The organism is Gordonia pseudamarae, assembly GCF_025273675.1.
GTDB lineage: Bacteria > Actinomycetota > Actinomycetes > Mycobacteriales > Mycobacteriaceae > Gordonia > Gordonia pseudamarae.
This window is the reverse complement of the sequence record NZ_CP045809.1, coordinates 1,901,179-1,958,849: the sequence shown is the minus strand read 5'-3', so window position 1 is coordinate 1,958,849 and position 57,671 is coordinate 1,901,179. Positions and strand designations below refer to the sequence as shown.

Annotated in this window: 48 protein-coding genes, 1 tRNA gene and 3 pseudogenes (1 of these 52 running past the window's edge); 31 read left to right on the top strand and 21 right to left on the bottom strand. The window is 66.1% G+C overall.

Features of this window, described 5'->3' with window-relative positions:
- Positions 1-24: 24 nt before the first annotated feature.
- From GII31_RS08630 to GII31_RS08620, 3 genes are read left to right on the top strand one after another with little or no spacing between them, the layout of a single operon-like run.
- The gene (locus GII31_RS08630; RefSeq protein WP_213248606.1) at positions 25-1,047 is read left to right on the top strand and encodes a zinc-binding dehydrogenase; all 1,023 of its coding nucleotides are present in this window, start codon (positions 25-27) and stop codon (positions 1,045-1,047) included.
- The gene (locus GII31_RS08625; protein ID WP_213248604.1) at positions 1,044-1,634 is read left to right on the top strand and encodes a sugar O-acetyltransferase; all 591 of its coding nucleotides are present in this window, start codon (positions 1,044-1,046) and stop codon (positions 1,632-1,634) included. Before GII31_RS08630 ends, GII31_RS08625 begins: the two co-directional genes overlap by 4 nt.
- Positions 1,631-1,768, top strand: coding sequence for a hypothetical protein (locus tag GII31_RS08620; RefSeq protein ID WP_213248602.1), 138 nt, complete (start codon positions 1,631-1,633; stop codon positions 1,766-1,768). Before GII31_RS08625 ends, GII31_RS08620 begins: the two co-directional genes overlap by 4 nt.
- Before the next feature lie 182 nt (positions 1,769-1,950).
- Here the strand turns inward: GII31_RS08620 and GII31_RS22590 are convergent.
- A pseudogene (locus GII31_RS22590) lies at positions 1,951-2,271 on the bottom strand (DUF4143 domain-containing protein); the annotation flags it as partial.
- Between the two features lie 401 nt (positions 2,272-2,672).
- On the opposite strand from GII31_RS22590, the gene GII31_RS08615 reads away from it, so the two are divergent.
- Positions 2,673-3,128 carry a TA system VapC family ribonuclease toxin gene (locus GII31_RS08615; RefSeq protein WP_246222175.1) on the top strand — a complete coding sequence of 152 codons (456 nt, stop codon included), beginning with the start codon at positions 2,673-2,675 and terminating at the stop codon, positions 3,126-3,128.
- Positions 3,129-3,141: 13 nt separating this feature from the next.
- Here the strand turns inward: GII31_RS08615 and GII31_RS08610 are convergent, their stop codons facing one another.
- Positions 3,142-4,215 (bottom strand): SGNH hydrolase domain-containing protein, encoded by a 1,074-nt coding sequence (locus tag GII31_RS08610; RefSeq protein ID WP_213248598.1) that lies wholly within the window; start codon positions 4,213-4,215, stop codon positions 3,142-3,144.
- An 88-nt stretch (positions 4,216-4,303) separates the two neighbouring features.
- Between GII31_RS08610 and GII31_RS08605 the strand changes: the two genes are divergently transcribed.
- Positions 4,304-4,636, top strand: a complete 333-nt coding sequence (locus tag GII31_RS08605; RefSeq protein ID WP_265737628.1) for a DUF6596 domain-containing protein — start codon at positions 4,304-4,306, stop codon at positions 4,634-4,636.
- On the opposite strand, the gene GII31_RS08600 is transcribed toward GII31_RS08605, so the two are convergent.
- The 5 genes from GII31_RS08600 to GII31_RS08580 all read right to left on the bottom strand — a co-directional run bounded on the left by GII31_RS08600 (position 4,629) and on the right by GII31_RS08580 (position 11,572).
- On the bottom strand, positions 4,629-6,083 hold the full coding sequence (locus GII31_RS08600) for a wax ester/triacylglycerol synthase domain-containing protein (protein ID WP_260840383.1): 1,455 nt from the start codon (positions 6,081-6,083) through the stop codon (positions 4,629-4,631). The two genes, GII31_RS08605 and GII31_RS08600, sit on opposite strands and share 8 nt — an antisense overlap.
- Positions 6,076-7,563 (bottom strand): HAD-IB family hydrolase, encoded by a 1,488-nt coding sequence (locus tag GII31_RS08595; protein ID WP_213248594.1) that lies wholly within the window; start codon positions 7,561-7,563, stop codon positions 6,076-6,078. Before GII31_RS08595 ends, GII31_RS08600 begins: the two co-directional genes overlap by 8 nt.
- Entirely contained in the window at positions 7,560-9,812 is a 2,253-nt protein-coding gene (locus tag GII31_RS08590; protein WP_213248592.1) for a glycerol-3-phosphate 1-O-acyltransferase, read from the bottom strand. Before GII31_RS08590 ends, GII31_RS08595 begins: the two co-directional genes overlap by 4 nt.
- A gap of 109 nt (positions 9,813-9,921) precedes the next feature.
- Positions 9,922-10,314, bottom strand: coding sequence for a YchJ family protein (locus GII31_RS08585; RefSeq protein ID WP_213248590.1), 393 nt, complete (start codon positions 10,312-10,314; stop codon positions 9,922-9,924).
- A 31-nt stretch (positions 10,315-10,345) separates the two neighbouring features.
- Entirely contained in the window at positions 10,346-11,572 is a 1,227-nt protein-coding gene (locus GII31_RS08580; protein WP_407649972.1) for a L,D-transpeptidase, read from the bottom strand.
- Positions 11,573-12,084: 512 nt separating this feature from the next.
- Here GII31_RS08580 and GII31_RS08575 point away from each other — a divergent pair.
- From GII31_RS08575 to GII31_RS08550, 6 genes are all read left to right on the top strand, one after another.
- Positions 12,085-13,272: an epoxide hydrolase family protein gene (locus GII31_RS08575; protein ID WP_213248589.1), complete on the top strand. Its 1,188-nt coding sequence runs from the start codon at positions 12,085-12,087 to the stop codon at positions 13,270-13,272.
- A gap of 188 nt (positions 13,273-13,460) precedes the next feature.
- Positions 13,461-14,600, top strand: a complete 1,140-nt coding sequence (locus tag GII31_RS08570; protein WP_213248587.1) for a helix-turn-helix transcriptional regulator — start codon at positions 13,461-13,463, stop codon at positions 14,598-14,600.
- Entirely contained in the window at positions 14,597-15,541 is a 945-nt protein-coding gene (locus GII31_RS08565) for a helix-turn-helix transcriptional regulator (RefSeq protein WP_213248585.1), read from the top strand. The genes GII31_RS08570 and GII31_RS08565 overlap by 4 nt, the downstream gene beginning before the upstream one ends.
- 91 nt (positions 15,542-15,632) lie before the next feature.
- Positions 15,633-16,853 (top strand): phosphotransferase family protein, encoded by a 1,221-nt coding sequence (locus GII31_RS08560; protein ID WP_213248583.1) that lies wholly within the window; start codon positions 15,633-15,635, stop codon positions 16,851-16,853.
- Positions 16,854-17,372, top strand: a complete 519-nt coding sequence (locus GII31_RS08555; protein ID WP_213248581.1) for a hypothetical protein — start codon at positions 16,854-16,856, stop codon at positions 17,370-17,372.
- 89 nt (positions 17,373-17,461) lie between these two features.
- Positions 17,462-18,403 carry a DUF7064 domain-containing protein gene (locus tag GII31_RS08550; RefSeq protein WP_213248579.1) on the top strand — a complete coding sequence of 314 codons (942 nt, stop codon included), beginning with the start codon at positions 17,462-17,464 and terminating at the stop codon, positions 18,401-18,403.
- Positions 18,404-18,508: 105 nt separating this feature from the next.
- Here GII31_RS08550 and GII31_RS08545 read toward each other — a convergent pair whose 3' ends face one another.
- The 4 genes from GII31_RS08545 to GII31_RS08530 are packed head-to-tail and all read right to left on the bottom strand — an operon-like array spanning position 18,509 to position 23,129.
- Positions 18,509-20,206: an AMP-binding protein gene (locus GII31_RS08545; RefSeq protein WP_407649928.1), complete on the bottom strand. Its 1,698-nt coding sequence runs from the start codon at positions 20,204-20,206 to the stop codon at positions 18,509-18,511.
- Between the two features lie 54 nt (positions 20,207-20,260).
- On the bottom strand, positions 20,261-21,295 hold the full coding sequence (gene dmpG, locus GII31_RS08540; protein ID WP_213248575.1) for a 4-hydroxy-2-oxovalerate aldolase: 1,035 nt from the start codon (positions 21,293-21,295) through the stop codon (positions 20,261-20,263).
- Between the two features lie 20 nt (positions 21,296-21,315).
- The gene (locus tag GII31_RS08535; protein WP_213248573.1) at positions 21,316-22,287 is read right to left on the bottom strand and encodes an acetaldehyde dehydrogenase (acetylating); all 972 of its coding nucleotides are present in this window, start codon (positions 22,285-22,287) and stop codon (positions 21,316-21,318) included.
- Complete coding sequence (locus GII31_RS08530; RefSeq protein WP_213248571.1) at positions 22,284-23,129, bottom strand: 2-keto-4-pentenoate hydratase; 846 nt, start codon at positions 23,127-23,129, stop codon at positions 22,284-22,286. The genes GII31_RS08535 and GII31_RS08530 overlap by 4 nt, the downstream gene beginning before the upstream one ends.
- Positions 23,130-23,352: 223 nt before the next feature.
- Here GII31_RS08530 and GII31_RS08525 point away from each other — a divergent pair, with 223 nt between their 5' ends.
- Genes GII31_RS08525 through GII31_RS08515 form a run of 3 tightly spaced genes read left to right on the top strand, consistent with a single transcriptional unit; the run spans position 23,353 to position 25,421 of the window.
- Positions 23,353-23,877, top strand: coding sequence for an aromatic-ring-hydroxylating dioxygenase subunit beta (locus tag GII31_RS08525; RefSeq protein ID WP_213248569.1), 525 nt, complete (start codon positions 23,353-23,355; stop codon positions 23,875-23,877).
- Positions 23,874-24,689, top strand: a complete 816-nt coding sequence (locus GII31_RS08520) for an SDR family NAD(P)-dependent oxidoreductase (protein WP_213248567.1) — start codon at positions 23,874-23,876, stop codon at positions 24,687-24,689. The genes GII31_RS08525 and GII31_RS08520 overlap by 4 nt, the downstream gene beginning before the upstream one ends.
- Before the next feature lie 36 nt (positions 24,690-24,725).
- A complete protein-coding gene (locus GII31_RS08515; protein WP_213248565.1) occupies positions 24,726-25,421 on the top strand; it encodes a dienelactone hydrolase family protein in 696 nt (231 codons plus the stop codon).
- Between the two features lie 59 nt (positions 25,422-25,480).
- Here the strand turns inward: GII31_RS08515 and GII31_RS08510 are convergent, their stop codons facing one another.
- On the bottom strand, positions 25,481-26,800 hold the full coding sequence (locus GII31_RS08510; protein WP_213248563.1) for an aromatic ring-hydroxylating oxygenase subunit alpha: 1,320 nt from the start codon (positions 26,798-26,800) through the stop codon (positions 25,481-25,483).
- 213 nt (positions 26,801-27,013) lie between these two features.
- Here GII31_RS08510 and GII31_RS08505 point away from each other — a divergent pair, with 213 nt between their 5' ends.
- The 3 genes from GII31_RS08505 to GII31_RS08495 are packed head-to-tail and all read left to right on the top strand — an operon-like array spanning position 27,014 to position 29,670.
- Positions 27,014-27,364, top strand: coding sequence for a non-heme iron oxygenase ferredoxin subunit (locus tag GII31_RS08505; protein ID WP_213248561.1), 351 nt, complete (start codon positions 27,014-27,016; stop codon positions 27,362-27,364).
- Positions 27,365-27,377: 13 nt separating this feature from the next.
- Positions 27,378-28,589, top strand: a complete 1,212-nt coding sequence (locus tag GII31_RS08500; protein WP_213248559.1) for an NAD(P)/FAD-dependent oxidoreductase — start codon at positions 27,378-27,380, stop codon at positions 28,587-28,589.
- 16 nt (positions 28,590-28,605) lie between these two features.
- Positions 28,606-29,670: a DODA-type extradiol aromatic ring-opening family dioxygenase gene (locus GII31_RS08495; protein ID WP_213248557.1), complete on the top strand. Its 1,065-nt coding sequence runs from the start codon at positions 28,606-28,608 to the stop codon at positions 29,668-29,670.
- A gap of 27 nt (positions 29,671-29,697) precedes the next feature.
- Here the strand turns inward: GII31_RS08495 and GII31_RS08490 are convergent, their stop codons facing one another.
- Complete coding sequence (locus tag GII31_RS08490; protein WP_246222174.1) at positions 29,698-30,450, bottom strand: IclR family transcriptional regulator; 753 nt, start codon at positions 30,448-30,450, stop codon at positions 29,698-29,700.
- A gap of 241 nt (positions 30,451-30,691) precedes the next feature.
- On the opposite strand from GII31_RS08490, the gene GII31_RS08485 reads away from it, so the two are divergent.
- The 3 genes from GII31_RS08485 (at position 30,692) to GII31_RS08475 (ending at position 33,934) form a co-directional block, all read left to right on the top strand.
- A complete protein-coding gene (locus GII31_RS08485; protein ID WP_213248553.1) occupies positions 30,692-31,786 on the top strand; it encodes an amidohydrolase family protein in 1,095 nt (364 codons plus the stop codon).
- Complete coding sequence (locus tag GII31_RS08480; protein WP_213248551.1) at positions 31,783-32,973, top strand: FAD-dependent oxidoreductase; 1,191 nt, start codon at positions 31,783-31,785, stop codon at positions 32,971-32,973. The genes GII31_RS08485 and GII31_RS08480 overlap by 4 nt, the downstream gene beginning before the upstream one ends.
- Positions 32,974-33,094: 121 nt before the next feature.
- Positions 33,095-33,934, top strand: coding sequence for an alpha/beta fold hydrolase (locus tag GII31_RS08475; RefSeq protein WP_213248549.1), 840 nt, complete (start codon positions 33,095-33,097; stop codon positions 33,932-33,934).
- A gap of 78 nt (positions 33,935-34,012) precedes the next feature.
- Here the strand turns inward: GII31_RS08475 and GII31_RS08470 are convergent.
- Positions 34,013-34,294, bottom strand: a pseudogene (locus tag GII31_RS08470) (IS1380 family transposase); the annotation flags it as partial.
- A gap of 167 nt (positions 34,295-34,461) precedes the next feature.
- Here GII31_RS08470 and GII31_RS08465 point away from each other — a divergent pair.
- Positions 34,462-34,767 (top strand): annotated as a pseudogene (locus tag GII31_RS08465) (IS110 family transposase); the annotation flags it as partial.
- Complete coding sequence (locus GII31_RS22500) at positions 34,766-35,392, top strand: transposase (protein WP_322973070.1); 627 nt, start codon at positions 34,766-34,768, stop codon at positions 35,390-35,392. The pseudogene GII31_RS08465 and the gene GII31_RS22500, both read left to right, overlap by 2 nt.
- On the opposite strand, the gene GII31_RS08455 is transcribed toward GII31_RS22500, so the two are convergent.
- On the bottom strand, positions 35,302-35,868 hold the full coding sequence (locus GII31_RS08455; protein WP_213248545.1) for a TetR/AcrR family transcriptional regulator: 567 nt from the start codon (positions 35,866-35,868) through the stop codon (positions 35,302-35,304). The two genes, GII31_RS22500 and GII31_RS08455, sit on opposite strands and share 91 nt — an antisense overlap.
- A 100-nt stretch (positions 35,869-35,968) precedes the next feature.
- Here GII31_RS08455 and GII31_RS08450 point away from each other — a divergent pair, with 100 nt between their 5' ends.
- The 3 genes from GII31_RS08450 (at position 35,969) to GII31_RS08440 (ending at position 37,817) form a co-directional block, all read left to right on the top strand.
- The gene (locus tag GII31_RS08450) at positions 35,969-36,526 is read left to right on the top strand and encodes an SDR family NAD(P)-dependent oxidoreductase (protein ID WP_213248543.1); all 558 of its coding nucleotides are present in this window, start codon (positions 35,969-35,971) and stop codon (positions 36,524-36,526) included.
- 54 nt (positions 36,527-36,580) lie between these two features.
- Positions 36,581-37,471: an IS982 family transposase gene (locus GII31_RS08445; RefSeq protein WP_213244400.1), complete on the top strand. Its 891-nt coding sequence runs from the start codon at positions 36,581-36,583 to the stop codon at positions 37,469-37,471.
- A 136-nt stretch (positions 37,472-37,607) separates the two neighbouring features.
- Positions 37,608-37,817, top strand: a complete 210-nt coding sequence (locus GII31_RS08440; protein ID WP_213248541.1) for a hypothetical protein — start codon at positions 37,608-37,610, stop codon at positions 37,815-37,817.
- 579 nt (positions 37,818-38,396) lie between these two features.
- Here the strand turns inward: GII31_RS08440 and GII31_RS08435 are convergent.
- Positions 38,397-38,469 (bottom strand) — tRNA-Lys (locus tag GII31_RS08435).
- 365 nt (positions 38,470-38,834) lie between these two features.
- On the opposite strand from GII31_RS08435, the gene GII31_RS08430 reads away from it, so the two are divergent.
- Positions 38,835-39,899, top strand: a complete 1,065-nt coding sequence (locus GII31_RS08430) for a phosphotransferase (protein ID WP_213248520.1) — start codon at positions 38,835-38,837, stop codon at positions 39,897-39,899.
- Between the two features lie 50 nt (positions 39,900-39,949).
- Here the strand turns inward: GII31_RS08430 and GII31_RS08425 are convergent, their stop codons facing one another.
- Complete coding sequence (locus GII31_RS08425) at positions 39,950-40,165, bottom strand: DUF3618 domain-containing protein (RefSeq protein ID WP_213248519.1); 216 nt, start codon at positions 40,163-40,165, stop codon at positions 39,950-39,952.
- Positions 40,166-40,301: 136 nt separating this feature from the next.
- On the opposite strand from GII31_RS08425, the gene bcp reads away from it, so the two are divergent.
- Positions 40,302-40,775 carry a thioredoxin-dependent thiol peroxidase gene (bcp, locus tag GII31_RS08420; RefSeq protein WP_213248517.1) on the top strand — a complete coding sequence of 158 codons (474 nt, stop codon included), beginning with the start codon at positions 40,302-40,304 and terminating at the stop codon, positions 40,773-40,775.
- 11 nt (positions 40,776-40,786) lie between these two features.
- Positions 40,787-41,419, top strand: a complete 633-nt coding sequence (locus tag GII31_RS08415; RefSeq protein WP_213248515.1) for a TetR/AcrR family transcriptional regulator — start codon at positions 40,787-40,789, stop codon at positions 41,417-41,419.
- A 250-nt stretch (positions 41,420-41,669) separates the two neighbouring features.
- Here GII31_RS08415 and acpS read toward each other — a convergent pair whose 3' ends face one another.
- Together acpS and GII31_RS08405 are read right to left on the bottom strand one after the other, a co-directional pair.
- Positions 41,670-42,074, bottom strand: a complete 405-nt coding sequence (acpS, locus tag GII31_RS08410) for a holo-ACP synthase AcpS (RefSeq protein ID WP_213248514.1) — start codon at positions 42,072-42,074, stop codon at positions 41,670-41,672.
- Positions 42,071-51,325, bottom strand: a complete 9,255-nt coding sequence (locus GII31_RS08405) for a type I polyketide synthase (RefSeq protein ID WP_213248512.1) — start codon at positions 51,323-51,325, stop codon at positions 42,071-42,073. The genes acpS and GII31_RS08405 overlap by 4 nt, the downstream gene beginning before the upstream one ends.
- Before the next feature lie 594 nt (positions 51,326-51,919).
- Between GII31_RS08405 and GII31_RS08400 the strand changes: the two genes are divergently transcribed.
- Positions 51,920-52,708, top strand: coding sequence for an SIR2 family NAD-dependent protein deacylase (locus tag GII31_RS08400; protein ID WP_213248510.1), 789 nt, complete (start codon positions 51,920-51,922; stop codon positions 52,706-52,708).
- A gap of 88 nt (positions 52,709-52,796) precedes the next feature.
- Here GII31_RS08400 and GII31_RS08395 read toward each other — a convergent pair whose 3' ends face one another.
- Positions 52,797-53,135 carry a rhodanese-like domain-containing protein gene (locus tag GII31_RS08395; protein WP_213248508.1) on the bottom strand — a complete coding sequence of 113 codons (339 nt, stop codon included), beginning with the start codon at positions 53,133-53,135 and terminating at the stop codon, positions 52,797-52,799.
- A gap of 191 nt (positions 53,136-53,326) precedes the next feature.
- Positions 53,327-55,153 carry a DEAD/DEAH box helicase gene (locus tag GII31_RS08390; protein WP_213248506.1) on the bottom strand — a complete coding sequence of 609 codons (1,827 nt, stop codon included), beginning with the start codon at positions 55,151-55,153 and terminating at the stop codon, positions 53,327-53,329.
- A 247-nt stretch (positions 55,154-55,400) separates the two neighbouring features.
- Between GII31_RS08390 and GII31_RS08385 the strand changes: the two genes are divergently transcribed.
- Together GII31_RS08385 and GII31_RS08380 are read left to right on the top strand one after the other, a co-directional pair.
- On the top strand, positions 55,401-57,185 hold the full coding sequence (locus tag GII31_RS08385) for an AMP-dependent synthetase/ligase (protein WP_213248504.1): 1,785 nt from the start codon (positions 55,401-55,403) through the stop codon (positions 57,183-57,185).
- A gap of 176 nt (positions 57,186-57,361) precedes the next feature.
- Positions 57,362-57,671, top strand: partial view of a trans-sulfuration enzyme family protein gene (locus GII31_RS08380; protein WP_246222173.1) — the 5' end (the start) only. Its footprint extends 911 nt past the window's final position; the window shows 310 of its 1,221 coding nt (coding positions 1-310); its start codon is at positions 57,362-57,364; its stop codon lies beyond the right edge, outside the window.

Below are 57,671 nucleotides of genomic sequence, written 5' to 3'. Positions count from 1 at the left end.
GCGAACACCAAGGAAAGGAACGTCATGCAAGGAGTCATGATGCGAGGCGCGGGAAACCCCGTCGTCGAAGAACGTCCGGAACCAACGATCGAGCGGCCGACGGACGCTGTGGTCAGGATCGTCGCCGCGTGCGTCTGCGGCTCGGACCTGTGGCCCTATCGCGGCCAAGAGGCTGCCGATGACCTACCGATGGGCCACGAGTACGTCGCCCAGATCATCGAGGTGGGCGCCGACGTGACCACGGTGGCGCCCGGAGACTACGTCGTCGGCTCCTTCGTGATCTCCTGCGGCACATGCGACATCTGCCGGGCCGGATACCAATCACGCTGCGTGCATGCGCAGTTCGTGCACGGCTCGATCGGTGTGCAGGCGCAGCGCGCCCGCATCCCGTACGCCGACGGCACGCTCGTCAAACTTCCCGGCAAGCCCGACGATGACCTGCTCCCGTCGCTGCTGGCCGCCTCCGACGTGCTGGGCACCGGATGGTTCGCCGCCGACGCCGCCGGTGCGGGCCCCGGCAAGACCATCGCCGTCGTGGGCGACGGTGCGGTGGGGCTGCTGGGCGTCCTCGCGGCCAAGCAACTCGGTTCGGAACGCATCATCATTTCCTCCCGGCACGCAGGCCGCCAGGCGATGGCCCGCACCTTCGGGGCCACCGACGTGATCGAGGAGCGCGGCGACGCCGCAGTCGCGAAAATCAAGGAGATGACCGGCGGACTCGGCGCCCACGGCGTCATCGAAGCCGTCGGCACGCAGCAGTCGATGATGCAGGCCATCGGGTCGGCTCGCCCGGGCGGATCCATCGGCTACGTCGGGGTGTCCCACGGCGTCAACCTGCCCGGCGATCAACTGTTCTTCTCCCTCGTCCACCTGCACGGCGGCCCCGCCCCCGTGCGCCGCTACCTGCCTGACCTCGTCGATCGCATCCTGCGCCGCGAGATCAACCCCGGGCTGGTCTTCGACCGGGATCTGCCGCTCTCCGAGGCCCCCGAGGCCTACCGACTGATGAGCGACCGCGAGGCGATCAAGGTGCTGCTCAGGCCATGACCACCGAAACACTGATGGACCTGCTGAATACAGGCCGGCTCCTGCACCCCGGCACCCCCGAGGGCGTACGGATGAACGAGATCTCCTCCCGGGCCCGGGAGATCTGCTCCCTCCTCAACCGGGAGTCCTCCGACGTCGCCCGGATCGGGGAACTGTTCTCAGAGTTGATCGGCGAGCCCGTCCCGGAAAGCTTCCGGCTCTTCCCGCCATTCACCTCCGACTTCGGTCGCAACATCCACCTCGGCGAGAACGTCTTCATCAACTCCGGGTGCCGCTTCCAGGATCAGGGCGGGATCTGGATCGGCAGCGGCTGCCTCATCGGACACAACGTCGTCATCGCGACCCTCAACCACGACCTCGATCCGGACACCCGCCAGGCGATGCACCCAAAGCCCGTCGTGCTCGGCGAGAACGTCTGGGTGGGCGCCGGAGCGATCATCGTCCCCGGCGTCACGGTTGGCGACGGCGCTGTCATCGGCGCAGGCTCCATCGTGACACGCGACGTCAAGGCCCGCACGATCGTCGCGGGAAACCCAGCCCGCCCGATCCGAAACCTGACAGAGACACCCCAGGAGGCGGCACGGTGAGCAGCGAGTCCTCGGCCGCGCGCTTCACGCGGGAGCAGATGGCAACGTTCGAGAGCGCCAACGACTTCCACATCGCCGTCGACCACGAGGGCGGCACTACCGGAACATCCATATGGCACTGGGGCGACAATTGACAGCCCGGCGCCTTCCGCGACCCAAAGCTGCTGGACATGTTCGGCCTTGCCGACACCCACCTGGAGCGCGATCTCGAAGCGGCCCTGCGCCTCAGTGCCGCTCAAAGGCCTACCCGCGGCCCGCCGGGGCGGTGATCGTCGTCGCGCGGAGCAAGTCACCCAACGGTACGGCGGCCACCCTGTCACTTAGGGGTAGCGTTTGGCTCCCGGGTAGATGATGTTGATCCGTTCGGGTCGAAGTTGGGGTCGTCGAGCGCCGCCCGTACCGACGGTGTGAGACATGGAGCATCGGTACGTTTGATCTCGAATCCGACGCGGCGGCCGGAAGGTTCCTCGACGACGACGTCCGGTTCGGCACCGTTGCTTATCCGCCAGAAGTAGTGCCGCGCGTCTGGCGACCTCCTGACGATCTCATCGATGACATAGGATTCCCACGACGCTCCGATCCCGAAGTGCTGCAAGAGCCCTTCACGGGTGGAGACAGCCCAGAGCGCGTGCAACGCGCCGGTGTCTCGCCGCGAGGCCTACCATGCAATTCCTTCTGAAGAAGCGGGAATTGCATGATATTGATCGGTTGCCCGGAGACCAAAGCCCGGCTCCCCGCCGAAGGCCGACGCCGAGAAGAACATGCCCGCCCATGGCGCGCCACTCAGGGGCAATCCAACATACTGATGCTATGATGCCGTGATGCGAACCACGCTCGACCTGGACCCCACAGCACTGAGCGCGGCCAGGGCCAAAGCGAAAGCCGAACACATCTCTCTAGGGAGGGCCGTTTCTGAGCTGGTTCTGGCCGCCCTAAAGTCCCCGCAGTCCCCCCACTCCACGACAGCTTCGGGTTTCCCGGTATTGGCGGGCGTTCCCGGACACGTGGTGACTGACGAACTCGTGACATCGCATCGTGATGACGAACCCGAACACGGCGAACCCGGGGACGGCGATGCTGCTTGATGTGAATGTGCTGCTCGCCCTCACCTGGGATCAGCACATCCATCATGTGATCGCGCATGAACGGTTCTCCGAACTCGACAACTGGTACACCTGCCCGGCCACCGAGGCAGGCCTTCTCCGGCTGCTGCTGACCGAGCGCGTGGTGGGCCGGAAGGTCAGCGGAGGCGAAGCGCTCGGACAACTCGATGCGATACGCAAGGTCCCGGGGTGGGGCTTTCTCGCCGACTCGGGGTCCTTGGCCGCACCCTCGATCGACACCCGCGTGCTGATGGGCCGTCGGCAGGTGACAGATCTTCAGCTCGTCAATCTGGCAGCATCGAACGATACGACGCTCGCGACATTCGATGCGGCGCTGCGCAGTTCACTCATGCCCGCAGACCAATCCCGGGTCACCGTCTGGCACCGATAGCGCCCCGAAGCCGCTACCACCAGCGCAAAGCCGGACCCATCCGTCGGCCGAGTTCGTCGGTGAGGCTGCGGATGTAGCTGGCACTGAGATGGTGCCAGTCCTTGTACACGATGATGTTGCCGACGATCGCCGGGCAGAACGTGGGCGTGCAGATGCCCCGGGTAAGGTCGATCTGGTGCAGGCGGGGCCGGGTCGCGGCCATCGGGGCCGCCGGGTCGGTGGGCGAGAGCACCCGCGCGCGGGGGGTGCCGCAGCTCTGTGCGTTCCCGCCGTTGCGGAGACAGACCGGCGTGTCCAAGGTGCGCCCGTCCGGGTATTTCGGCCACGGCGAGTCCCGAAGTCCCACGACCTGGATACCGGCGCGCAGGAACTTGTCGTACACGTTGATGTAGTCCGGTGGTGTCCAGTCGCCCGCACCGTTGTCGCGGGGCCGGGTCGTGGTGGTGACGACGACGTCGGGTTTGTCCCGGATGATCCGCGCCCACACCCGCTGATTCCAGTCGAAACACTGCGGGTAGGGCTTGCCCACCACCGTCGGGTTCGGGTCCGTCGACAGCGGGCAGCCCATTTTGAGATATGTGGTGACCTTGAAGCCGTGTCTTTTGCCGAGGATGTTGAGTGCGGTGATCCACATCTCGGCGTGCGATCCGCCCGCGAGGGCCACGGTCCGGCGGGCCCGCTGGTCACCGTATCGACCCACCCGGATCGTCGGGTCCTGGAAGTTGCTCATGAACCCGTCGGTGGATGTCTCGGGAAAATCGGTCACCACGGCCTGGGCGCTGGGCTGGGCGGGCCGTGGTGGCACGGGTGCGCCGTACAGAAGCGCACGGGCGCCCGGATAGTCGCGCGGGTTGAGCGCCGTCGGCGTGACATCGACCTCGTCCGAGCCCACGACCGCGGGCTGTTTCGACGATTCGACGCCGATCCACACGGCCGCCGTGGTGATCATCAGCACCGAGGTGAGCGCCGACAGAAGCCGCGCCCACAACCTGCGACGACCCTCTGGGGTCGCGCCGGGCGGCGAACCGTTCGATCGGGACCGGCCATGGCCGGGCCCGCTGATTGCCGCTTCGTTCCGTGCTGCCATCGGATCACCGACCTCGGGGTTGACTCCGGCAAAGACTGCAACGTGGCCCACATCATATCGAAAAGCCTTAATTCGGACAATGGCGCTGATGCTGCGGCTCGTCGCCGACCTGACCGTCACCGGACTGCTCGCACTCGTGCTGCTCACCGAGGCCCGGCGTCCTGCCCGGATCGACGGAACCGGCCGGCCTGTTCCACCGGCCGATCAGGACCGGACGCTGTGGGATGCGGAGCTGATCGTCGAGGGCAGCGCCCTGGCGGAGACTGCCGCCGGGTCATCGGAGGCACGCACGCGGCTACACGATCCAGGCCGCCATCGCAGCCGTTCACGCCGAGGCGCCGTCGTTCGACACCACCGGCACCGGAGTCTCCCGCTCGTCGGTACCGATACCCCGGAACCGACGGTGATGCCCGTCAGGTGAACCGGATCATGCGGCCGGATGGGTCGGCGAGCGCGAGGACCTCGTTGAATCCGTCGACGATCGACTCGGCGAACAGCTCCGGTTCGGTGACGGCGGCGGCGTCGTAGTTGATTCCGATGCACGAGGTGCCGTTGTAGGTGACCATCGTGGCCATCATCGCGCAGCCGGGCAACGGACCGAAGGCGAACATCCGCTCCACCCGTGCCCCGGCCACATACGATTCCCAGTCGATGCCGCCGACATTACTGGCCTGCAGGTCGTTCTGGGTGGTGGCGCCGCTGAACTGGCCGACGATCTGCCCGGGCAGCCACGCCAGCATCGGGCCGACGTCGTTGAACGCGTTGACCGCGGGCTCGTTGCGCGCGGCACGGATCTGCTCGCGCACCGTCAGTACCCGCTCGAACGGGTCGTCGATGCCGGTGGGGCCGGCCAGCCTGCCGATCGACATCCGTGTCTGGTACGGGCTCTCGGAGCTGCGCACCATGATCGGCACGGCGATGGGAATCGCCTCCACCGGCCGATCCAGTCGCCGGTGGTAGAGCCGCAGACCGCTGACCAGACCACCCAGATACACCTCGTCCACCGAGGCCCTGATCTCCGCGCCCGCCGCCTCGACCGCCTCGAACGGCACCTCGAACGCGGCGAACCGCCACGACAGGCTGCGCTCGGCCAGCAACGGCGATCCCGGCGGGCTGATCAGGCCCGCCACCCGCGGCACCGAGCGGCCGAACCGCAGCACCTGGCTCAGCGCCTTGCGCGGATCGGTCAGCGCCATCGCCCCTTTGATCGCGAGGTCGACGCGGTGCGGTGCCCGCCGTACCTCGTGGGACACCTGCCGCAGCAGGATGTCGAGGGCCCCGGTGTTGTCGGGGTCGGGCGCGGGCGGCTGGGGCTTGCCGAGCACCGGATCGCGCTGGCGCGAATGCAGTTGCGCGAGAATCCCGATCGAGGACATGCCACCGGTGAGCGCCTGATGCGCCTTCAAGAAGTAGGCACCCCGACCGTCGGGCAGACCCTCGATCAGGTACACCTCCCACGGCGGTCGTTCGGGATCGAGCGCGGTCATGGCCAATTGCTGGCAGGTGGTGAGCAGTTCACGGATCGACCCGTCCCCGGCCAGCCGCATCCGGCGCACGTGATAGTGCAGATCGAACTCCGGATCGACCACCCAACTCGGGATGCCCGCGCCCAGAGGCGAATCCACGACGCGCTGGCGCAAGCGTGGCAGCATCCGGCTGCCCCAGTCGTGTGCGGCCACCAACCTGTCCCAGTCGGGTACGCAGTCGTAGATCTCCAACATGCTGAGCGTGCCCCGATGGTGGCGGTCCGAATCGCCGCGCCACAGTACGGCATCCACCGGACTCATCTGGCCGTCGGCGCCGAAGTCCAGCGGCCGGTCATGGTCTGACAGTTTCGAATACGGTCCCGCAGATGTCTGCTCAGTCATCGAACACCCCCGAAGTTCTCGTCTGCCTGCCGTCGTCGAACGCTTCCACCGGCCAGTCGGCCAGTGCGTGCACGAACATCTGCCGAACCTCGTCGGCGTGCTCACCCATCGTCTCGGCGGTCCACGAGGAGGTGTCCACCGGCGGCAGCACCCGCACCTCGACCGTGCCCGGTTTGACGAGTTGGTCTCCGCGCCACATCAATTCACCGCAGTTGCGGAGCACGACGGGCACCACCGGAACCCCGGCCTGCGCCGCGATATGAAATGGACCCTTCTTGAAAGGCCCCAAACGCGGTGTGGCCGAACGGGTTCCCTCAGGAGATACGACGAGGCAGGCACCGTCCTCACGGAGCTTGCGCACCGCCGGCTCGAGTTGTTCGATGGCCTTGCCCGCATCGGCGCGGTCGATGAACACCAGGCCCGCCGCATCGAGGATCGGACCGAGCACCGGAAGCTGTTTGATCTCCTTCTTCGCCACCCCCGTGGCGTGGCTGCGGATCAGATTCACCAGCACCGGCAGATCCAGCTTGGACTGATGGTTGAAGACGAACACGCACGGCCGGGCCGAGGTCAGGTAGTCCTGCCCGTCGAGAACCTTGACGTCGACCCCGGCCAGCGCCATGCCCACGTCGTTGCCCGCCGACACCCCGGCCTGGATGGCGGCCTCGCGGTCACCGCGAACCAGACCTCCCACCACCCCGGCGGCCGCCCCGGCCAGGAACGAACCGTAGAACGCGCCGGTGCGTACCGCCATCTCCCATTTGTTGTGAGTGGGGTTGGTGATGTCGAGGATCGGCCAGCCGCGGTCGGTGGCCACAGCACGCAGCCCGCTCTGCGGTGAGATGGCGGCCGGGTGGCCGACCGACTCCAGGTACGGCACGTCCTCGTTACCGTCGCTGTAGGCGAACGACGACTTCAGATCGAGGTCGTACTCGTTGGCCAGCCTGCGGACCGCGGCGGCCTTCCCTGGACCCCACAGCGGACGGCCGAGGATCTCGCCGGTCACCACACCGTCGACGACCTCCACGTCGGTGGCGAGGGCGTGATCGGCGTCGATTTCGCGGGCGATCGGTTCGATCTGGAATCGCGTCGCCGAGGAGGCGATGACGATCCGGTGCCCCATCTCCCGGTGGACGCGCAACAACTGCCACATCTGCGGGCGCAGCTTGGCGGCTGTCTCCTCCCTGAACAGGGTGGCGCCGAAGTCGAGCAGTTCGGCGTACGTCTTACCGGCGAAGGTCGGCTTGGTGGCCCTGAGCACCTCGGCGTAGTCCTGCTCGGACTCCACGCCGCGCAGACCGATCATCAGAAAGTCCAGCGCCTCCCCGAGACCGAATTCGAGGCTGCGCACCCGCGCCCGGGCGAACGCGACGACGGAGAAACCTTCGATGAGGGTGCCGTCGTAGTCGAAGAACGCGCACACCTGCTTGCCGGTGGGAGCCGATCGGATCTCCCGGATCCGGTCCGCGACCGTGGTCATCGTTCCTCCGCCGGTGCCGCCGCACGGCGCGCCTGCGCGATCTCGATCTCCGCGATCCGGGCCAGCCGGCGCCGCATCTCCTCGACCTCGGACAACCACAACCGCCTTCGCTCGGCCACGTCCCCGTCTTCCGACGGACTGATCAGATTCCGGTTCTCGGCAAGCTGGTAGGCGGCGTCGTACAACTCCCGCGACACCGAATCCTTGCTCCTGACAACACCTTGCAACACCAGCTGACGACCGAGTCCCAGGGCCTCGATCAGGACGGTCTCCTTGTCGACCGACCGGTCACCGGCGGAGGCGAGCAACGTGGCCATCACGAGCTGGGCGTCGAAGAACGGCTGCAGGGTGCGCCGGGCGAAGAGCTGTCCCGCATGTCCGAGCAAGGTCTGGTGGATCCGCTCGGCGGACGGCGGTTCATGACGCCAGTCGGGCACGATGAGATCGAGTTCGGCGCCGAGCCGGTGCAGGAATTCGTCCTTGACCGGGAAGAAGAACTCAAACTTCAGCAGATCACGAATACGCAGGGACTCGGCCTGTCCCGCGGCCAAGACCTCGTCCTCACCCAGACTGAGCAGTCCGTCGTCGGCGGCGAGCAGTCCGAGCTCCACGATGGCGCGGTCGACGAAGTGGTGAATCGCGCCGTTGCGGTAGTAGGCGGCGATCGGATGGTTGTCGGGGGTGATCGACCACACCTGGTCGGTACCGCCGTCGTAGCGGGTGAGTACGCCCGCGTCGGTGAGTTCACCCAGGGTGCCCAGCAGTCCGAGTCCCCGGCAGCTGGACGGGTCGGGACCCGGCAGTCCGCGGCGGTCGATGTAGGACAGCAGCGGCGCGAGGATCTGCTCGATCTCGGCGGCCGTGTACGCCCTGTCCTCGGCACCCAGAATGGCGAAACCCGCCAGCGATGTGGCCGATATCGGTGTGGCCGAGTTGATTTCGTCCATCACCCGGAAGGCGACCTTCTCCAATTGTGCCTTGCCCTCGCCCGCCTCGGCGAGGGCCTGACGCAACGAGAACGGCTCGCCGAATCGAACCCTGGCGTTGCCCAGGTACTCCCGTTGCTGTTTGGCGTAGCGCAACAGCCAGCCCAGGTCCTCCGGCCGCTTCTTGGCGCCCGCCGCTTCGGCGGCCATCGCGCCGATCTCGTGCAACTGGTCGTAGACGATCGAGGTGGGCACCACCATCACGTCGGCATCCTCGAGATGCGCCACGGCGTCGGCGACATAGGCGAGCAGTCCGAGTTTGGGCGGACGGAGCTTACCGGTGCGACTGCGGCCGCCCTCGATATACCACACGAGGTTGAACCGCTTTTCGACGATGTACGACAGGTACGAGCGCATCGCGAACTTGTACACCGGGTCGGTGCCGAACTTGCGGCGGATGAAGATGGTCCCGGCGCGACGGGCGATGGCCGAGAGCGGCCACAGTTGCAGATTGTCGCCGCCCAGGATCAGATTCGGTGGAAAGTCGTAGCGCCGCAATACTTCTGCGAGAACAAACGGATCGACGTAGGAGCGATGCGAGGGCAGGAACACCAGTCCGTGTGTCTTGTTGAGGGTGCGCAGCTTGCCCATGGTATCCAGGTCGGCCGACACCGTCCAGGTGCGTTCGTGCAACTGGCCCAGGATCGAGGACAGCACGTCGTCCATGAGCCTGCTCTGGGTGGCCACGAAGGTACCCATTTTGTCGGTGGCCTCGCGCACGACGGCAGCCGCCGGACGGCCGAGTTCGGCCGCCAGGGTGGCCGCGTTCGCCTGAAAACGCGCCGACGCACCGATCTGCTCGGCCACGAGGCGGGGCACCTTGTAACGGTCGCCCACCACCTGACGTTCGGCGCGTTCGGCCGCCAGCGCGGCCTGCACCCCGACGAACGCCTCGAACGATTCGCCCTCGGCGGTTTCCTGGCGGTACCGGGCACGCAGATCGGTAATGGTGGCCGCCGCACCCTGCACCACCCGCACCCGGTCGGGCGACTTCTTCTTGATCATCTCCTGCCGGAACGCGGGCGGCTTCCGCGGATTGGACAGGGCAAGCACATCGGCGACGGACACCCGCCGCTCGCCCCGGCGCACCGGAGGCAACCAGACCACGCGCGCCGGGATGAGTTCGGTGTCCTCGTCCGTGGTGGCGAAATCGATCTCGCCAAGGGTGAGTAGCTCGGCGTCGGGACGGTTCGCCGCCGCCCACTCGGCCACGACCTGTCGCTCGCACGCTGTGCGTACGTCCGCCAGCACAATTGATGCCAACGCCTGACCTCCCAAGGTTTGTGATGCACCGCACAGCATATCCCAGCGGATACGCCGTCCTGCACGATCTTCAACGGCATCCGTCCGTGTCGCCGTGCCCGTACGAGGATCAGCGCGCCCCGACGTATTTCCACTCACCGTCGACGCGCTCGAACCGGCTGTGCTCGCGCAGCGTCTCGCGCCTGCCGTCGGCACAGTAGTAGGCGGTGAACTCCACGTCACCGGTTTTCTCGAAGGGGGTTCCGCCGCCGGCCGAATGAATGTCGAGGCGGTACCAGTCCAGCGAATCGTCCAGGTCGAGAGTGCGCGGACGGGTGCCGGGATGCCAGCTGTGCAGCAGGTAGTCGGCGTCGCCGACGGCGAAGGCGGTGAACCGCGATCGCATCAGTGCCTGCGCGGTGCCGGCACGGCGGGTACCGGCCAGCAGCGGACCGCAGCAATCACCGAACACCACACCCGACGTACAGGGACAGCGGTCGACGTCCGACAGCGATCTGCTCATCGTCCGACCGATCGTCGACGCGGACCGCCGGTCAGGCGTTGCCCGCCGACCACGTACTCCATGCGATGTTCCAGTCGCCGAGTCCATCTGTCCCCGACAGCGTCTGGCCGCTGGTGTTCCGCACCTCCACGGGGTCGCCCCGGAACGTGTTGTCCATAACCCACTTGGCGTCTGCGGGGCTCAGGTTCAGGCAACCGTGGCTGGTGTTGGTGTTGCCCTGGGCCCACACCGACCAGGGGGCCGCGTGGAAGAAAATGCCGCTGTAAGACATGCGGGTGGCGTAGTCGACCGGGGTGCGGTAGCCGTCGGCCGAGTTGATCGGGACACCGTACGTCGACGAATCCATCACGATGTGCTCGTGCTTGTCGGCGACGATGTAGATGCCGTTGTCGGTCTCGGAACCGGGTTTGCCCATCGATGTCGGCATTTCCTTGATGACCTCGCCGTTCCTTCGGAACGTCACCATCTTGGTCTTGTCGTCGGCGGTGATCACCATCGAGCGGCCGATGGTGAAGTTGGTGCTCACGTTCTCCTGGCCGAACAGGCCGTCACCGAGGTTGACCCCGTAGGTGTTGACCTTCACCGAGACCTTGGTACCGGGCTTCCAGTAGTTCTCCGGGCGCCAGCGCACCTCGGAATCGGAGATCCAGTAGAACGCACCCTCGACGCGCGGGGTGGTCGTGATCCTGATGGCGTTCTGCGCCGCCTTCCTGTTCGGGATAGCCTCGTCGAACTTGACGGCGACGGGCTGGGCGATACCCACCTCCTCGCCGCGGCTGGGCGTCAGATACGCCTGGGTGAGCATGTTGGGTGCGCTGGTGGTGAAGGAAACGCTCTTGCTGCTGGTGCCGCCCACGCCCACCGCGGAGGCCTTGAGTGTGTAGGTCTTGCTGTAGCCGAGCGGCTCGTTGATCGTCCACACGCCGTCGACGAGCTTGCCCTTGACCGGGGAGCCGTCGGCCTTGTCGATGTTCACCCTGGTGACGGCACCTTCGGTAGCCTTCACACTGATGGGGGTTCCGGGCGAGATACCGATCGACTGATCGGCGAGCGTCTTGGGCTTGGACCCCTCGGTGATCTCGATGCCGGGTTTGAGCATGTCGTCGAAGAGACTCGAACTCGACACCGCCTCCGAATACTCGGGGTCCTCCGCGCAACCTGCCAGTGCCATCGCGGTCGCGGCCACAATCGTGACCAACGCCACAGCAGAACGTCGCCGTGCACCGGAAGTCTGCCTCCCCGAACGCCCGAAGCTCATCGTCAACTCAACCTTCTCACTCCGTGCCACGAGCACCACGAGAACCGCCCGCTCCCGTGACCAGTGGTTGTGCCGAAAAAATCATCGTCAGCGCCCCCGCTGCCGATGTCCGACCAATTGTACGAGACATCGGCGGTACGCATTCCACCGATGTCATTCGCAGGCCGGCCCAGCGCGTTACACGATCGCGGATCCGGGTGGCCGCCCGTTCACGTTCGGGGGCGAATACGCCTCCGCCATGCTCGGCCTCCCCGGTCGTCGGCCCCGCGGTCCCCGATGGCGACAGGTCTGCGGGCCGCGCACGCCGGGGTGATGCGGTCTATGCCCGGCGGGTGATGTTTCGGCCCATTGCGCCGTAACCCGTTGCGCGCACGGGTCACGCTCGGCACAGTCTCAACCGAACAGGCGCGGCCTCCGGCGGGCGGCGATCACCCGCAGGGCAGATCGCATCGTTCGGGTAATCCACACTTCGTGGCGGCCGTATGTCGTCACATCGGACAGAGGAGCCCACAGTGTCAGCAAGCGGCGGTCAGGCCACCGAACAGGTCATCACCGGATTCCGTGCCGAAGTCGATCCCGGAGAACTGAAAGACCTGCGCCGACGGCTCGCCGCCACGCGATGGCCCGGCGCGGAGGTGGGTTCGCCGTGGCAGCAGGGCCCACCGGTCGCCTACATGAAGGAACTGTGCGAGTACTGGGCGCACGGATACGACTGGCACCGCTGCGAGGCACGACTCAATTCCTTCGACCAGCACATCACACGTATCGACGGCCTCGACCTGCATTTCATCCACGCCCCCTCGTCGCACGGCGGGGCGACTCCGGTCGTGCTGGTGCACGGGTGGCCGGGATCGGTGATCGAGTACCTCGATGTCATCGAGCCGCTGCGCAGCCCTGAGGACTTCGGTGGCAGCGCCGCGGACGCCATGCACGTGGTGGTCCCCTCCCTGCCCGGATACGGGTTCTCCGGCAAACCCACCGAGAACGGCTGGGACATCGCACGAATCGCCCGGTCGATCTCCGAACTCATGCTCCGGCTCGGTTACCGCCGGTACATCGCCGTCGGCACCGACTGGGGAGCGGCCGTGGCCATGTCGCTGGGGCAGCACGAGGATTCCGGACGACTGTTGGGCGTCAGCCTCAACCTCGCATTCGCCGATCCCCGCAACTACGACTTCGAGCCAAATGACGAGGAGACGGCGTACCACGCCAGGCAGGGCGCATACCTGAACGGCGACAACGGATACGCCGTGATCCAGGCGACACGGCCACAGGCGATCGGCTATGCCCTGGACGACTCGCCGGCAGGATTGGCCTCCTGGATCGTCGACAAATTTCATTCATGGGTCGATTTCGATTCATCGATCGACGACGCGGTGGACCGCGACAAACTCCTCGACAATATCTCGCTGTACTGGTTCACCCGCTCGGCCACATCGTCCGCGGGGCTTTATTTCGAGGCTTTCAGTTCATTGTTCACCGACATCTCTCCTCTTGATTGTCCGGTCGCCTATACCCGCGCGAAGGATATCTTTCAGATCTCCGAACGGGAGGCACGTACCCGATTCAGCGACCTTCGGCGCTACGCGGGGGCCGCGCGCGGCGGCCACTTCCTGGCACTCGAGCAGCCGGCATTCTTCGTCGACGACCTGCGGCAGTCGGTGCGAGCCCTGATCGACCCACCCCCGAACGAGGGATAGCGCTACCGCTTTCGAGGGAAATCACCGGCGGACGGTCGGCGCGGGCGCACACACTCCCTATCATACAGCCAAGTGATGCACGTCATATGAGCTACCGGCGGCGGGGCGGTCGAGGCACCTGCCGCAACCCCCGCCGTCCTGCGGTTTCTTGTCGTGCAGTTGTTTTTTGTCACGAAACGGGAGAATCGATGATCACCATGACCGCACGAGGCCGGACAACCCCGACCCGGCCGTATGCGTCGATGCTCGCACAGGCCATCCGGCACGGTGACGACCGCGCATTCGCCGACCTGGAAACCGTCTCCCGAGAGGATGGCGCGACACTCGAGAGTGTCCGGCAGTTGTTGCTCGAGCTGCTGCTGGCGCGCACCCTGACCGGACATCAGGTGCGCCGGGCCGCCGAATTGCTCACCACTCTCGAGGACATCCGCCGACGCGGGATCCACAGCCGTATCACCGGTTATCGCAACAGGTTCGAAGGCCTTCGGCGCATGTACGCGACGCTGCCCACCACCGCACCGGCAGAACTGCCGATGGCGGTGACCAGCCGGGTATGCCATGAGCTGGGTTTCGCCAAATCCATGTATTCGGCTGTCCGCGGCAGCATCTGGGCACCGCAGACGATCGCGATCCATCGTGATCTCGGCGGGTTCTCCGATCTGCGCCGGGCGGTGAACGGGCACGTGGTACCGAAAGGCGCCGCACCACGCGAAGAAGGCATCATGAACCGGCCGCGCGGGATGATGGTGGAGTACGCCGACACCCTCCACGACACATACAAGCCCTTGATCGACCTGTCCAAACCACAAGGCTATGTCGTCGTCCCAGTCATCGTCGCGGGCAATGTCAGAGCCATCATCCATGCCGACCGCAATCATGTGGCGATCGATTCCCCCGACCTTGAGATGCTTCACGCCGTCGGCGGGGCGTGTGCGCTCGCGGCGGAGACGGCCTTGGTCCGGTCACGCATAGCGCGGCACAACCGCGCCATGCGTGACCAGCTCAAGGCGTTCGAGAGCGCACTGTCGGATCTGGAAGAATCACAGCTCAGCTACGTCGAGGCCGCAACCGGCAGCAGGCCCGGCGAGGTCACGGTGACTGTCGACCCACGCAATCTGCTCACCGCACGCGAACTGCAGGTTTTCGAACTGGCGGCGTGTGGCGAAACCAACGCAGCAATCGCCGAACACCTCGACATTTTACCCGGCACGGTCAAAACGCATCTGCACCAGTCCTACCGCAAACTCGGGGTCGCCAACAGAGCCGAGGCCGCGGCCACATTCCACTCGTGGGGTCCGCGCGGTGCCCCCGGGAATCTGATCGGATGAGCGGCCGGCCGCGCCACCGGTCGGCGGTGGACCTGCTCTCGAACCAGATCGAGGAGTCGATCGCCGGTCTCACGCAGGACTCCCACGTCGATCCGGTCGAGGCGGGTGTCCTGCTCGCCGAACTCGTCGGCCGCAGAGCGGCTCTGGAGGAGGCGGAATTGTCCCGGGCGCGATCGGTGTCGACGGAGCTGCGCCGGGCACAGCGTACGCTGTCCGGTGCCTCCGGATTCGACGAGCTCGTAGCCACTGTATGTCCGGCGGTGGCCGCGATCGCCGGTGCGGACTTCGTGATGTTATCCCGGCTCGACAAACTGCTGATCCGGCCGCTCGACGCGCTGACCACTGACGCCACCGAGTTTCCCCACACCGCACCCCCACTGCCCCAACCGTTTCCACTTCCCCCCGATATCCTCGAGTCCGGCACCGTGCCGGAGACATTCATCGCCGATGGCAGTACCGTGTTCCGGCTCGACGTGGGCGGTGATCCCGCCTGCCTTGTCCACGTCGCGGGTCCGTTGTCACGCACCGCCACCCGCGCGGTCGGCAGTTTTGTGGCAACGGTCGGTTCGGCGATCGAACTACTTGCGCTACGTCGGCGCAGCGCACGTCAGCACGACTATTCGCGCACTGTGCCGTGGACGCATTCTCAGTCGCCCGATCCCACCGACCGCCGTACCGAATCGGTATCACCGGACCCACCGAGTTCCCTCACCATCCGCGAACAGGAGGTCTTCAGGCTGCTGCTGAGCGGCACGTCAAATGCGACGATCGCCGGCCGCCTCGTCGTGTCGGTGGAGACCGTGCGGTCCCATGTGAAGAATGTGCTCCGCAAATGCGAGGCAGCCAACCGGACCGATCTCATCGCCCGCTATCACGGGCCCCGCAACGTCCCGACTGACCGAGTGAGCCGGAAGCGCCGCCCAGACTCCCCCCTCCGGTAGATATACAACTGTCCCCCGGGTGATGTGTGACGGATATCATCAATGTGATGCTCCTGCGCAGCAACGTTTTTGCCTAGCAGAGAAGGTTCACATGCCAGTATCTCAGACCCTCAGACCAGCACTCATCGACAAAGATCATCCCACTGCCGATCAAATCCGCGACCTGTCCGCATCCCTACCCACCGAGCCCGAGATCGATCGGATTCTCACCCGTAAACTCAAGAATAGGACCCGGGGCGGGTTCACCTGGCCGTCACTGGAGGAAATCAGCGGAGGCCTTCTTTCACTACTCACCACCGAACTCGGTGCACGATTCGGCGGCGTCACCGAACTACGTTGGCTTTCGGGGGGGGCGTCGAAGGTCCAGGTCTATTTCGAGCTCGACTGGACCGACGCCGACGGGGCGCCCAGCCACACCCCGATGGTGCTGAGGATGGATCCCGCCGAGTCCATCCAGGAGACCAGCCGCCGGCGTGAGTTCGAACTGCTCACCGCGTTCAGCGGTATCGTTCCGGCACCGGCCGCGTACTGGCTCGACGATACCGCCGAGCACCTGCCGTATCCGGCGATGGTCACCGGCTTCGTCACCGGAGTCACCAAACCCACAACCGGTGCGGCCGGCGTGTCGGGGCTGAAGGCAAGCCTGACACCGGAACTGCGAAACTCACTGGGGCAGCAGTTCGTCGAGATTCTGTCGACCATCCACAACCACGACGTCGATGACCCCCGCCTGCGAAGCTTCGAACGTGCCGGCGACGCTCACGACGTGATCGTCCACCACATCAACTCGTGGGACCGGATCTGGCAGGAGGATTCAGACGTCCCCTCTCCCCTGGTCCGTCTGGCCTTCGCCTGGCTCCGCGCGAACATCCCCACCCCGGACCGACTCAGCGTGGTCCACGGTGATTTCCGGACCGGGAACTACCTGTTCACCGAGGACGACGCGACCATCTCGGCGATCCTCGACTGGGAAGGCGGTCACATCGGGGACCGGCACGAGGACCTGGCCTACACACTCAACAGAATGTTCGGCAGCGAGGGCGACGACGGCGAGTTCCTGGTGAGTGGCCTGATGCCCGAGAGCGAGTTCCTGGACAGGTACACCCAGGTCTCCGGACTGTCCGTCGACCCGGAAACACTTCGGTTCTGGAAGATATTCAACTGCCTCAAGACGGTGATCATCGCCGTGGCCACCGCATATCGGATCACCACCAACAAGAAGACACACCAAGACGTTCTGGTCGCGTGGATCATCGGCACCGAGGGCGTCCTGCTCGACGAACTGCGCACACACCTCGAGGAGGTCAACTAAATGCAACTCCGCACATCACTGCGCCTGAACACCGCTGTCGAGGCAATGACACATGTCATCATCCCCGCACTCGATCCCGACAACGGACCGGCCCACGAGCAGGCGGCACTGGTCGTGGGGATGCTCACCAACGCGATCGATTGGCTCCCATACGAGCACGCCTTCGATCGGGCTGAACTGTCAAGTAACCGAGAGGCACTCGCCCAGACATCCGACGCCACCGAGCAGACCGCGGCGCTGATCGACCTTGCCGATGATGTGCTTTTGCGCTCGTCGGCCTCCCCCGGCGATGTCCTCGACTGCGTGCGTGCACTGCGGTACGCACTTGCGACCCAGGTGGACAGCACATTCGAGAACGGCACCCCGGCCGAACGCACGGCGGTCAGCCGAGCGGTACTGGACGCGGCCGCACGCGAGACCCCGCTGGTGCGTGCCGCGTACCTCGGCCACGGGTTCGAAGGCCCCACTACCGGCGTCGCCCCGCTCGCCGATCAACTGGTCCGGACCGGCGGCAAGTGAGGCCTGCCGCACTCGCGGCGATCGGCTCAATGGACACCGGCGACAACAGCCCGACAGCAACGCCCTGAAGACGAACAAGGAACCCTATTGTGAACGCACTGACCGAACAGGCCCGCGACTTCCCCCACGAACATGCATACCGGCACACCCTCGGTGACGACGGCCGCGAGTCACTGGCCCACATGCTGTTGATGCCCGAGCACGGCATCGCCGGGTTCGTCTACCCGACGATCCGCACCGAGGGTCCGGCCAAGGGCCGGGCCTACCTTTTCGGCCCGACGCTCAACGAACCCGTCACCGAGGAGGTCGAACAGGCTGTGCCCGAAGGGATGGACTTCGCCGACTGGCAGGTCGGACCCTTACAGATGGCGGTCCGGGAACCACACAAGACCGTCGATCTCAACTGGGCGGGTGACCGGATCACACTTCGCGGCAGATATGAGGCGCTACATCCGCCGTACGCGTTCAGTATGCACCCGGCGGGCAATCCACCGTACTACGGAGATGACCGGACCGAGCAGCACGGCACCTTTGCCGCCGACCTGACCGTCGACGGCAGAGAGTTCACGCACAACGGATTTCTGGTGCGCGATCACTCCTGGGGTCCGCGCGTCTGGGGAGTCAACCAGCACCACAAATGGATTCACGCCGTCACCCCGAACTGCTCGGTGCATCTGTTCCAGATGCAGTCCTTCGGCCAGGTCCATCAGCACGGATATGTGTACAAGGACGGCGAGATGGCTCACGTGTCGTCGGTCGAGTATTCGGTGAAATTCGATTCGTCCATGATGCACCAGGCGGTCGACGCCGAGGTCATCGACGAATCCGGTCGTCGCACCTCTCTCGAGTCGACCGCATTCGCCAACATTCAGCTCGGCGCATGGGACCCGATGGTGTACCTCAACGAGTCGGCGCTGCAAGTGTCCGTCAACGGCGACGAAGGGACCGGTTGGGCCGAGTTCTGCTGGAACAAGAACTACTTCGACTTCGCCCACCGTTACATCGTCAAATACGGGCCGGCTGGCGCATAGCCATCAGGAACCTGCTTGCCCAATCGGATGATTCCTTGTAGGCCACTGCGACTATCATTGTGGCCCACAAGGAATCACGCCGGAACGATTCCTGTCGCCGGCTTTCTACGCCGAAGTCGTGACGGCGTCCTCGTAGCGGAACTCCGAGTCCAACGCTTCACCCGACCGGTGTGCCGCCATCTCCCGCTGCTGGAGTTCGACACGCCTGATCTTTCCCGAGGTGGTCTTGGGGAGTTCGTAGAACTCGATCCGGCGAACCTTCAGATAGGCGGGAAGGTGTGCGGCCGCGTACTCGAAGATCTGTCTGGCGGTGTCCGCGGTCGGTTCCCAACCCGAAGCGAGGCTGACATATGCCTTCGGCAGCGCGAGTCGGGTCTCGTCGGGCTGCGGTACCACCGCGGCTTCCACCACCGCCGGGTGTTCGATGAGAACGCTTTCCAGTTCGAACGGCGACACCTTGTAGTCGGATGACTTGAAGACGTCGTCCGTCCGACCGATGTACGTGATGTATCCGTCGGAATCCTGTTGCGCCACATCACCAGTGTGGTAGTAGCCGTCGGCCATCACCTCCTCGTTGCGGCTCGGATCACCCACATAGCCGGTCATCAGATTCAGCGGGGATCGCGCCAGGTCCAGACAGATCTCGCCCTCGGTGGCCGGGCGGCCGGTGACGGGGTCGACGAGCACAACCGGAACCCCCGGCATCGGCTGTCCCATCGAACCCGCTTTGACCGGCCGGTGCGGTCGGTTCCCCACGAGCAGAGTCGTCTCGGTCTGCCCGAAACCGTCGCGGATCGTCAATCCCCACGCATCCTCGACCTTGCGGATCACGTCCGGGTTGAGTGGTTCGCCCGCACCGAGTAACTCCCGGAGCCCTTCGGGCCGGGCACCCAGATCCGCCTGGATCAGCATCCGCCACACCGTCGGCGGCGCGCAGAAGGTGTTGATCGCCTTGTCCCGGAGTTGCCTCAGCAATCCCGCGCCGTCGAAACGCCGGTAGTTGTAGACAAAGATCGTCGCCTCGGCGATCCAGGGCGCGAAGTAACAACTCCACGCATGTTTGGCCCAACCGGGGGCGCTGATGGCCAGATGCACATCACCAGGTCGCACACCTATCCATGCCATGGTGGTGAAATGACCTACCGCATAGCTGATCTGGGAGTGCTCCACGAGCTTCGGCCTGCTGGTGGTGCCCGAGGTGAAGTAGATCAGCATGGTGTCGTCGACCGTCGTCGGGGACTCGAACGGTCCGGCGACGGCGGCGGCGCTCGCCTGAGCGTAGGAGACCCAGCCGTCGCGATCACCACCGACCACGATCCGGCGGATGCGGGCGTCGATACGGTCGAACTTGTGCGTGTCGGACAGGTTGGCGATCACCACGTCGGCCCGCCCCCGGTCGATCCTGTCACGCAGATCGTCTTCGCCGAGCGCACCTGTCGTGGGCATGATGACGGCTCCGAGTTTGGCGATGCCGAGCATCGACTCCCACAGCTCCACCTGGTTGCCCAGCATCAGAATCACCCGGTGTCCTTTGGTCACACCGAGCGAGGACAGCCAGGTCGCGACCTGATCGGATCTCAACACCATCTCGCCGAAGGAGACCTTCTGTTCGGTGCCGTCTTCCTCCACGATCCACAGCGCGGTACCGTCGTTGCCTCGGGCAAACGTATCGAACCAGTCCGTCGCCCAATTGAAACTGCCCGTGAGTTCGGGCCAGCTGAAGCCGTCACCGGCGGCGTCGTCGGCGACATGCGCGATCATCCGGTCTCGTGCCTGCCGGTATCTGCTGATGTTGTCGGTCACTGTGTCTCCCGTGGTGGTGTGGTGATGGAATACGGCTCGGCGAGCCCGGTACATTCAGGTCGCGGCGATGAGGCGTGCATCGCGTGTGAGGTCGAGCGCGATGTCGACGATCATGTCCTCCTGCCCACCGACGAGTCCACGGCGCCCGGCCTCGACGAGAATTGTCCTGACGTCGAGACCGTGTTGAGCTGCGGCCGATTCGGCGTGCCGGAGGAAGCTTGAATAGACACCCGCGTATCCCAGCGTCAGCGTTTCCCGGTCAACACGCACCGGTCTGTCCTGCAAAGGGCGCACGATGTCATCGGCCGCGTCCTGCAACGCGAACAGGTCGCAGCCGTGCGGCCAGTCGTTGAGATCGGCCACCGCGATGAACGGTTCGATCGGGCAGTTGCCCGCACCCGCACCCTGACCCGCCAACGAGGCGTCAACCCGTGTGACGCCTTCTTCGACGGCAACAACCGAATTTGCCACGGCCAGTGACAGATTCTCATGGGCGTGAATGCCGATCCCGGTGTCGGGTTCGAGCACCGACCGATATGCCCGCACCCGCTCGCGTACACCGCCCATGGTCAGGCGTCCGCCCGAATCGGTCACGTAGACGCAATGCGCGCCATAGGATTCCATCTTCTTGGCCTCAGCGGCGAGTTCTGCGGCGGGAAGCATATGACTCATCATCAAGAAGCCGGATACGTCCATACCCAGTTCGCGCGCGGTTGCGATGTGCTGCGCCGAGACATCGGCTTCGCTGCAATGCGTGGCAATCCGCACCGATCGAACGCCGAGCCCGTATGCCCGCTTCAGATCCTCGATGGTGCCTATCCCGGGGAGCAACAGCGTGGTCAACACGGCGGTGTCGATGTTCGCCGCGGCCGTCTCGATCCATTCCCAGTCGGTGTGCGAGCCAGGACCGTAGGTGAGACTGCCGCCGGCCAGCCCATCACCGTGCGCCACTTCGATGGCGTCGACGCCGGCCCTGTCGAGAGCGGCCACGATCCGGCCGACATCGCGAGTACTCATCCGATGCCGCACAGCATGCATGCCGTCACGCAGAGTGACGTCCTGGATGTACAGGCGCTGCGGACTATTCATTTCGTTCACAACAGTTCCCGTCAGTTCGTGGCCGCCACGACCGGTGTCGTCGCGGGTGTCTGAATGCGTGCGGCGGCCGCCTCGGCCGTGCGCAGCGCGGCCGAGGTCATGATGTCGAGATTGCCGGCATAGGCGGGCAGATAGTGTGCGGCACCTTCGACCTCGAGAAAGACCGTGATCCTGGTGGTCACCGGCCCACTGCCGGCGCGGAGCAGAGTGTGCACCGGTTCGTCGGGATCGATGTCTGCGAACTGGACCTCTTGCTTGAGCCGGTAGCCCGGCACATACTCCGCCACCTGCGCGACCATCGATTCGATGGACCGGCGCACCGAGTCGCGGTCACAGTCCCCGGTCAGGCAGGCAACGGTGTCGCGCATCAGCGGTGGCGGGTCCGCGGGATTGAGGATGATGATCGCCTTGCCCCGGTCCGCACCTCCGACGGTCTCGATCGCCGCGGCCGTGGTCTCGGTGAACTCGTCGATATTGGCCCTGGTGCCCGGCCCTGCCGAGGCCGAGGCGATCGACGCCACGATCTCCGCGTACGGGACGGCGGTGACCCTTGACACCGCGTACACGATCGGGATGGTTGCCTGCCCACCACAGGTGACCATGTTCACATTGCGGGCCCCTCCGCCGAGTTGGGCGTCCAGATTGACCGGTGGAACGACGTAGGGACCGATCGCCGCCGGTGTCAGGTCGACAAGCACCTTCCCGAACGGTTCGAGAAGTTCGGCGTTGCGCACATGCGCTCCCGCGGAGGTGGCGTCGAATACGATTCCGATCTCACCGAAACCGTCCATCGCGATCAGGCCCTCCACACCGTCTGCGGTGGTCGGCACTCCCAGCCGTGTGGCCCGGGCCAGCCCGTCGGATCCGGGGTCGATCCCGACCATGGCGCCCATCTGAAGCCGGCTCGATTGCCTCAGCACCTTGATCATCAGATCGGTGCCGATATTGCCCGATCCGATGATCGCGACCTTGACCGTGCTCATCGCTCATCTCCTTCACCGAATCGAACCGTCACCCGTCCCAGACCCGACACCTCGGCGCACACCCGCCGGCCCGGCTCCGCGACCACCATCGGCCCCAGTGCACCGGAAAGGATGATCTGTCCGGACCGCAGCGGATCGCCGAACTCCTGCGCAGTCCTGGCGAGCCATTGCAAGGCGATCAACGGGTCCCCGAGGCACTCGGCGCCGGTCCCGGACGACACCTGTTCATCGTCGACGTACAGGGCCATCGTCGCGGCGACGGGATCGATATCATCCAGTGACACCTGCCGGTCACCCAGTACGAACAGCCCGCACGAGGCGTTGTCTGCCACCGTATCGGCGATCGTGATGTCCCAGTCCGCAATCCGAGAATCCACGATCTCGATGGCCGCGACCGCGTGGTGCACGGCGGCACGGATCGTACGCAGATCAGTCGCCCCGTCGAGGTCTGTGCCCAGGATGAAGGCAATCTCTGCCTCGACCTTGGGCTGCAGAAGCCGCCCGGCCGCCACCGTCGACCCTTCAGCGAGCCTCATATCGTCGAGAAGCACCCCGGAATCCGGTTGATCAACGCCCAACTGCCGCTGCACGACAGGTGCGGTCAGGCCGATCTTGCGGCCGACTATCCTGGCCCCGCCCGCCGTCCGCGCCTCGACCCGGCGTCGCTGCACGGCATACGCGGCGGCGACGTTGTCGGCGCCGAGCAGATCCCGCACGGGCGGGCACGGACGCCGTGTGCGGTATGCCCGTTCCAGCCGTTCGATCGCCGCACCTATGGCGGCCGCCGAATCACCGTCCCCTCGCGACACGATATCGGTGTGTGAATGTACTGAGGCCGTCATGTTTCCCCTTGTCGATGGTGGAGGCCGGGTCGATCGAAAAAGTCCGGGCTGAGGTGAGAATCCAAGGCTGGTCCGCGCCGCCGTGTTTCGTTGAGCCCCGGTTCCGCTCGCCGGAACGAATCAGAATGCCGGCCCCGGATACGTTCCGGGGTCCGGAACACCTCATGTCTTGCCTGACCCGGATCACCCAGTGTGATCTGGACTACCGACATAAGGAGAGATCATGGTTGATGTCGAACTGCAGCCTCGGCCCACCGCCGTAGAGTTGATGACCATGTCGTATGAGATCGAGCAATTCCTGTTCCGGGAAGCCGATCTGCTTGATTCCTGGCGTCTTCCCGAGTGGCTGGAATTGTTCGCACCGACCGGCGAATACCTGATCCCGGCAACCGACCGACCCGACGGCGACCCGGCGAACGACCTGTTTCTGGTGCAGGACGACCGGTTTCTGCTCGAACAACGGATCAATTCACTGATGCGGCGCTCGGCTCATGCCGAGTATCCACATTCGCGGACGCGCCGATTCGTGTCGAACGTCAAGGTGACGCCGATACTCGAAGGCCGGCTTCTCCTCCGGGCCAATTTCGCGGTCTTCCGCATGCGTGCCGGCAACGTCGACACCTACGTCGGACACTACGACCACGTCGTCGAACGCGACGACGACCACGGCTTCCGGTTTGTGGTCCGGCGTTCGACACTGGATCTCGATGCACTCCGACCGCACGGAAAAGTGAGCATCATCCTATGAGGCGACTCGAGGGCAAGGTGGCGATCGTCACCGGTACCAGCCCCAACATCGGCGGCACGCTGGCCATGGGGATGGCCGCCGAAGGCGCCCGCATCGTATGTACCGATCTGTCGGCCGAGGTATGCGGCGACTGCGCGGAGAAGATTGTCGCCGCCGGCAGTGACGCTGTCGCCGTGCCCGGCGATGTGACCGAATCCGGACACGCCGACGAGGCCGTCGAGAGCGCGCTTTCACGTTGGGGCAGGGTCGACGTCCTGGTGAATAACGCGGTCTTCTTCGATCAGCGCGGTATCGAATCGATGGACTACGACGCCTATCTGAGGCAGCTCCAGGTCATTCTGGGCGGCGCATTTCTGTTCACCCGTGCCGCCGCCCGGGCGATGGTGTCCTCCGGGCGCGGCGGCAGCATCGTCAACGTGCTGTCGACGGCGGCGTTTCAGGGGCAGCCCGGCAACATCGGCTACGCGACCGGAAAGTCCGGCTTGCTCAACTTCACTCGTTCGGCGGCGATGGAATACGCGGCACACGGCATTCGCGTCAACGGATTCACCCCGACCGCCACCGCCCCCACCGATCCGGCCGCGATCGCCCAGATGAACGACCTCATTGACCGCCCACAGGAATACCGGATGAACTTTGCCGCCCAATTGCCGATGTCGCGTCTGCCCTCGCCCGCCGACTATGTGGGTGCCGTCGTCTTTCTCGCCTCCGACGACGCGGCGATGATCACCGGAACGAACATCACCGTGGACGGCGGCGCGACCGCCAAGTATTGGCCGTGGCAGCCGCACGGGACCGCCGGTGATCTATGAGGCTTCGGAGCGCAAGACCTCAGGAGGAGATTTCGCATGGCTGATGTCCTGATCGACCCGATTCGCTCGACCGTCGGCATCGATTCGGTCGAGCGCACGACTCTGGAGGTTCCGCTCGGCGGCATTCCCGGCGGGACCGTTGTCGTCCTGTGCGAACCCGGCACACTTGAGTGTTACGGCCCCGAGGTGATGAACCGGCTGGCCGAACACGGCTTTGAGTCGTTGGCCGCCGAAACCACCCTCGCCGGCGGTCCGGCCGTGGTTTCGGCGTTGCTCAGGCGGGCCGCCGAACGCGGCTGGTCGCCCGAGCAGGTGGGGATGGTCGGTCTCGGCATCGGTGGCCGCGTGGTTCTCGATGCCGCCACCCAGATGGAATTCGGAGCCGCCGTGAGCATGTCGGCGACCGAACCCGGTACCGTCCCAGGGCCTCTGGCCACACCGTGGCTCGGACTCTTCGGCCGGGACGACCCCGGAGTCTGCCCCCGATCGCTCGCGGCGCTGAGTTCGGCACTGAACGACGATTCGAACACCTTCTCGCAGATCGTGTCCTATGCGGGCGCCGGCAGGCATTTCTATTCGCACGGTGACGACGACGGCCGCGGCTACGCCGCCTGGTACGACGGTTGGCAACGCACGACCGAATGGCTGGCGGCACGGGTCGCGCCACGACTGACCCCGCTCGCGCTGCAATGGCGGGCACGCAACCGTGCCGAAGAGCCCGGGATCCGCTGATCGGACCGAGACCGCGCCGTCCCCGCCCGCGGGGACGGCGCGGTCTCGTCATCCGGCGGCTATCGCGTGACCGCCGCGGCCGAGGCGTCGGCCGGGCGACGACCGGCGGTGAACATCTCGCCGAGTGCGGACTGCTCCTCCGGCGGAAGGACCTCACCGGTGATCAGTTCGTTCCACCTGCGCCACCACGTCCGCATCTGCAGTTCGTCCGAGGTCGACGCTGCCGTCTTGTTCATACCTCGCGAGATATCGGACCAGCCGAGTTCCTTGCGGCCGCCGTATCCCACCTGGCAACTCTCCAGCGCCTCCACATCATCGGGCGACGCGAGACCGCCCGGGCCCCAGAACGTCAGGAAGTTGTCCAGCCGCTGCCGGCGCAGTTCCTCGCCCTCCTCCGGCGGGGCGAGTTCCCAGGCCGTCACCTCCATGTAGTCGGGTGTCACCGGATCGATCTTGCGAATCACCACACCCATGACGAGGTCGATCACCACCAGGTTCGGGAAGATCACCAGATTGCGGTTTCCCTGCATCCTGTCGACCCACCCATCGCCGTATCTCGCCCGAAAGTCGCCGAATCGCCGATCACGTTCGGCGGCACCCGACTCGGACAGCGGACGGCCGAACAGGCCCTCGGTGGCCGGTGCACCCGCCACGACCGCGTGCCCGTTGCCCAGATCGACGGCCCGGGAGTCCGCAAGCGCGCTCGGATCCAGCGAGCCGCGGGCGGCGAGCACCATCTCGAAGTATCGCTGGTGCGTGGAGACGGCATGGTAGCCGTCGAAACTGTTCTCCACCAGCAGCTTCCAGTTCGCCTTGATCGAGTACTCGTGCGTCCCCTCCAGCACCTGCATCTGTGTCGCCGACTGGTCGCACACCAGATCGAGATACTCGGTGGCACCGGCCAGATACGTTTTCAGGTCGACGATTTCGGGGTCGAAGCTGACGAAGACGAATCCTCGGTAGGAATCGACCCGTGCCGGCGCGGCAAGATCGGGGCGGGCGAAGTCAGCACCGTACGAATCGTCACCGGGCATCGACACCATGTCCCCGGAGATACTGAAGCTCCATCCGTGATAGAAGCAGGTCATGAAGCGGGCATTGCCGTCGCGTTCACGGCAGAGCATCGCACCGCGATGGGGGCATGAGTTAATCCAGACCCGGATATCGTTCTTGGCGTCCCGCGCGAATATCAGCGGCCGGCCGGCAACAGTTCGGGTCTTGAAGTCGTTCTTCTTCAGTTCGGTCTCATGACCGATGTAGAGCCAACTGTGTTCGAAGATCGCGTCCCGCTCCTTGGCGAACACCTCCGGATCCACCATCACGTCACGATTGACCTGAAATCGCGGCATCACCCGATCATCGACGACATATTCAGACACCAGAGTCCTCCTCGGTAGGGCTGGGTAATTGGGCGTGTGTCGATCGTCACGGGTTCAGCCGCGAAATGTAGTGGCCCGTTCCAGCGTCCGGAACCGGGTATGTCCGGGGAAAGTCTGTGAAAACAATACTGACCGACATCGAATCGCCGTTCCTTCGGCACCACACGAATTCGGCGCGGATCCAGATCGCCCGACGCTACCTGAAAGGCGGCCATGGACAGCATCATCCAGACCACCGGACGACTTTTCGCCTGCACCGTGAACGATCTCGGCAACGGTGAGTCGATGACCGTTTCGGGCGACATGCCGATCGCCCTGTATCGCAATGAGGACGGCGAGTTCTTCGCGACCGCCGACACCTGCACCCATGAGGAATGGTCACTCGGTTCCGACAGCGACCTCGACGGCAACGAGGTGCTGTGCCCGCTGCATATGGCGCGCTTCGACATTCGTACCGGTAAGCCCCTGTGTTTTCCGGCCACCGTCGCCCTGAAGACGTTCGGTGTCGAGATCGAGGACGACAAGGTCTACATCCTCACGGCGCAGTCCGGTAAAGATGACTAGGCAGGAGACTGTAATGCACGTAGTGATCGTCGGGGCTTCAGTCGCCGGAATCCGGACCGCTCAAGCACTGCGGTCCCGTGAGTTCGGCGGTTCGATCACCATCGTCGGTGAGGAGCCGCACCAGCCCTACGACAAGCCACCCTTGTCCAAGGAGATGATCGATCCGCGGGGAGCCGGCGTGCCGGTCCCGCTGATCACAACCGGCGCGCTCGCGGAATTGCGCGTGGACCTGCGGCTGGGGACCCGCGCGACCGCACTGGACACAGCCGGAAAGGCCCTCGCCCTCGACGATCACACCGAGATCTCCTATGACAAACTGGTGATCGCGTGTGGCGCGCGGGCGCGCACGCTTCCCGGCACGGCGGGATTCGGCAACGTCCACACCATTCGCGACGCAGACGACGCCCATGCGATACGTCGGGCGCTGCGGACGACCGGGCAACGGGCCGTTGCGATCGGCGCCGGCTTCATCGGAGCCGAATTCGCCTCCACCGCAACCGCACATGGCACGCCGGTGACCATTGTCGAAGCCCAGGAAGCGCCTCTGGCCCAGCAACTCGGTGCCGATGTCGGGCGGCGTCTGGCCGAACTCCACACCGCCAACGGGGCCACGCTCGTGACCGGGCAACAGGTTTGCGGCCTCGACGGCCACGGCCGGGCAACCGGCGTTCGGCTGTCCGACGGCCGGATTCTGCCCGCCGATCTCGTCGTCGTGGGGATCGGTGCTACGCCCGCGGTGACCTGGCTGGAGTCCTCGTCCCTGACTCTGGAGAACGGGATCGTCTGTGATCAGACCATGCGGGCGATCGGCGCCGCCGATGTATACGCCGCCGGGGATGTCGCCCGCTGGCACAATCCCCTCTACGGCGAACTCACCCGTATAGAGCACTGGACCAACGCCAACGAACACGCCGATGCTATCGCCGCAGATATCGTGGGCGCACCGGCACCGCGTCCCGCATTGCCCTACGTGTGGTCGGACCAGTACGGCAAGCGCATTCAGATCATCGGGCGACCGGGGCTGGGTTCACCGGTGACCGTCACGGGCGAGGCCCGTACCGGCGATCTGGTGGCGGCCTACGCCGATGATTCCGGAGTATTGGTCGGCGCGCTCGTCATCGACAATCCGCGACTTCTGATGAAGTTCCGAAAGGCAATCGGCTCCGGTACCCGTCATCAGGATTTTTCCGCTCCGGTACCGGCCGGACGCGGGACCGGAAGATAGCGAACGAGGAGAGACCATGGCAGAAGTTCTCGGTGTGGGTTTGACCCACTATCCCCTGCTCGCCGGCAAGGACACCCATATGGCGAGCCTGCTCAAGAGCACCCTCAAAGATCCCGATATCCCCGCCGATCGCAAGGATCCTTCGGCGTGGCCACCGTTGGCGAAGACCGAATGGGGAGACGACGAAGGAGTTTCCGCGGCCACCGAGCACCGCGCGGTGCTGATGGACAATCTCCTTCGATGCCGAAAGGCCATCGACGAGTTCGCACCGGATGTTCTCATCGTGTGGGGCGACGACCAGTACGAGAACTTCCGTGAAGAGGTTATCCCGTCGTTCTGCGTTCTTGCCTACGAGGACACCGAGGTCGAGCCATTTGGCGTGCTGGACATGATCAAGGTGCCGAACTACTGGGATCTTCCCGGCGACACCTCGTTCACCATGCGCGGAGATCCCGATTACGCCAAGAAGGCGGCCGCAGAGGTCCTCGGCTCAGGTATCGACGTCGCCTACTCCTATCAGCAGCGCAAAGGGATTCACTTCCCACATGCGTTCGGCAACACCCAGCTGTTTCTGGACTTCGACAATGTCGGCGCGGAGTTCCCGTATCCGATTGTCCCCATGGCGGTGAACTGCTATGGCGAGCATGTGATCGCACGTAAGGGCGGGATCGCCCGCTTCGCCGACATCAACGCCGGCGAGGACCTCGATCCCCCGGGTCCGTCCCCGCGCCGCTGTTTCGAGTTCGGCAGGGCCGTAGGGCGGTTCGCCGCCCGCGGTGACAAGCGGGTCGCGCTGGTCGCGTCGTCGAGCTGGTCGCATGCCTTTCTTCACGACAAGGGGTGGCATCTGCGCCCGGACACCGAGGCCGACCAGACACTCTACGACGCCATGGTGGCCGGCGACTACGACCTCTGGAACGCACGCACGAGCCGTCAAGTGGTCGATTCCGGTCAGCACGAGATGCTCAACTGGTACTGCCTGCTGGGTGCGATGTCCGAACTCGACATGTCGCTGCGCTGGTCGGAGCTGGTGGTCACCGAGATCTTCAACTCCAACAAGGCGTTCGCGGTCTTCGGCTGAACATCGCGGCGCGGGTTCCCCCGTGGATCACATCTCCCGGGGGAACCAGTGTTCCCGGCCCGCCGCCAATCCGGTCTCCAGTTCCGCCACAATCTGACTTGCAGTCGCCCGTACCGCACCCGACACGTTCATCGCGGGTGGGCGGTCGGCGCTGAATCCCACCGACACCGCACCGACGGCGAACCCGTTCATCACGATCGGCGCCGCCACACAGGCGAGCCCCGGTTGTGCCTCCTCGCATTCGCGGGCCACACCCTCCGCCCTGACGCGGCGCAACTGTTCGACCAACTCGTCGACCGAGGAGATCGACCGGTGTGTCATCCTCGGCAGCGGCGACGGCAGAAACGCCGCCAGGTCGTCAAGATTCTCGAAGGCGAGCAGAGCTTTGCCGAGTGCTGTGCAATTGGCGGGCAGTCGAGAGCCGATCGTCACGATGGACGCCGGCGATTCCCGCTGCGCCAGCTTCTCCAGGTACACGACGTCGAACTCTCGCAGGGCACCCATGAGTACCGTCTCGCCGGTCCACTGGTGCAGCTTCGTCAGGTGGGGCATGGCGAGATCACGCATGTATCCCGCGGGGGTGGACGCCCCGAGTTCGAGCAGCGCCATTCCGATCTTGTAGCCCGACCGGTGGTGTTCGACCGCACCGAGGTCGATGAGCCGGGCGAGCAACCGGTGCACGGTCGATTTCGGCAGGCCCGACGCACGGGAAAGCTCACTCAGTGTCATCACCCGCTCCTGCGCGTTGAACGCGCGGAGCAGGTCGAACGCCTTCGTCAAGATCGACGGAGTATCTCCTGCGGCCTCACGGGGCTGGGGGCTGATGGCCAGCATTGTTCACCTCGACGCATAGTCGGTTGTCTGTATTGACTACCTCATATCGTGAGGCACGTCACCGTTTTGCCGCTTTTCGTTGTTCCGGCCGCCGGAACAGCGACTCAGATCGGATCGGGACAGATGCCTACGATGCGCTCATCGATACTGCGGGCCGACGGATATGGGACTGGTACATATGACCCTGATGGATACGAGGGTTTCCGGTGATCGGGCCGGTGCCGTCGACGTACACGCGCACTATTTCGGGATCGATCTCGGCAGTCGGCTCAACTCCCGGCCCGACGATCGATGGCCGATTCTCGTACCGGGGACCGACGGTGGCGGCGTTCTGATGCTCGGCGATCAACTCTTCCGCCGAGTACGGTCGGTCCTCTGGGACGTCGACGAGCGGGTGGCCGAACTCGACCGCGCGGGGGTGGCTGTGCAGGTGATCTCGCCGGTGCCGATCACCCTCGCCTATTGGGCCGACCGCCGGGCCGCCGTCGACTACGCCCGCGCGTCCAACGACTCGATCGCCGACGCGGTACGTCGCGGCGGCGGGCGCCTCGAAGGGCTCGGCACACTCCCCCTGCCCCATGTGGGGTCCGCCGTCGCCGAACTGCACCGGGCCGTGGCCGATCTGGGGCTTCGAGGAGTCGAGATCGGTTCACAGGTCGGGGAATTCGATCTCGATGCGCCTGAGCTGTGGCCGCTGTTCGAGGCCGCCCAGGAGCTCGGCGCGGCAATCCTGATCCACCCCACCGACGGTGGCGGCGGGGTACTTCGCCGGTCGGGGCAGCCCTACGATTTCGGTCTGGGAATGATCACCGACACCGCGATCGCCGCGACCGCGCTGGTCTTCGGCGGTGTTCTCGAACGGTATCCGCGGCTACGGATCGCCCTCGCGCACGGCTGCGGGACCTTCGCCTGGGCCTACCCTCGGCTGCGACTGGGCGCCTCGATCTTCGACGCGGTCGATCCCGCACACGCGGACCGCTTGGTGTCCTCGCTCTGGGTGGATTCACTGGTGTTCGATCACCGAAGTCTACGCGTGCTGGCCGACCGGTTCGGCGGCGACCATCTCCTTCTGGGAACCGACCACCCGTTCATTCCGGGACAGTTGGAGGGCGCCGCGGCATTCGTGGACGCCGCCGCATCCTCCGGCGCGCTCACCCGCGAACAGGCCCGTGGCCTGCACCGACACAACGGCCTCGCATTTCTCGGCATGGTGGCGGACGAGATCACCACACTCCGCCGACCGGCGTCATCGTGCCCTGCCGGGGCGGGCGGCCGTCCATGAGTGCCCATGTCGTCATCGTCGGCGCCCAGCCCGTGGGTCTGTGCACGGCGCTGGCCCTGGCGAAGGCGGGAATCGAAGTCACGGTCATCGACCCTGCCGACGACGACACGTCATCGTGCCAGTACGTCCACAGTTGGTGTGTGCTGCCCGAGCTGGCACGGCTCGGCGTCCTCGCCGACGCCCGTGCGGCCGGTGCGGCCGAAAGCCAGGTGCGGATACATCTCGCGGATACCGGGGAGAACATCGACTTCGACCTCGATGTGCTGCGCGACGACGTCGAGTTCCCGTTCAACCTGCATCTCGGCGAGGACGGACTGTCATCGGTTCTGATCAAACATCTTTCGGAGTACCGCCATACGCGTTTGGTGCGGGCCGAACGCATCGCCTCGATCACCCAGGACCAGCGGGGTGTGGTCGTCGACATCGATTCGCGGGTAGGACGACAGACGTTTCGTGGTGATTGGCTGGTGGGTGCCGACGGTACTCGCAGCGCCGTTCGCCGCCTCCTCGGCGTAGGCTTTCGCGGATTCACCTGGCGTGAACGTTCGGTCACCGCGCTGGTGCGGGGAGACCTCGGCGCCGCGGGCTGCCACGCCACCACGTTCTATCTCGGCAATCACCACGGCGACGACCGCACCAGCGCGTTGCTGCAACGGTCCGGACCCGGTGAGTGGGTGTGCGCGTATTCCGAACCGATTGTGCGGCCGGAGGAGTCGATAGGAACCAGGGTTGATAACACGATCCGGCGGGTGAGCGAAAACATACCGGTGACGACGCTGGGATGGCGGACCGCCCGCATGCACCGGCGGACCGCGGACACCTACCGGGTGGGGCGGGTCCTCTTGGCCGGTGCCGCGGCCCATGTGACCACCCGCATCACCGGTCACAGTTCGATCACCGGCTTCTTCGACGCGTTCCGACTGGCCGAGGCCCTGCAGGCGGTCATTCACGATGCGGCCGACACAACGGTTCTCGACAACTACGCGGAGAGCCGGCGACGGGTGTTCATCGATGACGCCGCACCGTTGAGCACCGGTCGTAAACTCCTGCTCAGCGATGATCCCCGCCACCTCGGCGACGAACTCGATCGCTATCGGTCGGCAAGCCTGTCCCGGTCGGAACAACGCGAACTGTTGCTGGCCGGCGGTGAGCCGGCGGGAATTCCGACGGTGTTCTCACGGCGCTGATTCCAGCCCCCGGAACCGCTTCTGGCAGTGCTTCAGAACTCCTCCATAGATTGGATCGGGTCAGCCGCAGGCACTTTCGCGGCTGCGCATGTTCTGCACAGCACAGCGAGGAGACCTCCATATGACCGCGACCATGAATCTGCGCGAAGGCCGGTACGTCGATGTGAACGGGGTGAACACCCACTATCACGACGTCGGCGAGGGCGCGCCCGTGGTGTTGTTGCATGGCTCCGGTCCCGGCGTGTCGGCCTGGGCGAATTGGCAACACGCGATCGAGCCCCTGGCTGCCGGCGCGCGAGTCCTCGCTCTCGACCTGGTCGGCTTCGGGGCGACCGAACGTCCCGCCGATGTCCGGTACTCGTTGCGCACCTGGACCGATCACGTCTGGGGCTTCCTCGACGCCCTGGGCATCGAAAAGGCATCCGTGATCGGCAACTCGCTCGGCGGCCGAATCGCCTGTCAGATGGCCGAAGACGATCGGTCCCGACTCGATCGCCTGGTGCTGATGGGTGCGCCGGGCGTGGGGATGGAGCTGACCGACGGACTCAAGGCGCTGCGCGCCTATACACCGTCCGCACCGGCTATGCGTGATCTGCTCGTGAACTATTTCGCGGTCGACACCTCGATCATCACCGACGAACTGGTGACAATCCGCTACGAGGCCAGCGCCGCTCCCGGCGCGCACGAGGCCTACCGCCTGATGTTCTTCCATCCCGACCATGCCGGCGGTCAGCTCGGCATCACCGAGGAGCAGGTTCGGGCGATCACGGTTCCCACGCTGCTGGTGCACGGCAGGGAGGACCGGGTGGTTCCGGTCGATGTGGCCTGGAACATGGTCCGCCTGCTGCCGGATGCCGATCTGCACGTCTTCGCCCGTTGTGGCCACTGGACCCAGATCGAACGCGCCGCCGAGTTCAACACGGTGGTCGGCGACTTCCTGCGGATCGCACCACGGCTATGACAGCACGGTCATGACGGCACGGTGATGGCAGCGGGTAGCCGGACACCGGATGCCGCTGCCGTTCCCGGCGAGCACACAGTCTTTCGCGGTGCGGATACGATCTTCACGGCGGGCACGCAGCCGGTGCCGCAACTCCAGTCTGGCGAGTTGACCCCGCACAGTATTGGTACAAACAGGTTCAGCGGTGACCCATCGCGGTCAGTGAACCGCAATTGGGCACCCGGACGCGGGCTCTCTTTCCGGACGATCACCCGCATCCCGTCGGGCCAGCCCGACATGTCGATCATCCCGGTCAACTCGGCCACCCACGGCCCCGTCGCGTTGCACGCCGTCGGCGTCGTAGGCCGGTGTCCACGCCTCGGGGCTGATCCGGTCGATCGCGGCCGCGGGTGCCCTCGCGTTGGCCTGTCGGGCCCGGGTAGTGGCGTTCACCCAGGCTGCTGGCCGGGTGGGCAGCGATCTGATAGGAGCCTGACTCAACCAGGGCCTCATCGCAGTCCTGTCCGCCAACTCCGGCCAGCGGAACCATGGCCCCCGAGTACGAGAGAGGAACCCATAGCCCAATCTCCAGCATGCAGCTTCGCCGTGACGATGTCATCGTCGGCGTCGACACCCACAAAGACAACCACGTCGCGGTCGCGATCGACGGCCTCGGTGGCCGGCTCGGCGATACCGCCGTACCTGCCACGACCGCCGGGTTCGAGGAACTTCTGGCCTTCTGCCTGACTTTCCTCGGGTCCGCCGGTCGCCTGATCGGATTCGGCATTGAGGGCACCGGCTCCTACAGCATCGGCCTGGCACGCTACCTACGCAACCAGGGCCACCAGGTCCATGAGATCGCCCGGCCAGCACGGGCCGCCGAACGTCGACTCGCAGGTAAGAACGACTGCGCGGCGCTGCAAGGTCCCGCTTCTTTGCCGCCCGTCCGTCGTGGTGCACCAGCGGTCGTTGTGCCGACCGACCCCGACGCGGCGATGCGACACGTGTTGTCCTCGATGGCGCAGCGCTGGCCGGCGCTGCATGACGAGGCCAAAAGCTCACGCCGCATCGTTGAAGGCGCCCACCGCGTCTGCTGCGCCTCGGCTCGTCGCGGCCGTGGGTGTCGGCTACGACACAGCGGCGCAGATGCTCATCACCGCCGGCGACAACACCAACCGCATCAAGTCCGAGGCAGCGTTCGCCAAGATGTGCGGCGCTTGTCCGATCCCGGCCGGATCAGGAAAGACCAACAATCGGCATCGCCTGTACCGCGGTGGGAACCGACCGGCCAACGCCGCGCTCTACCGAGTCAGCATCGTGCGTATGCGATGGCACCAGCCGACTATCGACAGCGTTCCCTGGGGAAATGACACGCTGAGCATCGGGCCTCAACGTCTGAGTAGACTCAGTAGGTCCCCGACGAGGTCGGCAGCATCAGCACGCCCCTTTCCATCGGCGGCGAGATGCCCAGCGCTCTGAAGCTCGGCAGCCCCGCGCACCATAGCGCGCAGCAGAGCGGAGACCCTCTCAGGCTCGCCGGGGGCGATGGCGCCGGTCGCCTGTGCGTCAGCGACCGTGCGAGCCATGAGGGCCGAAGATTCGAGTGCGACGCCATCGAGCACTTCGGTCGACTCCCAACGCCCATAGATCAGCCGATAGCGCTCCGGATACGCGACGGCGCGGGTGACCTGCTCAGCGATCGAGCGTTCCAGCGCGTCGACCGGCGGGACACCGCCGTCAAGGTCGCGTGCCAGCGCCTCGTGCAGGTGAGTGAGTTCGAGCGCTGCAAGTTCGGCTAGCAGGAGCTCCTTACTGTCGAAGTGCTTGTACGGGGCGTTGTGCGAGACGCCGCTGCGCCGGCCGACCTCGCGCAGCGTCACCGCTGCGGGCCCGCCCTCGTCGAGGAGCTCCTGTGCGGCATAAAGCAGTTTGCTGCGGGTATCAACGGGGCTCATGGGCTACTCCGCTCGCGTGGTTGACAAGGTCAAGTTGAATGTTACAGTTGCCAATAGGTTGACAACGTCAACCTATTCCGAACGAGCAAGGAGCTCCATCATGAAGGCACTCATCACCGGCGCCACCAGCGGTATCGGCGAGGCGCTCGCGCAGCGCTTCGCTAGCGACGGCCACGACGTCGTCCTGGTCGGACGCAGCGCAGATCGCCTCGCCGCGTCCGCCGCGAAGCTGCAGAGCATCGCCCCGACTGTGCAGATCACCACAGAGCAAGCTGACTTCGGCGACCTCGATCAGGTTCGTATGCTCGCCGACCGCCTCGTTGCCCAGGGAGCCCTCGACGTCGTCATCAGCAACGCCGCCCTCATCGCGCCCGTCGACCAGCGCGCCGCGGCTGGCGTGCCGCTGACCATCGCGGTGAACTACATCGCGCCATACCTGCTGCTGCGCCGCCTCGCCGAGGCCTTCCCGCAGCACGCCGCCCGGTACCTCATCCTCGGTGCCGAACCTGCAGGGTCTGCAAACCTCGTGGTCGACGTCGACGACCTCACCTACCAGAATGTTGACCTGCTGTTCCCGGATGATGACCTGCGCGCCTTCGCTCTCTACGGGCACAGTAAAAACATGGACGTCATGCTCGCAGCCGGCCTAGATGGTTGATTCCTTGAAGGTGCCGTCGGCAACGAGGTAGGCGGAGGGCTTCAAGATCAATGTGTGACGAAAGAACTCGAAACCCTCCTGACTGAACTCTATGTCCTCATCGACGACCACGTCGTCGAACCCCGCTCGGGACGCGGCCGGCGCCCGCTGCTCTCCGATGCCGAACTGCTCACGCTCGCGGTAGCGCAGGTGTTGCTCGGGTTCGACAGTGAACGGCGTTGGATCCGGCACGTCCACGGCAACGAGCAACTGCGCGCACTGTTCCCGTATCTGCCGGGCCAGTCCGACTACAACAAGCGTGTCAGGGCGGCACGAGGGTTGCTGTGCAAGACAATTCAGGCGGTGGCACGGCTCTCACCGTCGTGGTTCGACGACCTGTGGATCACCGACGCCACCCCGGTTCCGTGTGGCATGTCAAGGGAAACGGTCAAGCGGTCCGGCCTGGCCGGGCACGCCGGATACGGCTACTGCGCGTCACACTCGCGTTTCTACTGGGGCTTGAAGTTGTATCTGGTGTGCGCCGGCGACGGGATGCCGATCATGTGGTGCCTGGCGCATCCGAAGATCGGTGAACGCGAGGTGGTGACCGCGCTGCTCGAACGCGATCACCACCTCATCCGCTCCGGGCAGGTGCTGCTCGCCGACAAGGGCTTCTCCGGAAAGACGTTCGCTGCCACAACCGCCGCGATGGGCCTGCGGTTGCTGCGCCCGGACCGCAAGGACGAGACCTACCGCAACGGCAACCTCGGCGGGGTGCGGCAGTGGATCGAATCGGTCAACCAGACCCTCAAAGGGCAGCTCGGCCTGGAGAAACACGGCGGCCGGACCACCCACGGAGTGTTCGCCCGAGTGAGTCAACGCCTCCTGGCGATGTCCGCCGGCATCTGGCACAACTGGACCACCGGCATCACCACCAAACGATCCCTGATCGCGTACGACCACTGACCGCGTCCAAGGAATCAACCATCTAGCCGAGCGCCTCGCTGGCACCGCCATCACCGTCAATGGTGTCCACCCTGGCATCATCGGCGGCACCGGCCTCATGGGCGGTATCGACGGCCTCGCCGAAAAGGCCCTCGCTATGTTCGGCGCTACCGAACACGATATCCCCGTCGCCGAGGACGGCGCTGACACCCCCTACTGGGCCGCCACCGCTCCGGAGCTCGAGGGCGTCACCGGCCGCTACTTCGCCAACCGCGACGAGGTCGAGACCGCTCCGCACACCACCGCCCCCGAGCGCCTCGCCCGTCTCTGGGCCACCACTGCCCGGCGCGTCGGTCTTCCCACCTGACACGGGCTGCAGAGGGACGTCTTGGACTCCAATCCTGGAACGCCCTGGGACACTTGCAGATCGCGGGTGTTCCGGGATCGAGCCGACTCCGGGCGCAGACAGGCCGTCTGCGCCCGGTTGACGCCAATCGAATACCGGACAATCATGAGCACGACCGTCGATCAGTCGGCATGACTACCCACTGTCGCCTATTCGTGCAGCAGGCCCGCTCACCGTCGGCATCTCGCTGTTTGCGCAGGTCAGCTCTTTCCTTGATCTTCGCTGCCTTCCCGCGCAGAACAAAAGGCATTAACGCCTATTCCATCACGTCTTCCGAACCTCACCGGCTCACACCGCCCCGCCAAGGGCCTTCCATGTCAGTCAACGACTCAATCTGACGGCCATGTCGCCGGAACATCATCCGATCCATCGGCCTACCGCATCCCTGCGGCGGCCCATGGGCCGCCCAGCGAGGGGTGTCTCGACCGCCGTCCCGCAGCGTCCCGCCGAACCCTTTAGAGAGCACGTTCGGGAGTACCGCCCCTAGGATAGGACGAGAAAGTCCCTCACCATATTTCCGCTGGTGAGGGACTTTTCTTGTGCGCCATCAGGGACTCGAACCCCGAACCCGCTGATTAAGAGTCAGCTGCTCTGCCAATTGAGCTAATGGCGCTCGGTCTTGCACCTGGAGAACAGTAACAGCATGTGCGCTCGAATGTGAAATCGCCTGGTCAGAGACATATCGACGGGTCTTCGACCAGCCGAATCCGATCCGCGCGAAGACAACTGGCGCACAGTTGGTGACCAGATTCACATCGGCTGCCGCCGCACCCCACAACCGACGCGCACCGCCGGGCGACGAACTTGCCGCCCGCTCCCCGCCGGCGGCGCGGAACAGTTCCGATCGTCACTCCGGCGAGAGGCCCGACGCCCGGCGAGGACACGTTCGGCACCCCTCCACAGCGCCCATACGAACACATCACAATCGTCGTCCAACTGTGATTGACAACATATTCATACACTATGTACGGTCACTCCATGACGACAGCTGAAGCCTCGCTCCCCCGGACCGTCGAGCACCTCACCGCCGACTGGTTCACCGCAGCACTCTCCACCGACCGGCCGGGAATCCGGGTCACCGACGTAGAAGTCGAACGCGTCATCTGGGGTTCGGCGACAAAGGTCTTCGCGCGACTGGCATTCGACGGCGACTCCCAGAACGTCCCCGAGCATGTCTGTATCAAAGGCGGATTCGACGAACGCAGCCGCGCCTTCGGCCTGGGCAGCGCCTACGAATTGGAGGGCGCATTCTTCCGCGACCTGTCACCCGAACTCACCGTCGAACATCCGCGAGGGTTTTATGCCGCCAGCGAGGCCGAGCAGGGCATCGTCATCATGGAAGATCTCACCCAGCGAGGCGCGGAATTCTGTGACGGTGTGAATCTCTGGGGAGTCGACGCCGCCGCCGAAACCCTTGAACTGCTCGCCGGTCTGCACGGCGAGACCTGGGACACCAAACCCGGCCGTTTCGATTGGCTGCCCGTCGGCGTCGAAGCGGCCCGGCAGGCCTTCCAGGTCATGCTCGGTCCCGAGATGTTCGGCCCGCTCGTCGGCCGCGACGAGGTACCCGAACTCCCGGACCACATGCGCGACGGCGAATTCGTTCGTACGGCATTCGCCAAGCTGTGGGAATACGACGACGCCGCCACCCACGTCATCAATCACGGCGACGCCCACACCGGCCAGCTCTACCGCATCCCCGGCGGCCGCACCGCCTACCTCGACTGGCAGACCGCCTGCCTGGCGCCATGGGCGCACGACGTCGCATACTTCCTCGGATCGGCACTCGACACCGACGACCGTCGCACGCACGAGCGCGCGCTGCTGACCCTCTACCGTGACGCTCTGGCGGCCGCCGGCGGCCCCCACCTCACCGACGACGTGGTGTGGGAAGAATACCGTCGCCACAGTCTGCACGGGTTCTTCTGGATGTGTGTTCCCACCGTGATGCAACCGTCCGAGGTCGTGCGCGCCATGACCCACCGATACGGCGCCCAGATCGAAGATCTCGATCCCTTCGAACTACTCGGAATGTCGCACTAGACCAAAGAATCCCCCCGTCAGAACCGGGGGGATTCTTATCGGCCGAGGGATCAGAAGATCTTGCGGACGACCACGATTCCCACGACGACGCCGGCACCGATGAGGGTGTACTTGACGGCCGGGGAGTTGAGTACCGCCAGCGCGCGCGTCTTGGCATCGTCCGCCAGGCGTTGTGGGTTGGCCCGCACCGCCAGTGCGTCGAGGGTCTTGGCCAGATCCTCGCGAGCCGCCGCGATCTCTTGCTCAATGCGTTCGGTATCGGCCACGTCGTTGTCCTCCAGGCGCTGCTAGGTGCAGTAATCAGGTCATAGTGCAGACTACGGTATCGACCGGTCCGCGCAGGGCCACCCGCCGGACACGACCTGAACACCCACCGGCCGGTCCATGCACTAACCTGCCTGTATGGCTGAAACGACGCGGTTGGCGCCCGGCGACAAGGCACCCGCCTTCACCTTGCTCGACGCCGATGAGAACCCGGTCTCGCTGTCCGACTACTCCGGACGCAAGGTGATCATCTACTTCTACCCCGCCGCCATGACGCCCGGATGCACCAAGCAGGCCTGCGACTTCCGCGACAACCTCGCCGAACTCAACGACGCCGGCGTCACCGTCATCGGCATCTCCCCCGACAAACCCGCCAAGCTCGCCAAGTTCGTCGAACGCGACGAGCTGACCTTCCCACTGCTCAGCGACCCGGAGAAGAAGGTTCTCACCGAGTGGGGCGCGTTCGGCGAGAAGAAGATGTACGGAAAGGTGGTCAACGGGGTGATCCGCTCCACGTTCCTCGTCGACGAGGACGGCACCATCGAGGTCGCCCAGTACAATGTGCGCGCCACCGGACACGTAGCCAAGCTGCGCCGCGATCTGTCACTCTGACGCCCTGCCGGATGCCCGACGACACCGAGCTGCTCGTTCCACGCAAACGGCCCGCCCAGGAACGCAGCAAACGCAAGTTCCAGGCCATGCTGGGCGCGGCGCGCGAGTTGCTGATCGAGGTCGGAATCGAGTCCCTCACGTGTGAGGAGATCGCCACCCGCGCCGAGGTTCCGATCGGCACGCTCTACCAGTACTTCGCCAACAAGTACGTGATCGTGTGCGAACTCGACCGGCAGGACACCGCCACCGTCCGCGATGAACTGGCCGCGTTCGCCGATGAGGTGCCGTCACTGGACTGGCCGCACCTGCTGGAGAAGTTCCTCGACCACCTGGCCGCCCTGTGGCGCACCGACCCGTCACGCCGCGCGGTGTGGCTGGCGGTCCAGTCGACGCCGTCGACACGGCTGACCGCCATCCAGAACGAGCGGCTCCTGGCCGAGCTCGTGGCCCGTGCCCTCGCCCCGCTCACCCCATCGCAGCGGGGCCGCCGCGAAATGATGTCGCAGGTGCTGGTACACACCACCTACTCACTGCTGAGCCTGTCGGTGCAGGACGTGACGCAGCACCAGGCGATCGTCGCCGAACTCAAACGGATGCTGGCCGGCTACCTCCTGCTCGAAGAGTCGGTGGCCCGGGTGGATTGACCGGCGCGATCCGGCTAGCCCCGAACGGTTGGGGTGTGAGCCGCGAGTTCTCGTATGAGAATGACGTCGTCTCAACAGGTTTCGAGGCTCGTCGCCAACGCTCCTCACACCGCAACCAACGGAGGTCCAGGTTTCGAGGCTTGTCGCTAACGCTCCTCACACCTCAACCAACAAATGGCGGGCCACCTCAACCAACAGACACCCGGCCGGTTGAGGCGCGAGTTTCGCACCTCAACCGGCCGGGTGGGGGTCAGTCCTCGATCGGCGCGGATTCGAGGATGGCGACGGCGGCGGCGGTATCACCGTCGTGGGTGAGCGAGACGTGCACGACAGTGTCGCGGAGCAGGTCGGCGATCTCGCCGGCCAGCCGGATCGCCGGGCGGCCCCAGTTATCGGTGACCACCTCGATATCGCTGTGCCGGATCAACGGCAGCAACGGCTTTCGGCCATAGCGGCTCACCGACCAGGCCTTGATCACGGCCTCCTTGGCGGCCCAGCGGGCGGCCAGGTGAAGTGCGTCGTCGCCGGTGCCCACACCCGCGTCACGTCGTTCGCGGGTGGTGAACCGGTCCCCGAAGGTGGTGCCGGCCTGTGCCAGTTGCTCCCTGAAGCCGGGGACCGACACGATGTCGATCCCCACGCCCAACACACTCATCGCACCGACCCTACGCCGTACGCACCCGACGCACCCAGGCGTGCCGAAGTATCGAGCAGCAGTTCCGATTCCGCGTCGTGCTCGTCGCGGTCGGCGTCAAATCGGCGGCCCGAGGGCCGGGTGTAGGCGGCCTCGCCACCGCACATCGCATCCAGCAGGCGCTGGTTGCCGAGCCGTTCGCGTTCGGCGGCCCGCTCGCGGTAGTCGTCGGCGACAGCCGGATCGAGAGTGGCCACGAACGCCTCCGGATGGACCACGGCGATCAGCCCGGACACATGCCCGAAGCCGAGGCTGGTGAGCAGACCGGCCTTGAGCGGGAAGCGCTCACCCAGGTGCAGGGTGTCACGCGCCCACACCAGGTGCGGGTACTCCTGCATCTTCTCGTCGACGCAGTCGAGGCTGCGGTTGGGCGGGATCACTCCGTCGCGCAGCACCTGGCACAGCCCGATCAGCTGGAAGGCCGCCGCGCCGCCCTTGGCGTGACCGGTGAGCGACTTCTGCGAGACCACGAACAGCGGTGCGCCTTCGCTGCGGCCGATCGCCGAGGCCAGCCGCTCGTGCAGCTCGGACTCGTTGGGATCGTTTGCGCGGGTGGATGTGTCGTGCTTGGAGATCACGCCCACCTCGTCGGCGCTCACTCCGAGGGTGGCCAGCGCGCCGGCCAGCGGCGAGGTCAGGCCGCCACGGGCCGCACCCAGCGCACCCAGCCCCGGAGCCGGGATCGAGGTGTGCACGCCGTCGCCGAAGCTCTGCGCCCAGGCCACCACACCGAGCACGGGCAGTCCCATCTGCGCGGCCACGTCACCGCGGGCCAGCAGAATCGTGCCACCGCCCTGCGATTCGACGAACCCGCCCCGGCGCCGGTCGTTGGCGCGGGAGAAGCGGCGCTCATCGATGCCGCGGGCGGACATCGCGGCCGATTCGGCGGTGGCCGACATGTCACCGAAGCCGACGATGCCTTCGATACCGAGGTCGTCGAACCCGCCGGCGACCGCGAACAGCGCCTTGCCGAGGCGGATCTTGTCGACGCCCTCCTCCACCGACACCGCGGCGGTGGCACAGGCGGCGACCGGGTGGATCATCGCGCCGTAGCTGCCGATATAGGACTGTACGACATGTGCGGCAACGATATTGGGCAGCGCTTCCTGCAGGATGTCGTTGGCCTTGGCCTCACCGAGCAGCGTGTTGATGTACAGCTCACGCATCGAGGTCATGCCGCCCATGCCGGTGCCCTGGGTGTTGGCCACCAGGCCGGGGTGCACCCAGCGCATCAACTCGGCCGGGGTGAAGCCCGACGACAGGAACGCGTCGACGGTGGCGACGAGGTTCCACAGCGCAACCCGGTCGATGGATTCGACCATGTCGGGGGTGACGCCCCAACGGGTCGGGTCGAAACCTGTCGGGATCTGACCGCCGACGGTCCTGCTGAGCTCGAACTGGCGGGGCACGCGGATCTCGGTGCCGGCGAGTCTGGTGACCTGCCATTCTCCGGATTCGGCGGCGAACTGTACCCGTGTCTTGTCGGGGGCGGTGGCGGCAAACGCACGCGCCTCGGCCTCCGATCCCACCGAGAAGGTGAGATCCTCGTCGAGGAACACGGAGGTCAGCAGCGGCGAGGTGTTGTCCACCATCGCGCCGTCGTCGGCGTAGCGCCGGATACCGCACCGCTCGACCACCTCGTCGTGGTAGCGGTCGGCGATCTCGGATTCGGCCACCGGGTCACCGGAGGCCGTGTCGTACCAGCCCGGTTTGGGCGCGCTGTCCCAGGTGATCAGACCTGTGTTCCAGGCCAGTTCCAGCACCCCCGCGGCCGACAGTTTCTCGTCGACCTCCATCTCGAAGCGGGTTCGCGCCGAACCGTACGGGCCGAGCTCGCCGGCACCGACGATCACCACCAGGTCCTCGGGCTTGGCCTCGATCGGCGCCCACTGCGGGCGCATCGATGCGCGGGCACGTGCCGGGGCGGGCAGCGCCGCGACGGTGTCGGCACCGGTGTCGGCGGAATCCTCGTCCGCCTCGACCTCGGCGGCCTCGGCCTGTGCGGCCGCGGCCAGCGCCTTGAGATCGATGGCGTCCGGGTCGAGTCCACCGGTGAAGTCGGCGACGATCGGAGCCTGCGCGGCCTGCGCCCGCTGCTCCGGCGTGCACACGCCGAGCAGGTTGGCCGCCATCTCGGCGGTGCTCCAGGTACGCACACCTGCCTCTTCGACGGCGTCGACCAGCGGATCATTGTGGCCCATCAGACCCGTGCCACGGACCCAGCCGATCAGCGCGTGCGCCAGGGTGGTCCGGCGCTTCCACGAGTCTTCGACGTTCCAACGGGTCACCACTGCGTCCAGGGCCGCCTTGGCCTCGCCGTAGGCGCCGTCACCGCCGAACATGCCGCGGTTGGGCGAGCCGGGCAGCACCACGTGCAGACGTGCCGCGAGGTCGTGGTCGGCGTTGATGTCGGACAGGGCGGCGATCAGCCGCTCCACCGACCACAGCAGCACCTTCATCTCCAGCTCGGCGCGCGCGCCGGCATCAGTGAGGTCACCGGCAACCCGCGGCGCGGCGAACGGGAACAGCATCGTCGGCTTGAGTGCGGGCTTGACCACGGCGGTTGTGCTGCCGAGGTTCTCGGTCTGCTCCGAACCGATCCACGACACCAGGTCGTCGACATCGGAGTAGGAGGCCATGTTGGCCGGCGCGACCCACAGGGCGGCGCCGCAGCGCGCGTGGGTGCGGTACAGCTCCTTGTAGAAGGCAAGCCGGTCCGAGTCGAGGCGCGAGGTGGTGGCGACGACGGTCGCACCGCCGGCGAGCAGCCCACCGACGACGGCCGCAGCGATGGAGCCCCTGCTGGCGCCGGTGACGACGGCGATCTGGTCGGCGTACTCGCCGACCCTCTCCGCACGCGCGACCTCGGCGATCCGGCCGTACACCTGTGCGTGCTCCGCGTTGCCCGCCGCCGTCGCCTTCTCCTGCCACCAGGTGGCGTGTTCGGCGACGACCTCACCGGCCCCGGCGAACCGGGTGGCGGCGTCGGCGTCGAGATCGGCGGCGTCGGTCAGCCACAGCCGCACCAGATCCTCACGACTGGTGGCCCAGCGGTCGTCGATGAGCACGACCTTGCGCTCGTCGAAGGCGGGTGCGACGGTGCGCGCCCAGTCCGAACCGAGTTCGGCGCTGACCAGCGCGGCAATCGCGGCGTCCGGGTTCTCCTCGACCTCGGGTGTTCCGGCGGTGTCGGTCAGGCCCAGCTTGGCCAGCACGGTCTGTGCGGCGGTCGCCAGGACACCGGACCGGCCGGTGATCTGTTCGGCGAACTCGCCGAGCGCGGCCGCGTCCACCGTGGCCCCGCCACCGGATTCGGCGGCGGGCTTGGCCACGGCGATGCCCTTGTCGGCACCGACCGCGGCGACGGCGCGGTCGATCAGCGAGTCCAGCGCGTCGGCGCCGGACAGCGGACCGTCGAGCAGGCTGCCGAGGTCACCGCCGCGCACGCTCGCACCTTCACGGGTACCCATCGCCAGGGCGACGACGGTGTGCAGGCCCCAGCCGGGGCCGAGCTGCCACACCTTCTCCACCCGGTCGGTGATGTAGGACTGGCGTTTGCCCAGCGGGCCCATGACCTTGCGGATCTGTTCGGACACCGCGTCGGTGAGGACCGCGCCGAGCGGACGGTAGCCGCGGGCCAGCGTCTGCACGGTCGACGACAACGCCACCATGTCGGCTTCGGCGGCACCGTCGATGGCGCCCAGTCCCAGTTCGCCGCCGATGTCGAGCAGCAGCTGGTTGCGGCGCGAGGACACACCGTCGCACAGGGCCTCGATGGTGTCGGCGGCACCGATCTGGTCGACACCCATCTTGGTCCACATCGCGATCACGGCCCGGACGGCGTCGGCCGGCCCGAAGGAGATGTCCTCGGGACGCGGACCGCCGGCCGGGGCGACAGGTGCGGCCGGGGCCGGGGCGGCAGCCGCGGCAGGTGCCGATTCGGTTGCCTGATCGGCGCTTTCGGCAACGGCCTCGACGGCGTCGTCATCCTCGGGCTCCACTCCGGCATCCTGCGCGAGGATGACGGCGGTGTCGCGTTCGAGGTTGAGCACCTCTGCGGTGGCGGGCGCGTAGTCGTCGAGCTTGAGGGTGTTGCCGGCCAGACCGGACAGCGTCGGCGCACTCTTCACACCGATCTCGATGAACCGCTGGATGCCCAGTCCGTCCCGTTCACGCGGGGCGAAGAGCAGTTCCTGTGTCTCGATCCAGCGGACCGGGCTGGCGAACTGCCAGGCCAGCAGCTCGATGAGCACCACACGCACCAGTTCGCCCGGGCGGGCGGCCCAGCCGTCCCAGTCGGCGAGAACGTCGTCGAGCGGTGCGGACGGGACGAGCGCGGCGATCTCGGCCACGAAGTCGCGTTCGAGCGAGAACAGTCGCGGCACCAGGTTCGGAATATAATGTCCGACAAGGATTTCCGGATCGATATGCGCGGGCAGAAGCTCGTCGAGCTTGGTCCGGAACTCGGGCACACCGGCACGCAGCACGGTCGAATGGAACGGTACGTCGATGCCCGGTACCACGATGAACGACCGCTTTCCGCCGAATTCGGCACGGCGACGGTCGATCTCGGCTTCGAGGCTCTCGAGTCCGCGGACAGTACCGGCGATCGCGTACTGCGAGCCGAGCAGGTTGAGGTTGACCACCTCCAGGAATTCACCGGTACGCGCCGACATGTCATCGACGAATGCGGTGACATCGGAGTCAGCGAGCCCGAACTGGCTGGGCCGGATGGCAGCCATCCGGTAATCGCTGCGGCCCTTGTCATCTCGTGGAACGAGGTGATGCATGGCCTCGCCGCGCTGGAACACCACTTCGAGCACCGCTTCGAGCGGCAGAACGCCGGCACAGGCGGCGAGCGCGTTGTACTCGCCCACCGAGTGGCCGCAGGTGATGGCGCCGTCGACGAAGCCTCCGGACTCCTTGAGTTCGGCGATCTGCGCGACACCGAGGGTGGCCATCGCGACCTGGGTGAACTGGGTCAGGTACAGCACGCCGTCCGGGTGGTTGTAAGTGGTGCCACCGGCCACCAGGGTGGTCGGGTTGTCGCGCACCACGGCCAGGATCGAGAAGCCCAGCGCGGCACGGGTGTGCTTGTCGGCACGGTCCCACACGTCGCGGGCGGCCTTGGAGCGGGACCGGGCGTCCAGACCCATCCCCTTGGACTGGATGCCCTGTCCCGGGAATGCGTACACAGTGCGCGGGGCGGCGAGTACACCGGTCGCGCTCATCACCAGGTTGTCGCCGACCTTGGCGGTGACCTCGACGACCTCACGGCCCGCGTCGAGTCCGACCCGGTCGACGCGCACGGCGATCGTGTCACCGGTGCGGACCATGCCCAGGTAGCGGGCGGTCCAGCCGAGCAGCGGCCGCGGCGACGGTATCGGGTTCTTGGCGTCGGTGGCGGTCACCACCTGCTGGGCGGCGGCCGAGAGCCACATGCCGTGCACGATCGGATCGCCCAGTCCCGCCAGGCGGGCCGCGATGGCGTCGGTATGGATGGGGTTGCGGTCACCGGACACCGCCGCGAATCCGCCCATGTGGCCGGGTGCGGTGATGGTGGCCGCGCGCAGCAGTTTGCGGGTGGCCTGCTGTTCGCCGTCGGCGGCACCGCCCGCCCGTGCTGGGTCGGTCAGTTCGGCCGATCCGAGGCGGCCCCGGATGGCGAAACGCTCGACCAGTCGCGCGACCGGCGAGCCGGCGACGGCGATGTCGACACCCACCTCGATGACCCGGCCCACCTCGGCGTCGTACACGCCCTGTAGGGCAGCGGTCACGTCCAGATCGTCGCTGACCGTCGGGATCTGGCCGGCGACCTCGATCGCGTGGTCGAGATGTACCAGGTCGAGCAGACCCTCCACGACGGGATCGCCCGATTCGGCGCGGGCCGCGCCGATCACGCTGAACACCGACGGCCAGCACGCGCCGACGAGGGTATCGGGCACGGCGAAACCGAACGGCTGCGTCGGGGTGGTCGGGGTCAGATGCGCGGGCAGTGTGTAACCGGTGACCGCCGCGTGGTCGGCGACCGAGTCGGGATTCCAGGAGAAGACGGTGGTGCTTACGCCGTCGGTGACCTCGGCCAGCGAGCCGCCGGCCGCGACGGTCAGGATCTCGGTCATCGCCGCGGACGCGTCGGCGACATCGATCAGCGGGCTGCCGCCGTCGGCGATCGCCGCGGTGACGCGCAGCGGAATACGGATCGTGGTGCCGGACACGGGCACGACGAGATCGAAGCGGTCCTCGGCGGCCCGTTCGAGTACGGCGCCGGTGGGCGCGTGTTCGGCCCGGCCGGGATCGACGACGACCCAGCGGCCGCGGTCACCGATCACGGTGACCGGATTGGGCACGATCCGACCGGCCCATTCGACGTCGTCGGCCTCCAGGACCGCGGCAACCGCGCCCTCACCGGAGACGACACCGGCCCGCTTACGACCGTCGACCGGGATCGCCTGACCGCCGGCGGCGGCCAGATCGGCGGCCACGTGGGCCTCGAACCGGTCGAGCAGTTCCCCTACCGGCTCGTCGACCCGGGTGATACCGGCGACGGCCACCGGGCCGGGGATGATGCACACCTCGTCGGCCGAGTAACGGGCGTCGTGCGCCTGCCACAGCGAATCGCTGCGCCACCAACGGCGCACGTCCTTGTCGATGACGGGTACGAAGTTGACCGGTTTGCCGGGGGTACGGCACAACTCGAAGAAGAACGCCACATCCGCCGGATGCAGAATATCGACCTCGGCCTCGGGATACACGCTGACCAGGGCGTCGATCGCGGCGTGTGGATCGTCGGTGCTCGCGGTGCCGGCGAACATCGTGGGCACCTCGCCGCGGTCGGCGGGGGCCATCCGGGCCTCGGTGCGCTGCAGCATGTCGATGAATCGCGTCTGCCAGGTGATGTCGGCCCACGGCAGCTGATCGGCCCAGACCGAGCCCCCGTCGACTCTCTCGCCACCGACGGCCAAGGTCGCATAGCGGTCGAGCCACTGCCGGTAGGTCATGTCGGCGACATCACCGAAGTACGGCTTGGCCGTGTGTGCGAGGGCCTCGACGATCTCATCGCGACGTTCGGCGACGGCATCGGCGTCGCCTGCCACGTCGTCGAGCAGACGTCCGCATCGCGAGGCGGCATTGTCGACCTCGTGGATGTCGGCACCGAGCTGGCTGCGTCCGGAGGCCATACCGGCACTCTCGTGACCGGCGCCGATCCATTCGTCACAACCGATGGTGTCGACGAGCAGTTGTTTGACCTCGGGCGATGTGGTGGCTTCCTTGGTGGCCATCGCGGCGGTGCCGATGAGGATGCCGTCGAGCGGCATCTTGGGGTAGCCGAGGTTCTCCGACCACACGCCGGTCAGGTACTCGGCGGCCCGCTCGGGCGTGCCGATGCCGCCGCCGACGCAGATCACGACGTTGGGACGGGCGCGGAGTTCACCGTAGGTGGCCAGCAGCAGGTCGTCGAGGTCTTCCCAGGAGTGGTGGCCACCGGCGCGGCCGCCCTCGATCTGCACGATGACCGGGTGGTGCGGCACCTCGGCCGCGATCCGGACGACCGCACGGATCTGCTCGACGGTGCCCGGTTTGAACGCGACGTAGCGCAGGCCCGCCTCGACGAACTCGTCGACCAGTGCGACCGCGTCGTCGAGTTCGGGAATGCCCGCCGAGACGATCACGCCGTCGAGCGGGGCGCCCTGGGCACGGGCCTTCTGCACGATCCGCTTGCCGCCGAGTTGCAACTTCCACAGGTACGGGTCGAGGAACAGGGCGTTGAACTGAGCCTCACGACCGGGTTCCAGCAGGTCGGTGAGGGTGGCGATGTTGCGGGCGAAGATCTCCTCGGTCACCTGGCCACCGCCGGCGAGTTCGGCCCAGTGTCCGGCGTTCGCCGCCGCCGCGACGATCGCGGGGTCGACGGTGGTGGGCGTCATTCCCGCGAGGAGCATCGGCGAGCGGCCGGTGAGCCGGGTGAACGCGGTCTCCACCACGGTGCGTCCGTCGGGCAGTTCCACCAGGAGCGGATCGAACTGCGACCAGCGCGCCTCGATCTCGGGGATGCCACCGGGGCTGAAGAGGTTGCGCTGGCCGACGCGCAGTGCTGCCGGAACCAGCCCGATACCCTGACCGCGCACCAGACCGGAGGTCAGGCGCGTTGCCAGATCGGCCGGGCCGAGATCGAGGATCCACCGGGAGCCGCCGGCGATCACCTCGTCGATGATCGACACCCAGTCCACGTGGTTGACCAGGACATCGGCGGCCAGGCGGGCGGCGACGGCCCGATCGATACCGCATTCCTCGGCCCACTGGGCCACCATCTCGACCGCTTCGGCCATCGACGGGTGGTGGAAGGCCAGCGACACGACCAGCGCGTCGAACTTGGGTGCGAACGGAGCGCCGCCGGTGAGCTTACGCTTGCGCTGGTCGACTTCGCCGTCGGCGATCTGCTCGCAGCGGGCACGCAGTGCCTTCAGGTGGCGGGGTGCGCCCGCCACGATGACGGCGGTCCGGCCGTTGCGGATGGCGACGACCGGCTCGGTGCCGAGGTCACGTTCGGACAGGCCCGCGCGGTAGTCGGCCAGGATGGCGTCGATCCGTTCGGGGGCGGCGTTCCCGATGGCCATCATCGGCGTGCCGTCGGAGGTGGCGGCCAGGCCCCGGCGGCGCGCGACGATGGTGCCCGCCGCACCGATCAGCTGGGCCAGTGCCAGCACCACGCCTGCGCCCACACCGGCGCCGTCGTTGGCGATCACCTCGGTGGCCAGGATGCCCTGCGAATGACCGACCACCGATGTGGGCGGGATCGTCGCGGTGTCCAGACCCTGCTTGGCAAGCGCGTCGACGGCGGCGAGCTGGGCGAGCAGCACACCCGGCACCGACAGCGTCGCGTCGGCCAGCGCGGTGTCGGTGGGCACGTCGTCGCCGGCGTCGTGGGCCCGGACCCAGGTGAGCGGATGGAAGCCGTCGGGGCGGGCGATCGAGAGCCGGTCGGCGACGGGCGCGATCAGCCGTTCCGCGGCGTCGATGTACTTGCTGATCCGGTATTCGAGGTCGGCGTCGACGACCAGTTCCGCCAGCGTCGGCAGCCACGGTGAGCCTTGCCCGCCGAAACTGATCGCGTACGGTTCACCGGCGGCGATCTGGTCCATCAATGTGCCGGTGGTTCGGGAAGCGGTGGAGGCTCCCAGCTGGCCGGTGCGGATGTGATCGACGGTCACGGATTCTCCTCGTTCGGGGCTGTGTGATCTTCGGGGCTGTGTGATCGGGGTTCGGATCGGTGATCGGGTCGCGGCAAAGGCGTTCGGCGGTGGGCTCGCCGCGATACGGGCATGCGTCATCGTCGAGTGGCGTCGTTGCGGGACATCTCGTGCCGGCGGCGCGAGATCGTCCCACGCGCCGACCGGTTCCTCGAATTCATCGAACACATCACGAATTCATCGAACACATCAGTGCCGCAAAGCATTACATGACCAACCCGGGATCGGTCCGCGCTTTCCACCGAGGAACGTGGCACCCATCATGACACACGAAAGTGAGGTTTCCCTCATGTTTTGGGGTGACCGAGTGGTATACCCATGAGTATCCCCGTCGGTAACTTCCGGCCCGTCCACGCACGGCCGAACCGACCCACCGAACCGACGCCCGTACCTGCACAAATGCCGCCGAGTGCGCCTCGCGCGACACCCCCCCGAAGCCGTTATGAAATTGTTATGTGAATCAGTTCACTGCATCGCACGGCGGTCCGATATAACCGCTCATCGACCCGATAAAGAGTTCGCCCCGGCATTCGTCCGGGACGTAAGGTGCTCAGCATGTCAGGCAACTCCGCAACGCTCTCCACCGACGTGATCGACCTCGTGCGCCGGGCACACTGGATCACCGTGTTCTCCGGTGCCGGCATGTCCGCCGAAAGCGGTGTGCCCACATTCCGCGATGCGCAGACGGGTCTCTGGGAACGCTACGACCCGGCGTCGCTGGCCACGGTGGAAGCCTGGGAAGACGATCCGGCACTCGTCTGGGGCTGGTATCTGTGGCGGATGAAGCTCGTCAGCGAGGCCCAGCCCAACCCCGGGCACCGCGCCATCGCCGCCCTGGCCGATCACCGCGCTGTCATGGTGGTGACCCAGAACGTGGACGACCTGCACGAGCGCGCGGGCAGCGAAGTCATCAGCCACCTGCACGGCAGCCTGTTCGAACCCCGGTGCACAGCATGCCGGGCGCCATATCACGGCACCGGCACCCGACTCCCCGCCGGATTCGATATCACCGCATATGCCGAGCCGCCGCGCATCGAACCACCCTCGTGCCACGAATGCCTGTCATCGGTCCGTCCGGGAGTCGTCTGGTTCGGCGAGGGCCTACCGCGCGATGCCTGGCGGCGCGCCGAGCACGCGATCACCGGCAGCGACCTCGTGCTGGTCGTGGGAACCAGCGGAATCGTCTATCCCGCAGCAGAATTGCCCGAACGAGCACTGGCCGGGGGGACCCCGGTGATCGAGTTCAACATCGAGGAATCCGCACTCAGCCCCCACGTCACCGAGTCCGTACGGATGTCGGCGGCGGTGGGACTGCCAGCCTTGCTCGACGCCGTAGGCGACTGACCGGGCGAATACACGAGAGGAGCGAGCCGACCTGTGTCGGCTCGCTCCTCTCGTGTGTACGACCACCCCGATCGCCGGGGCGAGAACGTCAGTTGGACGTGCCGGTGAACGTCGACAGTGCCCCGTAGCCGCCATCGACGTAGCGCACATTGGTGTAACCCAGATCAGCGATCTGCTCGGCGATTGCCGGAGCCTGCGACCGGACCGATACCACGGCGATCTCCCGATCGTGATCGGAGATCACCGGGAACCGACCCGACGGCGTGTGGTTGAAGGCGGCCCGCACATCACCCGGCTCGACGACGACCGCACCGGGCACGCTGCCCTGATGCCGCATCACCTGAGGACGCGCGTCGACGATGACCGCATCGCCCTGCCGACTGTGCTCGACTGCTTCTCTGGCTGAAATTGCATTCACCACTGACACTGGTGACTCACCCGCTTCTTGTTTCGTCTGCTCGCATGGCACCCGGCATCATTGCCCGGCCTGACCGGTATGTCGGTGCACCATTGCGACCCGTTACCAAGAAGCAATGCTACGCGGCGATGTCCATATCATGACGAGCGGGTAAACCTCACACCACGGGTAGGCAACTGTGCGTCACGCCACGGCCACGATCAGCCGCGCGGGTGTCCGGCCACCTTGGGGCTGCCGCGTTTGCCCCACGAGTCCGATCGCCTGGCTCCGTCACGGCCGTACCCTCGTGCACCCTGAGCTGCACGTTTGGCACCACCACGGGCTCGGGGCGGACCCTGATCGCGGCGGATGTCGATGGGGTTCTTGCCGATCCTGGTGTGCCGGAGTGACGCCAAGGTCTCGGAGTCGAGATCGTCGGGCAGCTCCACGAGACTGAAATCGTCGCGGATGGAAATGTTACCGAAATCACCTCTGGTGAGTCCGCCCTCGTTGGCGATCGCCCCGACGATCGCACCCGGCGACACCCGGTGAACCCGGCCGACCGCGATGCGGTAGGTGGCGAAATTGGCCCCGGGCCGCCTGGGCGCGCGCTCACGACGCTCGGGCCGCTCCCCGCGCTCGCCCCGTTCGCGCTGCGGCGGGTCGGGTGCCATGAGGAAGCCGCCGTCACGGGTTTCGAGTGCGAGCGCCGCCGCGATGTCGGCCATCGTCACATCGTTGTCGCGGGCGTAGTCCTCGATCAGCTTGCGGAACAAATCCAGGTGATCCGAGCTCAGGTTTTCGGTGATCGACTCGGCGAACTTCGCCACGCGTTGGGCGTTGACGTCCTCCACACTGGGCAGCCCGATCTCGGTGAGCGTAGAACGTGTGGCCTTCTCGATGGCCCGCAACAGATGCCGTTCACGCGGCGAGACGAACAGCAGCGCGTTGCCCGACCTTCCCGCGCGCCCGGTGCGGCCGATCCGGTGCACATAGGACTCGGTGTCGTGCGGGATGTCGTAGTTGACCACATGCGAGATCCGGTCCACGTCCAGGCCGCGGGCCGCGACATCGGTGGCCACCAAGATGTCGATGGAGCCGTTCTTGAGCTGGTTGATGGTGCGTTCGCGCTGCGCCTGCGCCAGATCGCCGTTGATCGCCACCGCCGAGAATCCACGCGAGCGCAGCTTCTCGGCCAACTCCTCGGTGGCCTGTTTGGTGCGGACGAACACGATCATCGCGTCGAACTGCTCGACCTCCAGGAAACGGGTCAGGGCATCGAGTTTGCGCTGGTGCGAGACCTGCAGATAACGCTGGGCGATGTTGGACGCGGTCGCGGTCTTGGCCTTGACCGTAATCTCCTGCGGATCCTTGAGGTACTGCTGCGCCAGCCGGGAAATGGCCCGCGGCATCGTCGCGGAGAACAACGCGACCTGCTTGGAGTCCGGCGTGTCGGCGAGAATGCGTTCGACATCCTCGGCGAAACCCATCGTGAGCATCTCGTCGGCCTCATCGAGGACCAGGAACTCCAATTCGGAGATGTCGAGGGTACCCCGGTCGAGGTGATCGATGACGCGCCCCGGCGTGCCGACGATGACCTGTGCGCCGCGCTTGAGGCCGTTGAGCTGGACCACGTAGCTCTGCCCGCCGTAGATGGGCAGCACCTTCACCTTGGGCAGATGGGCCGAGTACTTGCCGAATGCCTCGGCCACCTGCAGCGCGAGCTCGCGGGTCGGCGCCAGGATCAGGGCCTGCGGCTTGCGCGCGGAGTCATCGAGCCGCGACAGGATGGGAATGGCGAAGGCCGCCGTCTTGCCGGTGCCGGTCTGCGCCAGCCCGACGACGTCGCGACCGGACATCAGGATCGGGATCGTCGCCGCCTGAATCGGCGAGGGCGACTCGTAGCCGACATCGGAGATGGCCTCGAGCACTCGGTCATCGATGCCGAGGCCGCCGAAGCCACCCCCGGCGGTATCGTCACCGTGGGCGGTTTGCTGTTCGCTGTACGTCTCGGCGGACGTTGATTCGGATTCGGATTCGGGTGTCATCGCCGGCCAGTCTCGTTCACCGCTACCACTCTAGTGCGCAACAGGCGGTCCCGAAGAATCGAACGGAGATGTTCACCGTGAGCACATGTGATCGGTGTCACCGCACAGCTGCTACGCTCGGTGCCATTCACGCGGATATCGGCGACGAATCTGCCCTCGAATGTGCCTGAATTGCCCGTTTGGTCTCGCCCCTGTTTGATCGTTCCGAACAGGGGCGAGAGCCCCGCAGGTTCGACAAAGGAGAGATATGGATCAGTACTCGACCCCGTCCGACTACACGGTCGACGAGAAGGCGACGACAGTGGACTCGCTGGTGCGTCACCGTGCCGAGACCCCGGACGCCGTCCTGCTGCGCAAGCTGTCGGGCTCCGATTGGGTCGACGTCACCGCCAAGACCTTTGCCGACGAGGTGGACGCGGTCGCCAAGGGCATCATCGCCTCGGGAATCAACCCCGGCGACCGGGTGGCGTTGCTGTCCTCGACCCGCTACGAGTGGACCGTCGTCGACTACGCCATCTGGCGCGCGGGCGCGGTCACCGTGGCGATCTACGACACGTCCGCCCCCGACCAGGTCCAGTGGATCCTCGAGGACTCCGCCACCCGACTGCTGATCGTCGAGGCGACCAAGCATCGCATCCAGCACCAGGAGGTGATCGCGGGCGCGGCGGCCCTCGGCGAGACCCTGGTCATCGATGAGGGCGCACTCGCGACCCTCACCGAGCGAGGCAACTCCGTCGACGCCGCCGAACTCGACGCCCGCCACGCCGGCACCACCGCCAGTGACCCGGCAACGCTGATCTACACCTCCGGCACCACCGGACGCCCCAAGGGCGTGGCACTGACCCACGCCAACCTGCTCGCCGAAAGCGCTGCCTGCGCCCACTCGGTGGGGCCGGGGCTGGTCGAGGGAAACACCACCCTTCTGTTCCTTCCCCTGGCGCATGTGTTCGCCCGCGCCATCGAGGTCGGCTGCATCGAGAACAAGGTGATCCTCGGTCATACCAGTGACATCCCGAACCTGGTGGCCCATCTCGACAAATTCAAGCCGCACTATGTGCTGTCGGTGCCGCGTGTGTTCGAGAAGGTCTACAACTCGGCCAAGCAGAAGGCGTACGACGGCGGCAAGGGCAGCATCTTCGAGAAGGCCTCCGTCACGGCCATCGAGTACAGCAAGGCCCGCGACACCGGCGGGGCCGGGCTCGTGCTCAAGCTCAAGCACGCCCTGTTCGACAAGCTCGTCTACGGCAAGCTGCGCGCGGCGCTCGGCGGCAACTGCATCGGCGCGGTGTCCGGCGGCGCACCGCTCGGCGAGCGCCTCGGTCACTTCTTCCGTGGCGTCGGTATCCCGGTGTACGAGGCCTACGGCCTCACCGAGACCAGCGCGGGCATCACCGCCAACAACGTCGCCGACCAGCACGTCGGCTCTGTCGGCCGACCGGTTCCCGGCGCCGCGGCGGCCATCGCCGAGGACGGCGAGATCCTGCTCCGGGGCCCGATGGTTTTCGGCGGCTACTGGCAGAACCCGGACGCCACGGCCGATTCCATCCGGGACGGCTGGTTCCACACCGGGGACATCGGCAAGCTCGTCGACGGCTTCCTGTACATTACCGGCCGCAAGAAGGAGATCATCGTCACCGCGGCCGGCAAGAACGTCTCCCCGGCCCAGCTCGAAGACACCATCCGGGCCCACCCGCTGGTGAGCCAGTGCCTGGTGGTCGGCGACAAGAAGCCGTTCATCGCCGCACTGATCACCCTTGATCAGGAGGTCATCCCCGGCTGGCTCGAACGCCACCAGTTGCCGGCCGACACCCCGCTGAGTGCGCTGAGCACCAACGAGAAGATCCTCGCCGAATTGCAGGAGGCCGTCGATTCCGCCAACAAGACGGTGTCCAAGGCCGAGGCCATCAAGAAGTTCGCGGTCCTCGACACCGACTTCACCATCGAGACCGGTGAGCTGACGCCCACGCTCAAGCTCAAGCGCAACGTGATCCACGACTCGTACAAGATCGCCATCGCCGACCTGTACACGTAGCCCGCAACGGGCCTCTTCCGCTGGTCGAGGTACCAAGGGGTGCGGGCCCGCGAACCTCGAAACCCGGTGAGACGGCACTGTCGCCTCACCGGGTTTCGAGGCTCCACCGGGTGTGCGTCCCGCCTTTCCCCGGACCTCAGCCCTCAGGTGACAAGACCGTGTCGTAGCGTCGACGCATGAACGCGCAGCACGGTGACACGAGTTTCGGGGACACGAGTTACGGGGACACGAGTTACGGGGACATGACCCTCAGCGTCCACGGCGGCAACGACACCGCCGGTCCGTCGATCCGGACCCCGATCACGATGGCCAACTCGTATCACCTGCCGCCCGAGCCGGAAAAGCTCGACTGGTCAGATCCCGACCATCTGATCTATACCCGCAACACCGGCGCCAATCAGGTTGCACTGCAACGCAAACTGGCCCTCCTGGAAGGTGGCGAGGATGCGCTCGCGCTCGCATCCGGGGTGGCCGCGCTGCACGCGG

Bases quoted from the DNA above. Each gene is read 5' to 3' on its own strand.
- GII31_RS08515 (WP_213248565.1), top strand. From the start codon at position 24,726: ATGGCTGATGTCCTGATCGACCCGATTCGCTCGACCGTCGGCATCGAT.
- GII31_RS08390 (WP_213248506.1), bottom strand. From the start codon at position 55,153: ATGACACCCGAATCCGAATCCGAATCAACGTCCGCCGAGACGTACAGC.
- GII31_RS08625 (WP_213248604.1), top strand. From the start codon at position 1,044: ATGACCACCGAAACACTGATGGACCTGCTGAATACAGGCCGGCTCCTG.
- GII31_RS08605 (WP_265737628.1), top strand. From the start codon at position 4,304: ATGCTGCGGCTCGTCGCCGACCTGACCGTCACCGGACTGCTCGCACTC.
- GII31_RS08580 (WP_407649972.1), bottom strand. From the start codon at position 11,572: ATGAGCTTCGGGCGTTCGGGGAGGCAGACTTCCGGTGCACGGCGACGT.
- GII31_RS08440 (WP_213248541.1), top strand. From the start codon at position 37,608: ATGTTCGGCGCTACCGAACACGATATCCCCGTCGCCGAGGACGGCGCT.
- GII31_RS08455 (WP_213248545.1), bottom strand. From the start codon at position 35,868: ATGAGCCCCGTTGATACCCGCAGCAAACTGCTTTATGCCGCACAGGAG.
- acpS (WP_213248514.1), bottom strand. From the start codon at position 42,074: ATGAGTGTGTTGGGCGTGGGGATCGACATCGTGTCGGTCCCCGGCTTC.
- GII31_RS08480 (WP_213248551.1), top strand. From the start codon at position 31,783: ATGAGTGCCCATGTCGTCATCGTCGGCGCCCAGCCCGTGGGTCTGTGC.
- GII31_RS08525 (WP_213248569.1), top strand. From the start codon at position 23,353: ATGGTTGATGTCGAACTGCAGCCTCGGCCCACCGCCGTAGAGTTGATG.
- GII31_RS08615 (WP_246222175.1), top strand. From the start codon at position 2,673: ATGACGAACCCGAACACGGCGAACCCGGGGACGGCGATGCTGCTTGAT.
- GII31_RS08450 (WP_213248543.1), top strand. From the start codon at position 35,969: ATGAAGGCACTCATCACCGGCGCCACCAGCGGTATCGGCGAGGCGCTC.
- GII31_RS08570 (WP_213248587.1), top strand. From the start codon at position 13,461: ATGATCACCATGACCGCACGAGGCCGGACAACCCCGACCCGGCCGTAT.
- GII31_RS08560 (WP_213248583.1), top strand. From the start codon at position 15,633: ATGCCAGTATCTCAGACCCTCAGACCAGCACTCATCGACAAAGATCAT.
- GII31_RS08610 (WP_213248598.1), bottom strand. From the start codon at position 4,215: ATGGCAGCACGGAACGAAGCGGCAATCAGCGGGCCCGGCCATGGCCGG.
- dmpG (WP_213248575.1), bottom strand. From the start codon at position 21,295: ATGAATAGTCCGCAGCGCCTGTACATCCAGGACGTCACTCTGCGTGAC.
- GII31_RS08630 (WP_213248606.1), top strand. From the start codon at position 25: ATGCAAGGAGTCATGATGCGAGGCGCGGGAAACCCCGTCGTCGAAGAA.
- GII31_RS08600 (WP_260840383.1), bottom strand. From the start codon at position 6,083: ATGACTGAGCAGACATCTGCGGGACCGTATTCGAAACTGTCAGACCAT.
- GII31_RS08500 (WP_213248559.1), top strand. From the start codon at position 27,378: ATGCACGTAGTGATCGTCGGGGCTTCAGTCGCCGGAATCCGGACCGCT.
- GII31_RS08485 (WP_213248553.1), top strand. From the start codon at position 30,692: ATGGATACGAGGGTTTCCGGTGATCGGGCCGGTGCCGTCGACGTACAC.
- GII31_RS08595 (WP_213248594.1), bottom strand. From the start codon at position 7,563: ATGACCACGGTCGCGGACCGGATCCGGGAGATCCGATCGGCTCCCACC.
- GII31_RS08475 (WP_213248549.1), top strand. From the start codon at position 33,095: ATGACCGCGACCATGAATCTGCGCGAAGGCCGGTACGTCGATGTGAAC.
- GII31_RS08385 (WP_213248504.1), top strand. From the start codon at position 55,401: ATGGATCAGTACTCGACCCCGTCCGACTACACGGTCGACGAGAAGGCG.
- GII31_RS08535 (WP_213248573.1), bottom strand. From the start codon at position 22,287: ATGAGCACGGTCAAGGTCGCGATCATCGGATCGGGCAATATCGGCACC.
- GII31_RS08585 (WP_213248590.1), bottom strand. From the start codon at position 10,314: ATGAGCAGATCGCTGTCGGACGTCGACCGCTGTCCCTGTACGTCGGGT.
- bcp (WP_213248517.1), top strand. From the start codon at position 40,302: ATGGCTGAAACGACGCGGTTGGCGCCCGGCGACAAGGCACCCGCCTTC.
- GII31_RS08530 (WP_213248571.1), bottom strand. From the start codon at position 23,129: ATGACGGCCTCAGTACATTCACACACCGATATCGTGTCGCGAGGGGAC.
- GII31_RS22500 (WP_322973070.1), top strand. From the start codon at position 34,766: ATGAGATCGCCCGGCCAGCACGGGCCGCCGAACGTCGACTCGCAGGTA.
- GII31_RS08505 (WP_213248561.1), top strand. From the start codon at position 27,014: ATGGACAGCATCATCCAGACCACCGGACGACTTTTCGCCTGCACCGTG.
- GII31_RS08400 (WP_213248510.1), top strand. From the start codon at position 51,920: ATGTCAGGCAACTCCGCAACGCTCTCCACCGACGTGATCGACCTCGTG.
- GII31_RS08430 (WP_213248520.1), top strand. From the start codon at position 38,835: ATGACGACAGCTGAAGCCTCGCTCCCCCGGACCGTCGAGCACCTCACC.
- GII31_RS08565 (WP_213248585.1), top strand. From the start codon at position 14,597: ATGAGCGGCCGGCCGCGCCACCGGTCGGCGGTGGACCTGCTCTCGAAC.
- GII31_RS08495 (WP_213248557.1), top strand. From the start codon at position 28,606: ATGGCAGAAGTTCTCGGTGTGGGTTTGACCCACTATCCCCTGCTCGCC.
- GII31_RS08520 (WP_213248567.1), top strand. From the start codon at position 23,874: ATGAGGCGACTCGAGGGCAAGGTGGCGATCGTCACCGGTACCAGCCCC.
- GII31_RS08555 (WP_213248581.1), top strand. From the start codon at position 16,854: ATGCAACTCCGCACATCACTGCGCCTGAACACCGCTGTCGAGGCAATG.
- GII31_RS08415 (WP_213248515.1), top strand. From the start codon at position 40,787: ATGCCCGACGACACCGAGCTGCTCGTTCCACGCAAACGGCCCGCCCAG.